General features: G+C 71.8%; 51 protein-coding genes and 1 rRNA gene (1 of these 52 running past the window's edge). 18 read left to right on the top strand and 34 right to left on the bottom strand.

Annotated elements, in window-relative coordinates; genetic code table 11:
- The 5 genes from tal to pgl form a co-directional block, all read left to right on the top strand.
- Positions 1–494, top strand: the final stretch of a protein-coding gene (tal, locus tag ACIBK1_RS12725) for a transaldolase (protein WP_030507309.1). Its footprint begins 610 nt before the window's first position; only the last 494 of its 1,104 coding nucleotides appear in the window; the start codon falls outside the window, past its left edge; its stop codon occupies positions 492–494.
- Positions 495–499: 5 nt separating this feature from the next.
- Complete coding sequence (locus ACIBK1_RS12720) at positions 500–2,125, top strand: glucose-6-phosphate isomerase (protein ID WP_030507310.1); 1,626 nt, start codon at positions 500–502, stop codon at positions 2,123–2,125.
- A gap of 46 nt (positions 2,126–2,171) precedes the next feature.
- The gene (gene zwf, locus ACIBK1_RS12715) at positions 2,172–3,845 is read left to right on the top strand and encodes a glucose-6-phosphate dehydrogenase (RefSeq protein WP_081903430.1); all 1,674 of its coding nucleotides are present in this window, start codon (positions 2,172–2,174) and stop codon (positions 3,843–3,845) included.
- 61 nt (positions 3,846–3,906) lie between these two features.
- Positions 3,907–4,830 (top strand): glucose-6-phosphate dehydrogenase assembly protein OpcA, encoded by a 924-nt coding sequence (locus ACIBK1_RS12710; protein ID WP_036405849.1) that lies wholly within the window; start codon positions 3,907–3,909, stop codon positions 4,828–4,830.
- A complete protein-coding gene (gene pgl / locus ACIBK1_RS12705) occupies positions 4,827–5,606 on the top strand; it encodes a 6-phosphogluconolactonase (protein WP_030507313.1) in 780 nt (259 codons plus the stop codon). Before ACIBK1_RS12710 ends, pgl begins: the two co-directional genes overlap by 4 nt.
- Positions 5,607–5,774: 168 nt before the next feature.
- On the opposite strand, the gene ACIBK1_RS12700 is transcribed toward pgl, so the two are convergent.
- Together ACIBK1_RS12700 and ACIBK1_RS12695 are read right to left on the bottom strand one after the other, a co-directional pair.
- Positions 5,775–6,719 carry a hypothetical protein gene (locus tag ACIBK1_RS12700; protein ID WP_051761546.1) on the bottom strand — a complete coding sequence of 315 codons (945 nt, stop codon included), beginning with the start codon at positions 6,717–6,719 and terminating at the stop codon, positions 5,775–5,777.
- A gap of 54 nt (positions 6,720–6,773) precedes the next feature.
- Complete coding sequence (locus tag ACIBK1_RS12695; protein ID WP_030507315.1) at positions 6,774–7,400, bottom strand: LysE family translocator; 627 nt, start codon at positions 7,398–7,400, stop codon at positions 6,774–6,776.
- 108 nt (positions 7,401–7,508) lie between these two features.
- Between ACIBK1_RS12695 and ACIBK1_RS12690 the strand changes: the two genes are divergently transcribed.
- Complete coding sequence (locus ACIBK1_RS12690) at positions 7,509–7,970, top strand: Lrp/AsnC family transcriptional regulator (RefSeq protein WP_030507316.1); 462 nt, start codon at positions 7,509–7,511, stop codon at positions 7,968–7,970.
- A 78-nt stretch (positions 7,971–8,048) separates the two neighbouring features.
- Here ACIBK1_RS12690 and ACIBK1_RS12685 read toward each other — a convergent pair whose 3' ends face one another.
- A complete protein-coding gene (locus ACIBK1_RS12685) occupies positions 8,049–9,125 on the bottom strand; it encodes a GNAT family N-acetyltransferase (RefSeq protein ID WP_030507317.1) in 1,077 nt (358 codons plus the stop codon).
- A 197-nt stretch (positions 9,126–9,322) separates the two neighbouring features.
- On the opposite strand from ACIBK1_RS12685, the gene ACIBK1_RS12680 reads away from it, so the two are divergent.
- Together ACIBK1_RS12680 and ACIBK1_RS12675 are read left to right on the top strand one after the other, a co-directional pair.
- Positions 9,323–10,720 (top strand): NAD(P)/FAD-dependent oxidoreductase, encoded by a 1,398-nt coding sequence (locus ACIBK1_RS12680; RefSeq protein WP_396734547.1) that lies wholly within the window; start codon positions 9,323–9,325, stop codon positions 10,718–10,720.
- A gap of 11 nt (positions 10,721–10,731) precedes the next feature.
- On the top strand, positions 10,732–12,336 hold the full coding sequence (locus ACIBK1_RS12675; protein WP_396734544.1) for an amidohydrolase: 1,605 nt from the start codon (positions 10,732–10,734) through the stop codon (positions 12,334–12,336).
- Between the two features lie 48 nt (positions 12,337–12,384).
- Here ACIBK1_RS12675 and ACIBK1_RS12670 read toward each other — a convergent pair whose 3' ends face one another.
- Positions 12,385–13,278, bottom strand: coding sequence for an MBL fold metallo-hydrolase (locus ACIBK1_RS12670; protein ID WP_396724370.1), 894 nt, complete (start codon positions 13,276–13,278; stop codon positions 12,385–12,387).
- Between the two features lie 116 nt (positions 13,279–13,394).
- Here ACIBK1_RS12670 and ACIBK1_RS12665 point away from each other — a divergent pair, with 116 nt between their 5' ends.
- Complete coding sequence (locus tag ACIBK1_RS12665; RefSeq protein ID WP_396734541.1) at positions 13,395–13,613, top strand: LysR family transcriptional regulator; 219 nt, start codon at positions 13,395–13,397, stop codon at positions 13,611–13,613.
- Between the two features lie 12 nt (positions 13,614–13,625).
- Positions 13,626–14,282, top strand: coding sequence for a LysR family substrate-binding domain-containing protein (locus ACIBK1_RS12660; RefSeq protein WP_396734538.1), 657 nt, complete (start codon positions 13,626–13,628; stop codon positions 14,280–14,282).
- A 184-nt stretch (positions 14,283–14,466) separates the two neighbouring features.
- Here the strand turns inward: ACIBK1_RS12660 and ACIBK1_RS12655 are convergent, their stop codons facing one another.
- The 10 genes from ACIBK1_RS12655 to ACIBK1_RS12610 form a co-directional block, all read right to left on the bottom strand.
- Positions 14,467–14,814, bottom strand: a complete 348-nt coding sequence (locus ACIBK1_RS12655; protein WP_076441469.1) for an RNA polymerase-binding protein RbpA — start codon at positions 14,812–14,814, stop codon at positions 14,467–14,469.
- A 75-nt stretch (positions 14,815–14,889) separates the two neighbouring features.
- Positions 14,890–15,120 (bottom strand): preprotein translocase subunit SecG, encoded by a 231-nt coding sequence (secG, locus tag ACIBK1_RS12650; protein WP_030507323.1) that lies wholly within the window; start codon positions 15,118–15,120, stop codon positions 14,890–14,892.
- Positions 15,121–15,243: 123 nt separating this feature from the next.
- Positions 15,244–16,023 carry a triose-phosphate isomerase gene (tpiA, locus tag ACIBK1_RS12645; RefSeq protein WP_030507324.1) on the bottom strand — a complete coding sequence of 260 codons (780 nt, stop codon included), beginning with the start codon at positions 16,021–16,023 and terminating at the stop codon, positions 15,244–15,246.
- Entirely contained in the window at positions 16,024–17,211 is a 1,188-nt protein-coding gene (locus ACIBK1_RS12640) for a phosphoglycerate kinase (protein ID WP_396734534.1), read from the bottom strand.
- Positions 17,211–18,215, bottom strand: a complete 1,005-nt coding sequence (gene gap, locus ACIBK1_RS12635) for a type I glyceraldehyde-3-phosphate dehydrogenase (protein WP_030507326.1) — start codon at positions 18,213–18,215, stop codon at positions 17,211–17,213. The genes ACIBK1_RS12640 and gap overlap by 1 nt, the downstream gene beginning before the upstream one ends.
- 346 nt (positions 18,216–18,561) lie before the next feature.
- Positions 18,562–19,542: a DNA-binding protein WhiA gene (gene whiA / locus ACIBK1_RS12630; protein WP_030507327.1), complete on the bottom strand. Its 981-nt coding sequence runs from the start codon at positions 19,540–19,542 to the stop codon at positions 18,562–18,564.
- Between the two features lie 63 nt (positions 19,543–19,605).
- Positions 19,606–20,565 (bottom strand): gluconeogenesis factor YvcK family protein, encoded by a 960-nt coding sequence (locus ACIBK1_RS12625; RefSeq protein WP_051761547.1) that lies wholly within the window; start codon positions 20,563–20,565, stop codon positions 19,606–19,608.
- A 222-nt stretch (positions 20,566–20,787) separates the two neighbouring features.
- On the bottom strand, positions 20,788–21,657 hold the full coding sequence (gene rapZ, locus ACIBK1_RS12620; RefSeq protein WP_030507329.1) for an RNase adapter RapZ: 870 nt from the start codon (positions 21,655–21,657) through the stop codon (positions 20,788–20,790).
- Between the two features lie 287 nt (positions 21,658–21,944).
- Positions 21,945–23,981: an excinuclease ABC subunit UvrC gene (gene uvrC / locus ACIBK1_RS12615; RefSeq protein ID WP_396734531.1), complete on the bottom strand. Its 2,037-nt coding sequence runs from the start codon at positions 23,979–23,981 to the stop codon at positions 21,945–21,947.
- A gap of 203 nt (positions 23,982–24,184) precedes the next feature.
- On the bottom strand, positions 24,185–25,411 hold the full coding sequence (locus ACIBK1_RS12610; RefSeq protein ID WP_396734528.1) for an FAD-dependent oxidoreductase: 1,227 nt from the start codon (positions 25,409–25,411) through the stop codon (positions 24,185–24,187).
- A 53-nt stretch (positions 25,412–25,464) separates the two neighbouring features.
- Here ACIBK1_RS12610 and ACIBK1_RS12605 point away from each other — a divergent pair, with 53 nt between their 5' ends.
- Positions 25,465–26,178 (top strand): TetR/AcrR family transcriptional regulator, encoded by a 714-nt coding sequence (locus ACIBK1_RS12605; RefSeq protein ID WP_396734525.1) that lies wholly within the window; start codon positions 25,465–25,467, stop codon positions 26,176–26,178.
- 203 nt (positions 26,179–26,381) lie between these two features.
- Here the strand turns inward: ACIBK1_RS12605 and ACIBK1_RS12600 are convergent, their stop codons facing one another.
- A complete protein-coding gene (locus tag ACIBK1_RS12600; RefSeq protein ID WP_357325193.1) occupies positions 26,382–26,822 on the bottom strand; it encodes a Rieske (2Fe-2S) protein in 441 nt (146 codons plus the stop codon).
- 165 nt (positions 26,823–26,987) lie between these two features.
- The gene (gene uvrA / locus ACIBK1_RS12595; RefSeq protein ID WP_030507334.1) at positions 26,988–29,828 is read right to left on the bottom strand and encodes an excinuclease ABC subunit UvrA; all 2,841 of its coding nucleotides are present in this window, start codon (positions 29,826–29,828) and stop codon (positions 26,988–26,990) included.
- Between the two features lie 272 nt (positions 29,829–30,100).
- Between uvrA and ACIBK1_RS12590 the strand changes: the two genes are divergently transcribed.
- From ACIBK1_RS12590 to menC, 4 genes are all read left to right on the top strand, one after another.
- Entirely contained in the window at positions 30,101–30,988 is an 888-nt protein-coding gene (locus ACIBK1_RS12590) for a maleylpyruvate isomerase family mycothiol-dependent enzyme (RefSeq protein WP_396734521.1), read from the top strand.
- 12 nt (positions 30,989–31,000) lie between these two features.
- Positions 31,001–31,645, top strand: a complete 645-nt coding sequence (locus ACIBK1_RS12585; protein WP_030507336.1) for an MBL fold metallo-hydrolase — start codon at positions 31,001–31,003, stop codon at positions 31,643–31,645.
- 325 nt (positions 31,646–31,970) lie between these two features.
- Positions 31,971–33,377 (top strand): GntT/GntP/DsdX family permease, encoded by a 1,407-nt coding sequence (locus tag ACIBK1_RS12580; RefSeq protein ID WP_396734518.1) that lies wholly within the window; start codon positions 31,971–31,973, stop codon positions 33,375–33,377.
- Between the two features lie 67 nt (positions 33,378–33,444).
- The gene (menC, locus tag ACIBK1_RS12575) at positions 33,445–34,545 is read left to right on the top strand and encodes an o-succinylbenzoate synthase (protein WP_030507338.1); all 1,101 of its coding nucleotides are present in this window, start codon (positions 33,445–33,447) and stop codon (positions 34,543–34,545) included.
- Positions 34,546–34,620: 75 nt separating this feature from the next.
- Here menC and ACIBK1_RS12570 read toward each other — a convergent pair whose 3' ends face one another.
- From ACIBK1_RS12570 to ACIBK1_RS12510, 13 genes are all read right to left on the bottom strand, one after another.
- The gene (locus tag ACIBK1_RS12570) at positions 34,621–34,917 is read right to left on the bottom strand and encodes a hypothetical protein (RefSeq protein WP_030507339.1); all 297 of its coding nucleotides are present in this window, start codon (positions 34,915–34,917) and stop codon (positions 34,621–34,623) included.
- A gap of 101 nt (positions 34,918–35,018) precedes the next feature.
- Positions 35,019–35,858, bottom strand: coding sequence for a CDP-diacylglycerol--serine O-phosphatidyltransferase (gene pssA / locus ACIBK1_RS12565; protein WP_030507340.1), 840 nt, complete (start codon positions 35,856–35,858; stop codon positions 35,019–35,021).
- Positions 35,845–36,504, bottom strand: coding sequence for a phosphatidylserine decarboxylase (locus tag ACIBK1_RS12560; protein WP_051761569.1), 660 nt, complete (start codon positions 36,502–36,504; stop codon positions 35,845–35,847). Before ACIBK1_RS12560 ends, pssA begins: the two co-directional genes overlap by 14 nt.
- A gap of 138 nt (positions 36,505–36,642) precedes the next feature.
- Positions 36,643–37,656, bottom strand: coding sequence for a TerC family protein (locus ACIBK1_RS12555; protein WP_396734515.1), 1,014 nt, complete (start codon positions 37,654–37,656; stop codon positions 36,643–36,645).
- Positions 37,657–37,978: 322 nt separating this feature from the next.
- Entirely contained in the window at positions 37,979–39,091 is a 1,113-nt protein-coding gene (locus tag ACIBK1_RS12550) for a glycosyltransferase family 4 protein (RefSeq protein ID WP_396734512.1), read from the bottom strand.
- Between the two features lie 46 nt (positions 39,092–39,137).
- Positions 39,138–40,796, bottom strand: a complete 1,659-nt coding sequence (murJ, locus tag ACIBK1_RS12545; RefSeq protein ID WP_030507344.1) for a murein biosynthesis integral membrane protein MurJ — start codon at positions 40,794–40,796, stop codon at positions 39,138–39,140.
- A 107-nt stretch (positions 40,797–40,903) separates the two neighbouring features.
- Complete coding sequence (locus ACIBK1_RS12540) at positions 40,904–41,818, bottom strand: hypothetical protein (RefSeq protein WP_396735985.1); 915 nt, start codon at positions 41,816–41,818, stop codon at positions 40,904–40,906.
- A 91-nt stretch (positions 41,819–41,909) separates the two neighbouring features.
- Positions 41,910–42,887, bottom strand: coding sequence for a copper transporter (locus tag ACIBK1_RS12535; RefSeq protein WP_030507346.1), 978 nt, complete (start codon positions 42,885–42,887; stop codon positions 41,910–41,912).
- The gene (steA, locus tag ACIBK1_RS12530; protein ID WP_030507347.1) at positions 42,884–44,080 is read right to left on the bottom strand and encodes a putative cytokinetic ring protein SteA; all 1,197 of its coding nucleotides are present in this window, start codon (positions 44,078–44,080) and stop codon (positions 42,884–42,886) included. The genes ACIBK1_RS12535 and steA overlap by 4 nt, the downstream gene beginning before the upstream one ends.
- A 502-nt stretch (positions 44,081–44,582) precedes the next feature.
- Positions 44,583–46,352, bottom strand: a complete 1,770-nt coding sequence (recN, locus tag ACIBK1_RS12525) for a DNA repair protein RecN (protein WP_030507348.1) — start codon at positions 46,350–46,352, stop codon at positions 44,583–44,585.
- Between the two features lie 182 nt (positions 46,353–46,534).
- Entirely contained in the window at positions 46,535–47,482 is a 948-nt protein-coding gene (locus ACIBK1_RS12520; RefSeq protein ID WP_081903432.1) for an NAD kinase, read from the bottom strand.
- A gap of 25 nt (positions 47,483–47,507) precedes the next feature.
- Positions 47,508–48,317, bottom strand: coding sequence for a TlyA family RNA methyltransferase (locus tag ACIBK1_RS12515; protein WP_030507350.1), 810 nt, complete (start codon positions 48,315–48,317; stop codon positions 47,508–47,510).
- Between the two features lie 79 nt (positions 48,318–48,396).
- Positions 48,397–48,618 (bottom strand): hypothetical protein, encoded by a 222-nt coding sequence (locus tag ACIBK1_RS12510; RefSeq protein WP_030507351.1) that lies wholly within the window; start codon positions 48,616–48,618, stop codon positions 48,397–48,399.
- Positions 48,619–49,146: 528 nt separating this feature from the next.
- On the opposite strand from ACIBK1_RS12510, the gene ACIBK1_RS12505 reads away from it, so the two are divergent.
- A complete protein-coding gene (locus ACIBK1_RS12505) occupies positions 49,147–49,494 on the top strand; it encodes an SCP2 sterol-binding domain-containing protein (RefSeq protein ID WP_030507352.1) in 348 nt (115 codons plus the stop codon).
- Between the two features lie 278 nt (positions 49,495–49,772).
- Here the strand turns inward: ACIBK1_RS12505 and ACIBK1_RS12500 are convergent, their stop codons facing one another.
- Together ACIBK1_RS12500 and ACIBK1_RS12495 are read right to left on the bottom strand one after the other, a co-directional pair.
- The gene (locus ACIBK1_RS12500; RefSeq protein ID WP_030507353.1) at positions 49,773–50,777 is read right to left on the bottom strand and encodes an HAD-IIA family hydrolase; all 1,005 of its coding nucleotides are present in this window, start codon (positions 50,775–50,777) and stop codon (positions 49,773–49,775) included.
- Between the two features lie 20 nt (positions 50,778–50,797).
- Positions 50,798–51,139, bottom strand: coding sequence for a tetratricopeptide repeat protein (locus ACIBK1_RS12495; protein ID WP_231513829.1), 342 nt, complete (start codon positions 51,137–51,139; stop codon positions 50,798–50,800).
- A 177-nt stretch (positions 51,140–51,316) separates the two neighbouring features.
- Between ACIBK1_RS12495 and ACIBK1_RS12490 the strand changes: the two genes are divergently transcribed.
- Positions 51,317–52,543, top strand: coding sequence for a DUF1015 family protein (locus ACIBK1_RS12490; protein ID WP_396734505.1), 1,227 nt, complete (start codon positions 51,317–51,319; stop codon positions 52,541–52,543).
- Here ACIBK1_RS12490 and ACIBK1_RS12485 read toward each other — a convergent pair.
- Positions 52,518–53,057, bottom strand: coding sequence for a single stranded DNA-binding domain-containing protein (locus ACIBK1_RS12485; RefSeq protein WP_063754592.1), 540 nt, complete (start codon positions 53,055–53,057; stop codon positions 52,518–52,520). The two genes, ACIBK1_RS12490 and ACIBK1_RS12485, sit on opposite strands and share 26 nt — an antisense overlap.
- A 104-nt stretch (positions 53,058–53,161) precedes the next feature.
- Here ACIBK1_RS12485 and ACIBK1_RS12480 point away from each other — a divergent pair, with 104 nt between their 5' ends.
- Complete coding sequence (locus tag ACIBK1_RS12480) at positions 53,162–54,088, top strand: MBL fold metallo-hydrolase (protein ID WP_030507357.1); 927 nt, start codon at positions 53,162–53,164, stop codon at positions 54,086–54,088.
- 115 nt (positions 54,089–54,203) lie between these two features.
- On the opposite strand, the gene ACIBK1_RS12475 is transcribed toward ACIBK1_RS12480, so the two are convergent.
- Both ACIBK1_RS12475 and rrf read right to left on the bottom strand, forming a co-directional pair.
- Entirely contained in the window at positions 54,204–55,274 is a 1,071-nt protein-coding gene (locus ACIBK1_RS12475) for a tetratricopeptide repeat protein (protein ID WP_197042545.1), read from the bottom strand.
- A gap of 1,857 nt (positions 55,275–57,131) precedes the next feature.
- Positions 57,132–57,209: ribosomal RNA gene (gene rrf, locus ACIBK1_RS12470) — 5S ribosomal RNA — on the bottom strand; the annotation flags it as partial.

The raw sequence follows: 57,209 nt of genomic DNA, 5'->3' as shown, positions 1-57,209 counted from the left end.
TCAGCCGCGTCGACACCGAGATCGACAAGCGCCTCGACAAGATCGGCACGCCGGAGGCCGCCGAGCTGAAGGGCAAGGCCGGCGTGGCCAACGCCCGCCTGGCGTTCGCCGCGTACGAGGAGGTCATGAACTCGCCGCGCTGGCAGGCGCTGCGCGCGGCCGGCGCGCACCCGCAGCGCCCGCTGTGGGCCTCCACCGGCGTGAAGAACCCCGACTACCCCGACACCCTGTACGTGGAGCAGCTGGTCACGGCCGGGATCGTCAACACCATGCCGGAGAAGACCCTGGACTCCTCGGCCGACCACGGCCGGATCTCGGGCGACACGATCCGCCCCTTCTACCAGCAGGCGTGGGACGTCATGGCCTCGCTCAAGCAGGCCGGCATCGACTACGACGACGTCGTCCGCGCGCTGGAGGAGGAGGGCGTCGAGAAGTTCGAGACGTCCTGGAACGAGCTTCTCGAAACCGTCGACGGCGAGCTGCGGAAGGCCTGAGCTTCATGACAATCGAGGTGACCCTCGGCGACGAGGCGGACGCCGTCCAGGCGGTCAAGGACAAGCTCGTGGCCGAGGGGGTGCCCGCGGCCCTCGCCGCGGGCGACCCCGCCCTGTGGGGTCCGCAGGCGCAGTCCGAGGCCGCGATCCGGCTGGGCTGGCTCGGCCTGCACCGCGCCAGCCGGGAGCTGCTGCCGGAGATCGCCACGCTGGTGGAGCGGGCTCGCGCCGCGGGCCTCGACCACGTGGTGCTCGCCGGCATGGGCGGCTCCTCCCTGGCCCCCGAGGTGATCTGCGCCACCGAGGACGTGCCGCTGACCGTCCTCGACACGACCGACCCGCACCAGGTGCGGCGCGCGCTCGCCGACCGGCTCGACCGCACGATCGTGGTGGTGGCGAGCAAGAGCGGCGGCACGATCGAGACCGACAGCCACCGGCGCGTCTACGAGCAGGCGTTCCGCGACGCGGGGATCGACCCGGCCGAGCGGATCGTGGTCGTCACCGACCCCGGCTCGCCGCTGGAGCAGACGGCGATCGAGGCCGGATATCCGGTCGTGCTCGCCGACCCGAACGTGGGCGGCCGCTACAGCGCGCTCACCGCGTTCGGCCTGGTGCCGAGCGCCCTGGCGGGCGCCGACGTGGCCAAGCTGCTCGACGACGCCTCCGCCGTGGCGCCGCTGCTCGCGCAGGACGAGGGCAACCCGGGCCTGGAGCTCGGCGCGCTGCTCGGCGCGCGGGCGCTGCACGGGCGCGACAAGCTGATCCTGCGCGACTCGCCGTCCGACATCACCGGCCTGCCCGACTGGATCGAGCAGCTCATCGCCGAGTCGACCGGCAAGGAGGGCAAGGGCATCCTGCCCGTCGTCGGCGCCGAGGCCGCCGAGGCGGACGACCAGTTCCTCGTCACGATCGGGTCCGACAGCGGCACGACCGTCGACGGCCCGCTGGGCGCGCAGTTCCTCGTCTGGGAGTACGCCACGGCGGTCGCCGGCCGGGTGCTCGGGATCAACCCGTTCGACCAGCCGAACGTCGCCGAGTCGAAGGAGAACACCACCCGGATCCTGCAGGAGGCCGGGGACGGCCCGCTGCCGACCGGCACCCCGATGCTCACCGACGGCCCGGTCGAGGTGTACGGCGACCTGCCGGGCGACCTGAAGAACCTGGCCGACGTCCTCACCTGGCTGCTGCGCGCGATCCCCGAGCGCGGCTACCTGGCGATCATGGCGTACCTCGACCGCGAGGCCGCGTTCGACGCGGCGGTCGTCGGCGAGGCGTCCTTCGAGGAGATGACCGACACCTGGGCGAGCGCCGACGTCGCGACGCTGCGCGCGCTGCTCGACTACCGCACCGACCACGCGGTCACGTTCGGCTGGGGCCCGCGCTTCCTGCACTCCACCGGCCAGTACCACAAGGGCGGTCCGGCCTCGGGCGTGTTCCTGCAGATCACCGGGGCGGTGACCGACGACGTCGAGGTTCCCGGCAAGCCCTACACTCTGGGCAGGCTGCAGCTCGCGCAGGCGCTGGGCGACCTGGGAGCCCTGACGTCCCGCGGCAGGCCGGCCGTGCGCCTGCACCTCACCGATCGCGTCGCCGGGGTCAGGCACCTGCTCTCCGTGGCGGAGGAGCTCTGACCATGCGATGCGTTACTGGCGAAGGGCCCGTCCGCAAGGAGGACACATGACGGAGCAACAGGAGCCGCAGGCCCCCGCCGACGACGCCCGGCAGGCGGGAGACGAGCTGCCGCAGCAGGTCGTGGAGGATCTGACGGCCGCCGAGCGAGCGGTCCTGGCCGCCGCTCAGGCCGCCACGACCGCGACCACCGAGCTGACCGTGGCCGCCAACCCTCTGCGCGACCCGCGCGACCGGCGCCTGCCTCGCGTCGCCGGGCCGTGCGTGCTCGTGCTGTTCGGCGTCACCGGCGACCTCGCCAAGCGCAAGCTGCTGCCGGCGATCTACGACCTGGGGAACCGGGGGCTGCTGCCCCCGGGCTTCTCCCTGGTCGGTTTCGCCCGCCGCGACTGGGCGCACGAGGACTTCGCCCAGGTCACGTACGAGGCGGTCAAGGAGCACGCGCGGACGCCGTTCCGCGAGGAGGTCTGGAAGCAGCTCAGCGAGGGCATCCACTTCTGCCCGGGCGAGTTCGGCGACGACGGCGCCTTCGACGTGCTCGCCATGATGCTGAAGGAGATCGACGAGACCCGGGGCACGGGCGGCAACTACGCCTTCTACCTCTCGGTCCCGCCGAAGTTCTTCCCGCTCGTGATCGAGCAGCTCAAGCGGACGAACCTGGCCAAGGCCCCCGATGGCTCCTGGCGCAGGGTCGTCATCGAGAAGCCGTTCGGGCACGACCTGAAGAGCGCCCAGGAGCTCAACGCGATCACCAGCGCGGTGTTCCCCGAGAGCTCGGTCTTCCGGATCGACCACTACCTCGGCAAGGAGACCGTCCAGAACATCCTGGCGCTCCGCTTCGCCAACACGCTGTACGAGCCGATCTGGAACCGCGGCTACGTCGACCACGTGCAGATCACGATGGCCGAGGACATCGGCATCGGCGGCCGGGCCGGCTACTACGACGGCATCGGCGCGGCCCGTGACGTGATCCAGAACCACCTGCTCCAGCTCCTCGCGCTGGTCGCGATGGAGGACCCCACGTCCTTCGACGCCGACGCGCTGCGCCGGGAGAAGGAGAAGGTGCTGCGGGCCGTCAAGCTGCCCGCCGACCTGGCCACCGGCACCGCCCGCGGTCAGTACGTCCGGGGCTGGCAGGGCGGCGAGCCCGTCGTCGGCTACCTGGAGGAGCAGGGCATCTCCTCCGACTCCGCCACGGAGACGTACGCCGCGGTGAAGCTGGAGGTGGCCAACCGCCGGTGGGCCGGGGTGCCGTTCTACCTGCGTACGGGCAAGCGGCTCAGCCGCCGCATGACCGAGGTGGCCGTCGTCTTCCAGCGGGCGCCGCACCTGCCGTTCAGCAAGGACGACACCGAGATCCTCGGGCACAACGCGCTGGTCATCCGTGTCCAGCCGGACGAGGGCATCACGGTGCGCTTCGGCTCCAAGGTGCCGGGCACGGCCATGGAGGTCAGGGACGTCAACATGGACTTCGCCTACGGCGAGTCGTTCATGGAGTCCTCCCCCGAGGCGTACGAGCGGCTGCTGCTCGACGTGCTCATCGGCGATCCGCCGCTGTTCCCGCACCAGCGGGAGGTGGAGCTGTCGTGGAACATCCTCGACCCGATCGAGGAGTTCTGGGCCTCCCAGGGCCAGCCCGAGGGGTACGCGTCCGGCTCCTGGGGTCCCGCCTCGGCCGACGCCATGCTGGCCAGGGACGGACGCGCCTGGAGGCGGCTGTGAGCGTGGCTGAGAGCGCGCCCGTCAGCGCGGCGCGTCTGGGGTGGAGCGAGCGGAGAGCGGTGTGACGACCTTCAACCTGACCGAGACGACCGCGTCGAAGATCTCCTCGACGCTCACCCGCCTGCGGCACCAGATGGGCGCGCCCGCCGTCGGCATGGTGCTGACCCTCGTGGTGGTGGTGGACGAGGCGGGGCAGTACGACGCCCTGCGCGCGGCCACCGACGCGGCGCGCGAGCACCCCTCGCGCATCCTGATGGTGATCAACCGCGACCCGGCCGAGCCCAACCGGCTGGACGCGGAGATCCGCGTGGGCGAGTCGGCCCCGGGCGAGGTCGTGCTGCTGCGCCTGTACGGCGAGCTGACCCAGCACGCCGACTCGGTGATCACGCCGCTGCTGCTCACCGACACGCCGGTGGTGGTGTGGTGGCCGGGCGAGTGCCCGGAGATTCCCGCCAAGCACCCGGTCGGGCATCTGGGCAGCCGCCGGATCTTGGACGCCAGGTCGGCCGCGGACGCGGTCGCCGCGATCTCCTCGCGGGCCGGCACCTACGTCCCCGGCGACACCGACCTGGCCTGGACCCGGCTCACGCCGTGGCGCAGCCTGCTGGCCGCCGCCTTCGACCAGCCCATGGGGAAGATCACCGGGGGTGTGGTGGAGGCCGCGCCGGGCAACCCCAGCGCGCCGCTGCTGGCCGCCTGGCTGTGCGACCGGCTGGAGGCGCCGATCGAGATCGCCGAATCCGGCGGTCCCGGCCTGACGGGCGTGCGGCTGTCGATCGAGGGCGGCGGCGAGCTGACGGTGAGCAGGACCGACGCCAGGCTCGCCACGCTGTCGCGGCCCGGCAACCCCGACCGGCGGGTCGCCCTGGCCCGCAGGCCGACCTCGGAGTTGCTGGCCGAGGAGCTGCGCAGGCTCGACCCCGACGACATCTACGCCGCCTCGATCCGCCGCCTGGCGGAGATGAAGGGGCGGGGACGGTCGTGACCGGCGTTCCCACCGTCATCGTCCACCGCGACGCCGAGCTGCTGGCCCAGGCCGTGGCCGCCCGCCTCATCACACGGCTGGTGGACACGCAGGCGGCCCGCGGTTCCGCGCACCTGGTGCTGACCGGCGGCACCGTGGGCATCGCGACGCTGGCCGCCCTCGCGGGGACGGCGGCGCACGACGCCATCGACTGGCGGGCGCTCGACATCTGGTGGGGCGACGAGCGGTTCCTGCCGGCCGGTCATCCCGAGCGCAACGAGACCGGGGCGCGGCAGGCCCTGCTCGACCACGTCGACGTGGACCCGGCCCGGGTGCACCCGATGCCCGGCCCCGACTCGGGGATGACCGCCGAGGAGGCCGCCGACGCCTACGCGGTGGAGCTGGCCAAGGCGGCCAGGCCGGAGGACCACGGGCCGGTGCCCTCGTTCGACGTGCTGCTGCTCGGCATGGGGCCCGACGGCCACGTGGCCTCGCTGTTCCCCGGCCAGCCGGCCGTCTACGAGGAGGAGCGGCCGGTCGTGTCCGTGCACGGCTCCCCCAAGCCGCCGCCGACCCGGGTGTCGCTGACGTTCCCCGCCCTGCGCGCCGCCAGGGAGGTCTGGGTCGTCGCTGCGGGCGAGGAGAAGGCGCAGGCGGTCAGGATGGCGCTGTCCGACGCCGGACCGTTCCAGGTGCCGGCCGCGGGCGCGCGCGGGCGGCAGGGCACGCTGTTCCTGCTCGACCGCGCCGCCGCGCACAAGATCCCGCCGTCGCTGGGGCGGATCGCCTCCCCCTGACGGAAGATCACGACGGAACGGCCGGGCCGGGGCACACGCCCCGCCCGGCCGTTCCGGTATGAGAGGTCACCACGGTGAGGCAGCGTCGCCCCTTGTGGACGTTCACTGCGCCGGCCGGAAGCTCCGGTCCTCGCGAAGCCCGCTCCGCTCCTCCCCGCCGGGCCTTCACTACTGGGGGCCTGAGCGGGCCTCGTCGAGGGCGGCGCGGGCCTGGTCGGCGCGCAGTCGGGCGGACCGGGCGGCGCGTTCGGCGTTCGTCTCCTCGCGGCGGGCGACCTCAAGCCGGTGTCCGGCCGCGTTCAGCTTGTCCCTGGCCTTGGCCAGCTTGGCCGTCAGCGCCTCGACCTTTGCCGTGCGCCGCTCGTGCTCGCGTTCGGCCTCCGTCCACTCGGCCTCCCAGTCGGCGCGGCCCCGCTGCGCCTCCTGCGCGGCCCGCTCGGCCTCGGCGAGGGCGTTCTGCAGTTCCGCGATGCGCCGTTCGCGCTCCGCCTTACGGGCCTTCTCGCGTTCCTCCTCGGCGGCCCGGCGTTCGGGCTCGCGCCCGGCCTCGGACGGCGCCGCGACGGTCTTCCCGCCGCCCTTCGCCGCACGCGGCTTGGGCTCGGCCTTCGCGGTCCGGGCGGGGGCGGGCCGTACGACGGGGGCGGGGGTGAAGCCGCTGTAACTGAGGGGGCGGGTCAGGCGGCCCCGGCGCACCTGCTCGGCCGCGTCCTCGTCCACCACGGCGGCGTCGAGGGTCTGCTCGATCTCCAGGTCGGCGGACGGGGACAACGGATGCCCTGCCGCCTCGGCGGCCTCCCGTACGGCCCGGATGAGGCGGGAGATGAGCGGGGTGCGTCCGCGGCCCGCCTCGGCCAGCGCGTCGGCGTCCTGGGCCTGCCACGCCTCCCGCAGCCGCCGGCCCAGATCGAGCAGCGGATCCAGTTCCCCTTCACGCCGGGACGACTGGTTGATCGCCCAGGCGACCACGGTGGGCTTGCGCAGCGCCTTGATCCGCTTGGCCAGCGCGCCGTCACCGCCGGCTTTCGCCTCCTTGGCGAGCGCGTCGCGGGCCGCGGTGAACTCCTCGGGTATCACGCCGTAGAGCCGGTCGGCCGCCTCGTCGAAGTCCACAGACCACCTGTACCTGAATTCCCCGCCACGCTCCACCGCCACCGGCGATGTCTTTCAACCGCCGATCCTCTCCACAACCAGGAGAACGCCGACGATGACCATTCCGGCGCCGGACAGCCGTCCCACGGCCCGTGCCGTCGCGGGCCGGGAAATCAGAATCGTCCGTGTCACCGAGCCGAGGGCGAAATAGAACACGGCGCAGGTGACCATGAACACCAGGCCCAGGACACCCATCTGGACGGGCATCGGCCAGTCTCGGTCAGGGCTGGTGAACTGCGGGAGCAGGGCGACGAATATGAGCAGGCCCTTGGGGTTGAGTCCGCTGACTCCGGCGCCCCGCGCGAGCGTCGCCCAGCCCGTCTTCGCCCGTGCCCGCGACTCCACAGGCGTGACGACGGGCCCGGAAGGCGAGGCGGCCGCCCGTGCGCCCTGCCACACCAGGTAGCCGCCGCCGAGGACGGTCAGCGCCGTGAGCGCCGCGGGATTCTCCGCGACCAGGGCGCCGACGCCGGCCGCGACGACGACGGTCATGCCCGCGTAGCCGAGCACGAGGCCGGCCACGGCCGGGGCGACGGATTCGCCGCGCAGTCCCGCGCCGAGAGTGAACGCCCAGTCCGCTCCCGGCACGACGATGAGCAGCAGGGCGACGCCGAAGAAAGCGGCGATGGAGCCGACGGGCATGGGATCTCTCCTCGGAGAACGAATTCTGCGAGGAAACTACCTGCGAACAGCCGGGAAATGGTGCCGACTTCTTGCACGTACCGGCACCGGAATAGAAGGATCCACCTCGTGGACGCCATCGACCGGAAAATCCTTGCCGTGCTGCAGGAAGACGGCCGCCTCACTGTCACCGAACTCGCCGCACGCGTCGGGCTGAGCGTGTCGCCCTGCCACCGCAGACTTCGCGAACTGGAGCGCGCCAAGATCATCCGCGGCTACCGGGCGATCGTCGACCCCGAAGCCGTCGGGCTGCCCTTCCAGGCTCTCGTCTTCGTGACGATGCGGCAGGAAGACCGCGACACCCTCCTGGGCTTCGAGAAGGCCGTCGCCGAGATCCCCGAGGTCGTCCAGGCGCAACGCCTGTTCGGCGACCCCGACTACCTTCTCCGCGTCCTCACCGCCGACCTCGCCGCCTATCAACGCCTGGAAGACGACCACCTCGCCACGCTTCCCGGCATCCAGCGGCTGACATCCACCCTCGTCATGAAACAGGTCGTCGGCAGCCGCCCGGTGCTCGGTCCCGGACGGTGAGCGAGGGCCGGCCACGGCGACCCGTCCTGGTCCGATGCCCTGAGCTACACCGGACCAGGAGGATCACCCGTGATGACGTCAGCTCGGGGATGCCGTCGCCATCACGCCCACGGCGATCCGCCCCTCCATCACACCGGGGTCCTCGGTGTGGGAGAGCGTCGCGCCGAGGGAGCTCAAGAGCCTGCGCATGCGCGTGTTGTCGTACAGGAGGGTCGCCCGCACCTCGGCGAAGCCGAGGTCCCTGGCCTGGGCGAGGAGCATGCGGGCCAGCCGGCCGCCGAGCCCCCGGCCCTGCCAGCGGTCCTCCACGAGGAAGGCGATCTCCGCGATGCCCGGGTCCGCGGTGAACATCAACGACGCGAGCGCGACGACCTGGCCGTCGTGCCCCGCGACGAGCGAGTGGCCGCGGGCCCGGTCGCACAACCGGTCGAACATGCGCGGCGGCAGGGTGGGGTTGGCGGTGAAGTAGCGGAACCTGCGGGTCTCGGGTGAACAGCGCTCGTGCAGGTCGCGCAGCGCCTCGCGATAGAGCGAGGTGAGCGGCTTGACCTGCACCTCAGCGCCGTCGGCGAGCCGCACCGGCCCCTCGGCCGCGGACGGCTCCGCCGGCGGCTGTGCCAGCCTCACCATCGCGGCGGCGCGGGCCGCCTCGGTCAGGGTGAACGGGAGCCCGGAGCGGCGCAGCCGGATCGACCGCCGCGGCGCCACGGGAACCACGAGCAGGGTCGGGTCGGGCAGTTCCAGAGCCTCCCCCTCGGTTCGGTCGCCGTCCTCGCTACGCGACTGTGCTGCGCTCGCGCCGTACACCCAGCGGGCGTCGTCGGCGCGCAGCAGTTCGCCCAGGATCTCCGGCAGGCGCCAGGGGGCCGAGCGCAGCCGGGCGGCGAGCAGCAGCGTACGCGTCGGCTCGTCGGTCAGTTCGTGGGCGGTGGCGGGCACGATCCGCACCCGCCGCCCGCCCGCGGCCTCCAGCGCCTCGCGTACGGCCTCGGGGGAGGCGGGGATGTCCGTGACGAACTCGTCGACCGTGCCGTCTGTGTCGGGCTGCACCGACAGGCCCAGGATGTTGCCGCCCTTGTCGGCCAGGGCGGTCGCCAGCGACGCCAGCCGCCCGGGCCGCTCGTCCACGGTCGTACGGATCCGGAAGAATCCCATCGCTACCCGCTCCCCTCCGTTGCGCTGGTCTTCAGCGTGCCGGAGCGCTGTTACACGCCTGCTACACGGCGGTGAGCCGATCGTTTCCTGTCGATGCGCCACGTTACGACTACGGTTATCCGCATGTGTTCCGCTGAATCTCCACGGCATCCGTCGCCGAATGGCGAGGCAAGCACGGATATAGCAGGATGTGCGCCATGACCGCTCCTCTGTCCCCCGGTTTCGTCAACGGTGAGGTGTCCTTCTGGTATCGGTCGCTGGGGGTGCCCGCGCCCGGAGAGCCCCTGGGCGGCGACCTGCAGGCCGACGTGGCCGTGGTCGGCGCGGGCTACACCGGGCTGTGGACCGCCTACTACCTGAAGAAGGCCGACCCGTCGCTGCGGGTCGTCGTGCTGGAGAAGGAGTTCGCCGGGTTCGGCGCGTCGGGACGCAACGGCGGCTGGCTGACCGGCGCGCTGGCCGGTTCACCCGAGCGGTACGCGAAGACCCACGGACGGGACGGGGCCAGGCGGCTGCAGCGCGCCATGTTCGAGGCCGTCGACGAGGTCATCCGCGTCGCCGGCGACGAGGGCATCGACGCGGACATCGTCAAGGGCGGCCTGTTCACCGTCGCCCGCGGCCCGGCGCAGGACCTGCGACTGCGCGAGGAGCTGACGGGCCAGCGCGCCTGGGGCTGGGACGCCGCCGACGTCCGGCTGCTGACCCGCGACGAGATGGACGACCGGCTGCGGGTCGCGGGAGCCACCGGGGCCACCTGGAGCCCGCACTGCGCCAGGATCCAGCCGGCCAAGCTCGTCCGGGGCCTCGCGCGGGCCGTACGGGACCTGGGCGTCGAGATCTGCGAACAGACCCCCGTCACCGAGATCGCGCCCGGCCGGGCCGTCACGCCGTACGGGACCGTGCGGGCGGACCACGTGCTGCGCTGCACCGAGGGATTCACGGCCACCATCGCCGGTCACCACCGCGACTGGCTGCCCATGAACAGCTCCATGATCGTCACCGAGCCGCTGCCCGAGGGGGTCTGGGCGGAGATCGGCTGGAAGGGCCGCGAGCTGCTCGGCGACATGGCGCACTACTACATGTACGCCCAGCGGACGGCCGACGACCGCATCGCCTTCGGCGGGCGCGGCCGGCCCTACCTGTACGGGTCGAGGGTCGACGAGCGGGGGCACACGCACGACTGGACCGTGGACGCCCTGTGGGACCTGCTGGTCTCCTTCTTCCCCGCCGTCGCGGGGTCGAGGGTGGAGCACGCCTGGTCGGGCGTGCTCGGCGTGCCGCGCGACTGGTGCTCGGCCGTCCACGTGGACCCGGCGACCGGTCTCGGCTGGGCGGGCGGCTACACGGGCCACGGCGTGACCACCACCAACCTCGCCGGGCGCACGCTGTGCGACCTGGTGCTGCGCCGCGACACCGACCTGACCCGGATGCCGTGGGTGGACCGGCGGGTGCGCGCCTGGGAGCCCGAGCCCCTGCGCTGGCTCGGCGTCCACTCGATGTACCGTCTCTACCGCCTGGCCGACGCCCGGGAGCGCAGGGGCATGACCAGGACGTCCGTACTGGCCAGGATCGCCGACAAGATCACTGGGCACTGAAAGGCTGATTTGTGAGCTCCTCCCTCCTGTTCCGCGGCGGCCGCGCCTTCGTCCCCAGCGGGTTCGCCGAGGCGGTCCTCGTCCGCGACGGCGTCATCGCCGCCGTGGGCGCCGAATCCGACCTCGTACGGCTGGCGCCGGACGCCGAGCCGGTGGACCTCGGCGGCGGCCTGCTGACGCCGGGGTTCACCGACGCCCACATCCACCCCGTGCAGGCGGGGCTGGAGCGGGCCAAGTGCGACCTGGCCGAGGTGTACGGGCTCGACGCCTACACCGCGAAGATCGCCGCCTATGCCGCCGGGAATCCGGGCAAGGAGTGGATCGACGGCGGCGGCTGGGACATGTCGGCCTTCCCCGGCGGCCTCCCCCACCGGTCCCAGCTCGACTTCCTCGACCGGCCGGCGTACTTCGTGCAGCGCGACCACCACGCCGCCTGGGTCAACACGCGGGCTCTGGAGCTCGCCGGCATCACGAAGGACACCCCCGACCCCGCGGACGGCCGCATCGAGCGCGACCCGGACGGCACGCCTAGCGGCGTGCTGCACGAGGGCGCCATGGACCTCGTCGGCCTGCTCACCCCCCGCCCGTCCCCGGCCGATGTCGACGCCGCCCTGATGGACGCGCAGGCCCACCTGTTCTCACTGGGCATCACCGGCTGGCAGGACGCCATCGTCGGGTCGTACGCCGGGTCGGACGACCAGCTGCCCACCTACATCTCCGCGGCCTCCTCCGGGCGGCTGAAGGCGCGCGTGGTCGGCGCCCTGTGGTGGGACCGCGCGCAGGGCGCCGAGCAGATCCCGAGCCTGGTCGAACGGCGCGCGTCCGCCGCGGGCCTGGACCGGTTCCGCGCGACCTCGATCAAGATCATGCAGGACGGCATCCCGGAGAACTTCACCGCCGCCGTCATCGAGCCCTACTGCCGCTGCGGCGGCACCGGCCTGTCGTACATCGACCCGGCCCTGCTCGGCGGATACGTCAAGGAGCTCGACGCCCTGGGCTTCCAGGTGCACTTCCACGCCATCGGCGAGCGGGCCGTGCGCGAGGCGCTCGACGCGCTGACCGGCACCGACCCCGCCAACCGGCACCACATCGCACACGTGCAGATCATCACGCCGCAGGACGTGCCCCGCTTCGCCGAGCTGGGCGTGACGGCCAACCTCCAGGCGCTGTGGGCCACGCACCACCTGCAGATGGACGAGCTCTGCATCCCCTACCTCGGGGAGGAACGCGCCTCCTGGCAGTACCCCTTCGCCGACCTCGTACGGCACGGCACCCGCTTCGCCGGGGGCTCGGACTGGCCGGTCTCCTCGGCGAACCCCCTGGAGGCCATGCACGTGGCGGTCAACCGCACCGAGCCGGGCGGTTCCGTCCACGCGACGTACCCCACGGCCCAGACCCCGTTCCTGCCCGAGCAGAGCCTCGACCTGCGGACCATCATGACGGCCTACACCGAGGGCTCGGCCTGGATCAACCGCTCCCCCGCCGGGGTGATCGAGGAGGGCCGCCCGGCCGACCTCGTCGTGCTCGACCGCGACCCCTTCGCCCTCGATCCCAAGGACATCTGGACGACCGAGGTCGTCATGACGTTCCTCGACGGCGAGCAGGTGCACGGGTGACCGGGACGAGCGCCTCCGGGTGAACCTCAGGCGGGCCGGCCGCCCGCGTCATGCGGGGTGCTCGGCGCACAGGCAGCCGACGCCCTTCTCGATCCATTCCCGGCCGGCCCACTCCGGGTGCCGCTCGATCATGACGGCCCTGACCTCTTCGACGATCGTCTGCTCGCCCACGGCCGAGTCCCGGCGCGCCCAGGTCTCGTCGCGCAGCAGTTCGAGGTAGTCGCGGACGTCGGCGAGCAGCTGCGGGCCGCCGACGTCGCCGTGGCCCGGCACCACCACCCGCGGCGACGCGCCGGCCAGCCGCCGCATCACGCTGATCCACCGGGTGCCGGACACGTCGGTGTCGTGCGGGGGGAACCAGGGGAAGATGGCGAACTGCCCGGCCTCCACGAGATCGCCGGTGAACATCACCCCGGCGTCGGGGACGGTGATCACCTGGTCGCCCCTGCTGTGCGCCCGGCCCGTGGCCCGCAGCCGCACCACCCGGCCGCCCAGGTCGAGGTCGTACGCGTCGTCGTAGACGACGTCCGGGGTGGCGATCTCGACGCCCTCCAGCTGTCGCGCGACCGGTTCGCCGAGCCCTCTGAACATGTCGAGGTAGGCGGCCCCCTTCGCCGCCAGGTCCTCGGCCTGCGCCCGGTTGACCAGGAACGTCGCCTGCCCGGCGAACACCTGCGCCCCGAACGCGTGCTCGGGGTGGAAGTGCGTCGTGGTCAGGTACAGCCTGCGGCCCGCCGCGTACTCCGCCGCGAACCCGAGCACGGTCTCGGCGTTGCGCGGGCCCATTCCGGTCTCGACGACCAGCACGGAGTGCGTGCCGCCGATGACACCGATGTTGGGCACCAGCTGCACCCGGCGATTGGGGATCACCACCAGGTCGCGGGCGAGCTCCCGCACCTCCTCGATCCGTACGACGGGCTCGGGCAGCACGTGTTCAGACATGACGTCCACTCTTCGGAAAGACTGACAATCGGGCCGCTCCAGTCCATTACGGGATGTTCCGCAGCGTCCAACACCGGTTGCGCACGCCCGATACCGTGCCGGTATCGTCGCCGGTGATGGATCTACGCTCGCTGCGCTACTTCGTGGCGGTCGCCGAGGAGCGTCACTTCGGGCGGGCCGCCGCACGCCTCCACATGACCCAGCCGCCGCTGAGCCGCGCCGTCCGGCAACTGGAGACCGACCTCGGCGCCCTCCTGCTGCACCGGTCGCCCACCGGCGTCACGCCGACCGCCGCCGGCGCCGCGCTCTACGACGAGGCACGCGCACTGCTGTAGCAGGCCGAACGGGTGCGCGCCCGGGTCGCCGCCGCGGCCGGCGCCGCCACCCTGACCATCGGCACTCTCGCGGACAGCGCCGAACAAGCCGGAGCCCAGATCGCCGCGGCCTTCCGCCGGCGTCATCCCGCAGTCCGGGTCCGCGTCCGTGAGGCCGACTTCACCGATCCGACCACGGGCCTTCGGGCCGGCCTCGTCGACGTCGCGCTCACCAGGGAGCCGTTCGACGACACCGGGATCACCACCCGCCTGCTGCGCTCCGACCCCATGGGGGTGGTCCTGCGGGCCGACGATCCGCTCGCCCGCCGCGAGATGCTGCGGCTGAGCGATCTCGCCGATCGCCCCTGGTTCTGCCTGCCCGACGGCACCGATCCCGTCTGGCGCGCCTACTGGAACGCCGTCACGCCCGGCGGCGAGCTCAGGGACGGCCCGGTGGTGCGCACCGTCCACGAGTGCCTGCAGGCCGTCTTGTGGAACGGCACGGTCGGGCTGGCGCCGGCGGCCCACGCGCTGCCCGAGGGGCTCACGTCGGTGCCGCTGGCCGACATGCCGCCCAGCCGCCTCGTCCTCGCCTGGAACAGCGCCGACGCCAACCCGCTGATCCGCTCGTTCACCCACATCGCCACGGCTGTGTACCGCTCCGCGAACCGTGAGCCGGCGCATCCGTGACGGCCCTGCGGGCCCTGAGCGGCGGGTGCGCAGCCGAGGCACGTCCAGGCGCACATGGCGTGAAGACGGACGCAGTGCATCGCGCCCCGCTCACACTCACCGATGTCCACGGCACGACCGACGCGGGAAAAACGTCAGGGCCCTTCCCCGCCGGCAGCGGGGAAGGGCCCTGACCGAGAAGCCCTCAGTAGATCGGGCGGGAGGAGGAGCGCAGCCGCTCCAGCGCCTCGGCGAGGATCTGCGCGCCGTCCTTGTCGCTGCGACGCTCCTTCACGTACGCGAGGTGCGTCTTGTACGGCTCGTTCTTCGGCGGAGCAGGCGGGCTCGACTGGTCCTGCCCGGCCGGCAGCCCGCACCGCGGGCAGTCCCAGAACTCGGGGACGGCCGCGTCGCTGGCGAAGCTCGGGCGCGTCTCGTGCATGTTCGCGCACCAGAACGAGACCCGCACACGGGGGGCGGCCTCGCCGCGTTCGGCCTCTCCCATGGGGCCGGCGCCGACTCGGCTGCCACGGATCGCGTTGCCACTACCCACCGATGAACTCCTTGCTCGATCGCCCCGCGGACGGGGGGAGGTGAATCTCTGTCACGCGTGGCCGGAGGCCGTCCGCTACGGCTTGAGCAGAAAGCCCAGCGCGATGATGCAGACGAACCAGACGATGCCGGTGATGATGGTGAGGCGGTCCAGGTTGCGCTCCACCACCGACGAACCGCCGAAGGAGGACGAGAACCCGCCTCCGAACAGGTCGGACAGGCCGCCGCCCTTGCCCTTGTGGAGCAGGACGAGCAGCACCATCAGAGCGCTCGACAGGATGAGGGCGATGGAGATTCCGATTGTCACCGTAGACCTGTTCCTATGTCCGGGCGTGCACGACGCGTGTGCACGATGCCATCGGCGTGACGATTCAATTGTGTTCTTCGAGGGTACGTCCTGGTGTCAAGTCGCACCCCCCAAACGGCTCAGCTAGCCGGCGGTCTCGCCAAATCGGCAGATCTTGGCGAATTCTCCCGCGTCGAGGCTGGCCCCTCCCACGAGAGCGCCGTCGATGTCGGCCTCCGCCATGATGCCGGCGACGTTGCCCGACTTCACCGAGCCACCGTAAAGGATACGGACAACAGAGGCCACATCGTCACCGTAAAGCTCGGCGAGTCGCGTCCTGATTGCGCCGCACACCTCCTGGGCGTCCTTCGGCGTGGCGACCTCGCCGGTGCCGATCGCCCAGACCGGCTCATAAGCGATCACGATGGTCTTCACCTGCTCGGCGGGCACGCCCTCCAGCGCACCGTCGAGCTGCGCCAGCGTGTGCTCGACGTGGCGGCCCTCCTGGCGCACCGGCAGCCCCTCGCCGATGCACAGGATGGGCGTCAGCGAGTGCCGGAAGGCGGCCTTGACCTTGGCGTTGCACAGCGCCTCGGCCTCGCCGTGGTACTCCCGCCGCTCCGAGTGCCCCACCAGCACGTACGTGCAGCCGAGCTTGCTCAGCATGCTCCCGCAGATCTCCCCGGTGTACGCCCCGGAGTCCTGCGCCGACAGGTCCTGCGCGCCGTAGACGATGCGCAGCTTGTCGGCGTCCACGAGCGTCTGCACGCTGCGCAGGTCGGTGAACGGCGGGATGACCGCGACATCCGCCTTGTCGTAGTCGCGGTCGGTCAGCGTGAACGCCAGCTTCTGCACCAGGTTGATGGCCTCGAGGTGGTTGAGGTTCATCTTCCAGTTGCCGGCGAACAGCGGCTTGCGAGCCATCTACTCCTCCAGCGCCGCGAGTCCGGGCAGCGTCTTGCCTTCGAGGTACTCGAGGCTCGCGCCGCCACCGGTGGAAATGTGCGAGAAGCCGTCCTCGGGCAGGCCGAGCCTGCGCACGGCCGCCGCCGAGTCGCCGCCGCCGACCACGGTGAACGCCTTGGAGTTCACCAGCGCCTCGGCCACCGCACGGGTGCCGCCGGAGAACGCGTCGAACTCGAACACGCCCATCGGGCCGTTCCAGAACACGGTCTGAGCGTCGGCCAGCTTCGAGGCGAACAGCACCCGGGTGCGGGGGCCGATGTCCAGGCCCTCGCGGTCGGCCGGGATCGCGGTGGTGTCCACGACCTCGTACGGCGCGTCGGCGCCGAACTCGGTGGCGGCCAGCACGTCCACCGGCAGCACCAGCTCGACCCCGCGCGAGGCCGCCTCTTCGAGGAAGCCCTTGACCTGGTCGATCTGGTCCTCCTGCAGCAGCGACTTGCCGACCTCGTGCCCCTGGGACTTCAGGAACGTGTAGGCCATGCCGCCGCCGATGAGCAGGCGGTCCACCTTGGACAGCAGGTTCGCGATCACGCCGAGCTTGTCGGAGACCTTCGCGCCGCCCAGCACGACGACGTACGGCCTGGCCGGGTCCTCGGTGAGCTTGCGCAGCACCTCGACCTCGGCGAGGACCAGGTCGCCCGCCGCGTGCGGCAGCCGCTTGGGCAGGTCGTAGACGCTGGCGTGCTTGCGGTGCACCGCGCCGAAGCCGTCGCCGACGTAGAGCTCGGCGAGGGCGGCCAGCTTGCCGGCGAACTCGCTCCTGACCGCGTCGTCCTTGGACTCCTCGCCCGGCTCGAAGCGCAGGTTCTCCAGGAGGGCGACCTGCCCGTCCTGCAGGCCCGCCACCACGCTCTGCGCGGACTCGCCGACCACGTCGGTGGCGAACGCCACGTCCTCGCCGAGCAGCTCGGCCAGCCGCCGGGAGACCGGGGCGAGCGAGTACTTCGGCGTGACGGAGCCCTTGGGACGGCCGAGGTGGGCGGCGACGACGACCTTCGCGCCGCGCTCGACCAGCTTCTTGATCGTCGGCACCGACGCCCGGATGCGACCGTCGTCGGTGATCGTCTCCCCGTCGAGGGGGACGTTGAGGTCGGCGCGCACGAACACGCGCCGGCCCTTCACGTCGAGCTCGTCGATCCCGATCATCAGAGGGAGGCGCCCACGTACTCGATGAGGTCGACGAGGCGGTTGGAGTAGCCCCACTCGTTGTCGTACCAGCCGACGACCTTGACCTGGTTGCCGATGACCTTGGTGAGGCCGGCGTCGAAGATGCAGGACGACGGGTCGGTGACGATGTCGCTGGAGACGATCTCGTCCTCGGTGTAGCTGAGGTAGCCCTTGAGGTAGCCCTCGGCGGCGGCCTTGAGCGCGGCGTTGACCTCCTCGACGGTGGTCTCGCGGCCGACCTCGACCGTGAGGTCGGTGGCCGAGCCCGTCGGGATCGGCACGCGCAGCGCGTAGCCGTCGAGCTTGCCCTTCAGCTCCGGCAGGACCAGGCCGATGGCCTTGGCGGCGCCGGTGGAGGTCGGGACGATGTTCAGCGCGGCGGCGCGGGCGCGGCGCAGGTCCTTGTGCGGGCCATCCTGCAGGTTCTGGTCCTGCGTGTAGGCGTGGATGGTCGTCATCAGACCCTTCTCGATACCGAAGGTGTCGTTGATGACCTTGGCCATCGGGGCCAGGCAGTTGGTGGTGCAGGAGGCGTTGGAGATGATCGTGTGAGCGGCCGCGTCGTACTTCTCGTGGTTCACGCCCATGACGATCGTGACGTCTTCGTTCTTCGCCGGAGCGGAGATGATGACCTTCTTCGCGCCGTTGTCGGCGTGCACCTTGGCCTTGGTGGCGTCGGTGAACAGACCGGTCGACTCGACGACGACGTCCACGCCGAGGTCGCCCCAGGGCAGCTTGGCGGGGTCGCGCTCGGCGAACGCCTTGATCGCCTTGCCGTCAACGGTGATCTCGTCCGCCGAGGCCTTCACCTCGTACGGCAGGCGGCCCAGGATGCTGTCGTACTTCAGCAGGTGGGCCAGCGTGGCGTTGTCGGTGAGGTCGTTGACGGCGACGACCTCGATGTCCTTGCCGCTGGCCGCCACAGCGCGCCAGAAGTTGCGGCCGATACGGCCGAAGCCGTTGACGCCTACGCGGATGCTCACGGATCCGATCTCCTCGTACGTCGTGCGCCGGGTACCGGCGCCAGGGCTGTGTTAAACCTCAATGACAGACCTTATCGGACCCAAATTGGTGTAGACCACCGGGCCACGCTTTGACGGCGTGTCAGGCCGGACGAGCCGGTGAGCGGGTCCTTCCCGTGCCGCGGCGGCCCCGCCACACCCCTTCCGCGGCCCTCCCCTGACCGTGGCGGCGCGGCCGCCGCACTCCTTCCGCGGGCCCTCCCCCGGCCGCACGATCAGGCGGTGGGCCGGGCGGCGGTAGGAGCGGCGCGGCAGGAAGGGCGGCCACGGCGCGCGGTCCCGGCGGCCGGGACAGGCGAGCGGGTCGCTACTGCGCCAGCATGTCCGCGGTGAGGTTCGCCTCGGTGTTGGCGATGCCCAGGTCCTGGGCGCGCTTGTCGGCCATCGCGAGCAGCCGCCGGATGCGCCCGGCGATGGCGTCCTTGGTCAGCGGCGGGTCGGCGATCTGGCCGAGCTCCTCCAGCGACGCCTGCTTGTGCTCGACCCGCAGCCGGCCGGCGATCACCAGGTGCTCAGGGGCCTCGTCGCCGAGGATCTCCAGCGCCCGCTGCACCCTCGCGCCGGCGGCGACGGCGGCCCTGGCCGACCTGCGCAGGTTGGCGTCGTCGAAGTTCGCCAGGCGGTTGGCGGTGGCCCGCACCTCGCGGCGCATCCGCCGCTCCTCCCAGGCCAGCACGCTGTCGTGGGCGCCGAGCCGGGTCAGCAGAGCGCTGATCGCGTCGCCGTCGCGCACGACCACGCGGTCGACGCCGCGCACCTCGCGGGCCTTGGCGTGGATCTTGAGCCGCCGGGCCGAGCCGACCAGGGCCAGCGCCGCCTCCGGCCCGGGACAGGTCACCTCCAGCGACATCGACCGGCCGGGCTCGGTCAGCGAGCCGTGCGCGAGGAACGCGCCCCGCCACGCCGCCTCGGCGTCGCAGGTGGCCCCGGAGACGACCTGCCGGGGCAGACCGCGTACGGGCCGGCCGTGGTTGTCGATGAGGCCGGTCTGCCGGGCCAGCGCCTCGCCGTCCTTGTAGACGCGCACGACGTAGCGCGAGCCCTTGCGGAGACCGGCGGGGGCCAGGACCAGCACCTCGGCCTTGTGCCCGAAGACCTCGCCGATGTCCTTGATCAGCCTGCGGGCGGTGGCGTTGGTGTCGAGCTCGGCCTCGATCACGATGCGCCCGCCCACCAGGTGCAGCCCGCTGGCGAACCGCAGCAGCGTCGAGACCTCCGCCTTGCGGCAGCAGGGCTTGAGCACCGGAAGGCGGCTCAGCTCGTCTTTCACCACACCCGTCATGGCCATCAGCTCGTGTCCTCCCCCAGACAGACTCTGCCCGTCAGTCTCTCGCACCGAGTGAGTACGCAATCACCGCTTCTCACGGAAAATCTCATCCAGGACAGCGGCAAGACGTGGTCCGTCGTGCCGCGCAGATCCGTCATGGGCGGCCACATCGGCCAAAACGACCCGCCCGCCCATCGACCCGGCCGCCTTCTCCAGCGCCCCCGGGTCGGCGACCACACCGCCGTCGGCGATCACCGCGTCGACGACCAGTGCGGGGGCGTGCTCGCCAAGCACCTCCAGGTGCCGCTCGGGCGAGAAGCCGTCGGTCTCCCCCGCCTGCGGCGCGAGGTTGAGGATCACCAGCCGCCTCGCGCTCGTCTCGTGCAGCGCCCGGGCGAGCTCGGGCACCTTCAGGTGCGGCAGCACGCTGGTGAACCAGGAGCCCGGCCCGAACACCACCCAGTCGGCCGTCTCGATCGCCTCGACCGCCTGGGGGCAGGCGGGCGGGTCGGACGGCAGCAGCGAGATCGAGCGCACCCGCCCGGGCGTCAGCGCGCAGGCGACCTGCCCGCGCACCGTCGTGACCGTCCCGTCCAGCTCGACCTCCGCCTGGATGTCGAGCGGCACGGAGGCCATGGGCAGCACGCGGCCGTGCGCGCCGAGCAGCCGGCCCACCCAATCCAGGCCCACCACGGGGTCTTCGAGAAGCTCCCAGAGCGCGACGATGAGGAGGTTGCCGACGGCGTGGCCGTGCAGTTCGCCCTCGCTCCTGAAACGGTGCTGGACGACCTCGCTCCAGGTCTGACCCCACTCGTCGTCGCCGCACAGGGCCGCGAGCGCCATCCGCAGGTCACCGGGCGGCAGAACCCCCAGCTCGCGCCTGAGACGCCCGCTGGAGCCGCCGTCGTCGGCGACCGTGACCACCGCCGTCAGGTCGTCGGTGACGGTCCTGAGGGCCGACAGGGAGGCGTACAGGCCGTGGCCGCCGCCGAGCGCGACGACTTTGGGGCCCCTCGCGGCGGTCTCGGGGTTGGGAGGAGGCATCGATTGGCCGGGGGTAGGGGACTTTCGCGGGGGATCGGGGACGGAGGGGTCTGCGGGTTCTTCCGGGGCGGGGTCCTTCATCGTCCTCCTCGCCTCGCCGCGAGCACCGCTCTGCGGAGCCGTGGCGCTCATGTCGTGCCGATCGGCCCGGCCCCGGCGCCTGCCGGCACTCGCCGGACGCGGTCGCGTCCGCGCGCCCGTCGGCGGCCCGGGCGGGGGCCCTCACTCGCGGCCCGTGTCCCGGTGGCTGACCTGGACGTCCATGCCGCGCTCGCGCAGGCGCGCGCCGAGCTGCTCGGCCATCGCGACGCTGCGGTGCTTGCCTCCGGTGCAGCCCACCGCGAGAGTGACGTACCCCTTGCCCTCGCGCGCGTATCCGGCGGCCACGACGCCGAAGACCTCCTCGTATCCGTCGAGGAACTCCTTGGCCCCGGGCTGACTGAGCACGTAGTCGCGCACGGGGGCGTCGAGCCCGTTCAAGGGCCGCAGTTCCGGCACCCAATGGGGATTGGGCAGGAACCGGCAGTCCACGACGAGGTCGGCGTCGACCGGCAGGCCGTACTTGTAGCCGAAGGACACCACGTTCACCTTCAGCCCCGGGCGGTCCTCGCCGCCGAAGAACGAGACGATCTTCTTGCGGAGCTCGTGGACGTTCAGCAGGGACGTGTCGAGGACGAGGTCGGCGTTGGCGCGGACCTCGCGCAGGATGCCGCGCTCGCGGTCGATGCCGTCGACGAGGCGCCCGTCGCCCTGGAGGGGGTGGGGACGCCGGACGTTCTCGAACCTGCGGACCAGTTCCTCGTCGCTGGCCTCAAGGAACACCACCCGGACGCCGACACCGCGCCCGTCGAGCTCCTCGATCGCCGCGTTCAGGTCGGTGGTGAAGGCGAGGCTGCGCACGTCGACCACGGCGGCGACGCGGTCGGTCGCCATGTTCACCCGGCCCGCCTCCTCGGCGAGCGAGGACAGCAGCCCCGGCGGCAGATTGTCGATCACGAACCAGCCGAGGTCCTCCAGAGCCTTCGCAGCGGTGCTGCGCCCCGCCCCCGACATTCCGGTGATCACCACGAATGCCGGCTCAGTCGTGCTCATCGCCCGCTCACCGCCTTGCCGCCCATGTCCGCTCACCCAATGTCAGCCCCGTCCGCCATCCCGCGCAGGGATGGCCGGCCCGCCCGCCGGGGGTCGGGCCGCTTCCCCGCGGGAGGGACCTCTGGTGCCGGAGCATGACACCTCTTCATCTGATCGCGCCACCGCCACGCCGGGCGACTCCCACGGCGCCCTGCCCACCGCACCCTGCCCACCGCGCCCTGTCCACTGCGCCCTGCCTCATGGCCGGGGCCGGGGGCGGGACCTGCCGAGGTGCTCGCGTGAGCACCTCACGACCCCTGCCCCGCGGGGGACGGGCTCTCACCGCGCAGTGCCGCGACGATCGCCTCGGCGGTCGCGCGGCCGATGCCGGGGACCTCGCGGATCTCCTCCGCGCTCGCCTCCCGCAGCCGCTTCACCGAGCCGAAGTGCCGCAGCAGGGCCTGACGGCGTGCCGGGCCCAAACCCGGCACGTGGTCGAGCGCGCTCTCCTTGAGCGATTTCGACCTCTTCGTCCGATGGTAGGTGATGGCGAACCTATGTGCTTCGTCACGGACGCGCTGTAACAGGTAAAGCCCCTCGCTGCTGCGCGGCAGGATCACCGGCTGGTCGTCGCCGGGCAGCCAGACCTCCTCCAGCCGCTTGGCCAGCCCGCACACCGCGATGTCGTCGATCCCGAGCTCGTCCAGGGCGCGCTGGGCCGCCGCCGCCTGCGCCGGGCCGCCGTCCACCACCACGAGGTTGGGCGGGTAGGCGAACTTGCGGGGTCTGCCGGTCTCCGGGTCGATCGGCGTCGCCGCGCCGCCGCGCCCGGCCGCGCCGTAACCGTTCGCGTCGTACCCGTTCGTGTCGTATCCGTCCCCGCCGTGCCCGTCTCCGCCGTGCCCTGTCCCGTCGCGCCCTGCCTCGTCGTCCGTCCCCGCGTCCAGCTCGCCCGTCGCGGCCCGCTCCTCCAGGTAGCGCTTGAAGCGCCGGCAGATGACCTCGTATATCGAAGCGACGTCGCCTTCCCCGGTCCTGATGGAGAAGCGGCGATACTCGCTCTTGCGGGCCAGGCCGTCCTCGAAGACCACCATCGAGGCGACGACGTTCTCGCCCTGGATGTGCGACACGTCGTAGCACTCGATCCGCAGCGGCGCCTGGTCGAGATCGAGGGCGTCGGCGATCTCCTGCAGAGCCCGGCTGCGCGTGGTCAGGTCGCTCGCGCGGCGCAGCTTGTGCTGGGCGAGCGACTCCTTGGCGTTGCGCTCCACCGTCTCCATGAGGCTCTTCTTGTCACCGCGCTGGGGAACGCGCAGGTCGACGCGGGAACCCCGCTGCTCGCTCAGCAGCTCGATCAGCGCGGCCTCGTCCGGGGGGCGCGCCGGGACGAGGATCTCGCGGGGGATCGTCGCCTCGCCGTACATCTGGAGCAGGAACTGCTCCACCAGCTCGCCGGGGGTGGCCTCCTCGACCTTGTCGACCACCCAGCCGCGCTGCCCGCGGATCCGGCCGCCACGCACGTAGAAGACCTGGATCGCCGCCTCGAGCGGGTCTTCGGCGAGGGCGATCACGTCGCAGTCGGTGCCGTCGCCGAGCACGACCGTCTGCTTCTCCAGGGCCCGCTGCAGCGCCTGGACGTCGTCGCGGAGCCGCGCGGCCCGCTCGTACTCCTCCACAGCCGCCGCCTCGCGCATCTCGCGCTCCAGCCGCTTGATGAAGCGGCCGGTGTTGCCGGCCATGAAGTCGCAGAAGTCCTCGGCGAGGGCGCGGTGCTCCTCGGGGGTGACCCGGCCCACGCAGGGCGCGGAGCACTTGTCGATGTATCCCAGCAGGCAGGGCCGCCCGATCTGCCCCGCCCGCTTGAAGACCCCCGCCGAGCACGTCCGCACGGGGAAGACCCGCAGCAGCAGGTCGACGGTCTCCCGGATGGCCCAGGCATGCGAGTAGGGGCCGAAGTAGCGGGTGCCCTTCCGCTTGGCCCCGCGCAGCACCTGCACCCGGGGGAAGTCCTCCCCCATCGTCACGGCCAGGTACGGGTACGACTTGTCGTCGCGGTACTTGACGTTGAACCGGGGGTCGAACTCCTTGATCCAGGAGTATTCGAGCTGGAGCGCCTCGACCTCGGTGCCGACCACCGTCCAGTCCACGGACGCCGCGGTCGTCAGCATGGTCTGCGTCCGCGGGTGCAGGCCGGCGAAGTCCGCGAAGTATGAGTTGAGCCGCTGCCGCAGGCTCTTCGCCTTGCCCACGTAGATCACCCGGCCGCCCGGGTCGCGGAAGCGATAGACGCCTGGCGACTCAGGGATCGATCCGGGCGCCGGTCGATAAGTTGCCGGATCCGCCACACCCAAAGACTACTGGCCTACACCGACAATCCCGCCGTCGCCGACGGAGCCGGGTCACGGTGACGCGACCCGCGGCCTTTACGTTGTAGATCAAGGACGAGACGACAGCCGACTCCGGCGACGACCTCGTCGAGGGTCTGCCCGGTGAGCCGGTGAAGCCGTGACGAGCAACCGGTGCGGGTCCTCTCGCGGCCGGCCGGCGGTCAGGATGCGTGGACTTCGTCGAATAGGGCGACGGCTTCGGCGGGGTCCGGGCTCACGAGGCGTTCCAGACCGGCGGTCGTCATCTTCGCCCACCTGCCGGCCCGCGCCCACATCTGTTCCTCGAAGGCGCGGACGACCTCGTCCAGATCGCCGGAGCCGGAGGCGGCGGCGACGGACTCGGCGAGTTCGGCGCCCTCCAGCATCGCGAGGTTCGCGCCCAGCCCCAACGGGGGCATCAGATGGGCGGCGTCGCCCAAGAGCGTCACCCCGCGGACGTGGGCCCAGGTGTGGGACACGGGCAGGACATAGAGCGGGCGTTGGACGAATGCGGCGCCGCGGCGAAGGAGGTCGAGGACGGGAGCGGCCCAGCCCTCGAACAGAGCCAGCAAACGCGCTCGCATGGCCTCGGAACCCGCCGGATCCGGTCCCGCGTCCAGGTCCGCCTCCAGGCCCGCGCGCGTGTCCGGGCCCGTGTCCGCGCCAAAGTCCGTGTCCGCGCGCCGGTCCGGGCTCGGATGCCGGTCCGGGTTCTCGTGCCAGTCCAGCGGCGCGCGGAACTGGGCGTACACCTTGACGTGGCCGCCGCTGTTGCGCTGGGCGACCAGGCCGCGGTTCACGCCGTACACGGCCATGGAACCGTCGCCGATCAGCCGGGCGAGGTCGGGGTGACGGGTGTCGACGTCGTCCAGGGAGGTCTCGACAAACGTGACGCCGGTGTAGTGCGGCGTCACGGACGAGACCGCCGGGCGGACCCGGGACCAGGCGCCGTCCGCGCCGACCACGAGGTCGAAGGTCTCCTGTCGCCCGTCCGCGAAACGGACCAGCACGCCGTCCAGGGTACCCGGCACCACCTCCGTCACGCCCCGCCCCCACTGGACGTCCAGGGGGCCGAGCAGCAGGTCACGGAGTTGCCCGCGGTCGATCTCGGGATTGGCGTGGTCATCAGGACGGGGTTGCCAGTCACGGAGGACGGACCCGTCCGTGTCCAGGATGCGCATGGCCTGCCCCTCGGGACGGGACAGCGCCTGGAACTCCGCCAGCAGCCCCGCCTTGCTCAGCGCGAGCTGGCCGAGCCGCTCGTGCAGGTCCAGCGTGCCGCCCGGAGGACGGGAGTCGGGGGCGGGATCGCGTTCGAAGACCGTGACGGGGTGACCGTGGCGGTGCAGGACGCGGGCGAAGGTGAGGCCGGCGGGGCCGGCTCCGATCACGGCGATACGATGTCTCATGCCGATACACTGTATTTTGTCGAGACGCTGTATCGCAACAGTACGATGTACGCATGACTGTGTGGGACCGGCCGGAGCCGCCGACTCGCCCCGCGCCGCTCGACCGGGAGCGCATTGTCGCCGCCGCCGTCGCGCTGGCCGACGAGGGCGGGCTGGAAGCGGTGTCGTTGCGCAAGGTCGCCGCCCGGCTGGACGTCGGTCCGATGCGGCTGTACGGATACATCTCCACCAAGGAGGAGCTGTTCGACCTCATGGTGGACGAGGTCTACGCCGAGATCCTCCCCGAGGAACAGCCCGGCGACTGGCGAGAGGTGCTGCGCGTCCTCGCCGACCGCACCAGGCAGGCCTGCCTCCGTCACGAATGGCTGGCCGACCTGCTCGGCGGGCGTCCGGCCCTGGGCCCGAACGCGCTCGCGGTGACCGAGGCCACGCTGGCCGCCTTCGACGGCCTCACCGACCTCGATACCGTCATGCGCGCCGTGGAGACCGTCAACGCCTACTTCACCGGCGCGATCAGGCGCGAGATCGCGAACCTGCGGGCCGAGCGCGCCTCGGGCCTGTCGGAACGCGAGTGGCAGCACGCCTCCGGCCCGCATGTGAGGAGGTTGCTGGCCACGGGTCGCTTCCCGGCGCTGGCCAGGTTCGTGCACGACGGCAATGAGGTGGATGCCGAGGTGTCCTTCGCCACCGGGCTGGACTGGGTCCTCGACGCCGTGGCCGCCAGACTCGCCCGGCCGGCCGGCGTGACGTTCCGGATTTCCGGCTGACATTCGAGGTGCGGCCGTCCGCCATCGCGCACGCTTCCGCGCGATGACGGACGGCGGTGTCCCTCGGCGCCCTCAGGCGAGAGGTGCTCTCCCCGTCACCCGCCGGGCGGGCACCGGACCTGCCCAGACGGCGGACCCGTCAAGCCGCCAAGCCGCCAAGCCGTCAAGCCGTCAAGCCGTCAAGCCGTCAAGCCGTCAAGCCGTCAAGCGAGGGTGATACTGTCGCCGCTCACCGTGATCTTCTTCTCGGCGAGCGGCCTGGCCGCCGGGCCGTTCGTCACGGAACCGTCCTTGGCGCTGAACCTGCTGCCGTGGCACGGGCAGACGATCTCGTTGTTCGAGACGCTGCCGACCGGACAGCCCTGGTGGGTGCAGGTCGCGCTGAACGCCTTGAACTCGCCGGCCGCCGGCTGGGTGACGACGACGTCCTGGTCCTTGAAGACCTTGCCGCCGCCCTCGGGGATGTCGGAGGTCTTCGCGAGCTCGCCCCCGCCCTGCGCCGCCTGAGACTGGCCGCCCTGGGACCCGTCCTGGTCCGCCGACGCCGTCGTGTCCCCGTCGGAGGCGCCGCACGCGCTCAGCGCCACGGCCAGCCCGGCGCCTCCGGCACCGAAGATCACGGCTCGGCGTGTCGTATCCGTCATGCTCATCCTTCCCTGATGCGGCGGCCCGGGACGTCCACGGCCCCGGGTCCTTCCCCTGCGCGACGCGTCACCCCGTGTGTCCTCAGGTACGGCCATCACCCCGTGGCCGGTTCAGAGTGTCGCGGTCGGAAGGAGAAGAGTAGGGAGAAATAATGAGACGAATACTCATACGCCCAAGATCTTGCGCAGGAACGTGCCGGTGTGGCTCTCCTCGACCCGGGCGATCGCCTCGGGCGTGCCGGCGGCGATCACCTTGCCGCCGCCGGACCCGCCCTCGGGTCCCATGTCGACGATCCAGTCCGCGGTCTTGATGACGTCGAGGTTGTGCTCGATCACGATCACCGTGTTGCCGGCGTCCACGAGCCGGTTGAGCACACCGAGAAGCCGCCTGATGTCCTCGAAGTGCAGGCCGGTGGTGGGCTCGTCCAGCACGTACACGGTGCGGCCGGTCGAACGCCGCTGCAGCTCGGAGGCGAGCTTCACCCGCTGCGCCTCGCCGCCGGACAGCGTGGTCGCGGGCTGACCCAGCCGCACGTAACCGAGACCGACGTCGTTCAGCGTCTGCAGGTGACGGCGGATCGCGGGGATCGCCTCGAAGAACTCCAGCGCCTCCTCGATCGGCATGTCGAGGACCTCGGAGATCGTCTTGCCCTTGTAGTGGACCTCAAGCGTCTCCCGGTTGTACCGGGCGCCGTGGCAGACCTCACAGGGGACGTAAACGTCCGGCAGGAAGTTCATCTCGATCTTGATGGTGCCGTCGCCGGAGCACGCCTCGCAGCGCCCGCCCTTGACGTTGAAGCTGAACCGGCCCTGCAGATAACCGCGGACCTTCGCCTCGGTCGTGGCCGCGAACAGCTTGCGCACGTGGTCGAACACGCCCGTGTACGTCGCCGGGTTGGACCTCGGCGTACGGCCGATCGGCGACTGGTCGACGTGGACGACCTTGTCCACCAGATCGGTGCCGACGACCCGGGAGTGCCGTCCGGGCACGGTCTTCGCGCCGTTCAACTCCTTGGCCAGCGCGGCGTACAGGATGTCGTTGACCAGCGTGGACTTGCCGGACCCCGAAACGCCGGTGACCGCGGTGAAGACGCCGAGCGGGAACTCGACGTCCACCCCCTTCAGGTTGTGCTCACGGGCGCCCTTCACGACGAGCTGCCGCTTCTTGTCCCGCGGGCGCCGGATCTCCGGCGCGGTGATCGCCTTGCGGCCCGACAGGTACGCACCGGTCAGCGACTCCTCGCTGGCGAGCAGGTCCTGCACGGTGCCGGACACGACGACCTGGCCGCCGTGCTCGCCCGCGCCGGGGCCGATGTCGACCACCCAGTCGGCGGCGGCGATCGTGTCCTCGTCGTGCTCGACCACGATCAGCGTGTTGCCCATGTCGCGCAGCCGGATCAGCGTCTCGAGCAGGCGCTGGTTGTCCCGCTGGTGCAGGCCGATGGACGGCTCGTCCAGCACGTACAGCACGCCGACCAGGCCGGAGCCGATCTGGGTGGCCAGGCGGATCCGCTGCGCCTCGCCGCCCGCCAGCGTGCCGGCCGCCCGGTCGAGCGTGAGGTAGTCGAGGCCGACGTCGAGCAGGAAGCCCAGCCGGGCGTTGATCTCCTTGACCACCCGCTCGGCGATGTGCATGTCCCGCTCGGACAGCCGCAGGCCGGACAGGAACTTGGCGCAGTCGGCGATCGACATCCCCGAGACCTCGGCGATCGAGGCGTCCCCCACGGTCACGGCCAGCGAGACCGGCTTGAGGCGGCGGCCCTTGCACGCCGGGCAGGGCACCTCGCGCATGAAGCCCTCGAACCGCTCCCGGCTGGCGTCGCTCTCCGACTCGGCGTGCCGGCGCTGGACCCAGGGGATCACGCCCTCGAACTCGGTGTAGTAGGACCGCTGCCTGCCGTACCGGTTGCTGTAGCGGATGTGGACCTGCTCGTCGTGGCCGTGCAGGATCGCCTTCTGCGCCTTCTTCGGCAGCCGCTCCCAGGGGGTGTCGAGGTCGAAGCCGAGCGCGTTGCCCAGCGCCTCCAGGAGCCGTACGAAGTAGTCGCTGGTGTGGCCGTTCGCCCACGGGCTGATCGCGCCGTCGCCGAGCGTGCGCTCGGGGTCGGGCACGAGGAGGTCGGGGTCGACCTCCATGCGGGTGCCGAGGCCGGTGCACTCCGGGCAGGCCCCGAAGGGCGAGTTGAACGAGAACGACCGGGGCTCCAGCTCCTCGAACGACAGGTCGTCGTAGGGGCAGTAGAGGTGCTCGGAGTAGAAACGCTCACGGTTGGGGTCGTCGTCGGGGAGGTCGACGAAGTCGAGCGTGATCGTGCCGCCGGACAGCTGCAGCGCGGTCTCCACCGAGTCGGTGAGCCTGCGCCGCGCGCTCTCCTTGACCGACAGCCGGTCGACGATCACTTCGATGTCGTGCTTCTCGTACTTCTTGAGGGTGGGCGGCTCCTCCAGGCGCACGATCGTGCCGTCCACGCGGGCGCGGGCGTAGCCCTTGGTCTGCAGCTCGCGGAACAGCTCGGCGTACTCGCCCTTGCGGCCGCGGATGATCGGGGCGAGGACCTGGAAGCGGGTGCCCTCCTCCAGTTCGAGCACACGGTCCACGATCTGCTGCGGCGTCTGGCGGGCGATCGGGCGTCCGCACTGCGGGCAGTGCGGCTTGCCGATGCGCGCCCAGAGCAGACGCAGGTAGTCGTAGACCTCGGTGATCGTGCCGACGGTCGAACGGGGGTTGCGGCTGGTGGACTTCTGGTCGATGGAGACGGCCGGGGAAAGGCCCTCGATGAAGTCCACGTCGGGCTTGTCCATCTGACCCAGGAACTGCCGGGCGTACGCGGACAGGGACTCCACGTACCGGCGCTGCCCCTCGGCGAAGATCGTGTCGAAGGCCAGGCTGGACTTGCCGGAGCCCGAGAGCCCCGTGAAGACGATCAGAGCGTCTCGCGGGAGGTCGAGCGAGACGTCTTTGAGGTTGTGTTCGCGTGCGCCACGCACGATCAGGCGGTCAGCCACGGTGGTCCCGATAGGTCGATGAAGTGAATGGAGGTGCACGGGCAGGCTATCCAGAGCCACCGACAATTTCGGGGGGCATCGTCCGGCGGCCGGAGAGGGCGGCCCCGCGTGCTTCCGTGGGACACGCTCCGTGAACCAGGGTATGAGCTTCGTCAAACCCGCGCCCGGCATCCGCGCGAAACCCCTGCTCATACAACCGCCGGTCACGCCGTCCTCTTCCCGCGCGGTTATGAGGACGGCGGCACGGGACTCCAGGGTCCATCATTCTTCCCATGTCCGTTATCGACGAGACCGAGCGGGAGCTGGCCGAGGCGACCGAACGCCTGCTGGCGACCGCCGCCCGCCTCACCGACGAGGATCTCCGCGCGCCGTCCCTGCTGCCCGGGTGGACGAGGGGTCACGTGCTCACGCATGTCGCCCGCAACGCCGACAGCTGCGTCAACCTGCTGACCTGGGCGCGGACGGGGGTGCGGACGCCGCAGTACGCATCGGCGCGGGCCCGCGAGGCCGGCATCGAGGCGGGCGCCGGCCGACCGGCCGACGAACAGCTCGCCGACCTCCGCGACAGCGCGGAGCGGTTCGCCGCGGCCCTCAGGCAGACGCCCGCGCGGGCGTGGACCACGCCGGTCTCGGGGATGCACCCGCCCGACCACCCCGCCTGGTACGTCCCGATCCGCCGGCTCAGGGAGGTCGAGGTGCACCACGCCGACCTCGGGGCAGGCTACGGATGGGCCGACTGGCCCGAGACGTACGTGAGACGAGAGCTGTACGACACGATGCTCTGGCTCGGCGACGAGAGCCCGGTGGGCGAAGTCGTCGCCCTCGATCCGGGCACCGGCGAGGTCCTGAGAACGTGGACCGGCCTCGGCGAAGGACCGGCCGTGGAGGGCACACCGCGTGAGCTGCTGGCCTGGTTCGCGGGCAGGACCGACGGCACGGGCCTGCGACTCGCCGCGCCGCGCGGACACATCCGGCACGACGCCCCCGATGCCCGCCTCCGGCACGACGCTCCCGATGCCCGCCTCCGGCACGACGCCCCCGATGCCGGCGTCCGGCGCGACGCCGCCGGGAAGCTGCCCTCCCCGCCGCCCTGGCCGAGAACGTCCCCGGCGGGACTGCCCGCCGAACCGCCGTCGTCCTGGCCGCCCGCCGGGAACTAGAGAGGAACGATCATGACCTATACCGGAAACGTCACCAAGGGCGGACCCGCCGACGTACGCGAGGTCCCCGGGCTGACGATCTCGAAGATCGAGGTCGGCGGCTTCGGCAACAACGCCTACCTGCTCCGGTGCACCGAGACCGGCGACGGGCTGCTGATCGACGCGGCGGCCGAGCCCGACCGGCTGATCGAGCTGATCGGCGACATGCCGATCAGCTCGATCGTGACCACCCACCGGCACCCCGACCACTGGGGCGCCCTGGAGGAGGTCGCCCGCGCCACCGGCGCGCAGACGGTCGCCCACCCTCTCGACGCCCCCGAACTGCCGGTCGAGGTCACCAGGGAGGTCGAGCACGGCGACCGGGTGACCGTCGGCGTGGTGACGCTGGACGTCATCCACCTGCGCGGCCACACCCCCGGCTCGATCGCGCTGCTCTACCAGGACCGCCACCTGTTCACCGGCGACTCCCTGTTCCCCGGCGGCGTCGGCAACACGCAGAAGGACCCGGCGCGGTTCGAGCAGTTGTTCACGGACGTGGTGGAACGGATCTTCGACCGGCTTCCCGACGAGACGTGGGTCTACCCCGGCCACGGCAAGGACACCACGCTCGGCGCCGAGCGGCCGCATCTGCCCGAGTGGAAGGCCCGCGGCTGGTGACGTACGCCTGACGCACACCCGGACGACCGGCGGCCCAGCGCGGGCGCCGGCTCGTCCCCGCGCCCCGCGGTCGCCTCGCTCCGGGACCGCGCGAGCCGGGACCCCCGCGAGCCGCGACCGCGCGGACCACGCCGCCTGACCGTCCCGCGCTCCAGAACCACGTGAGCCCAGACCCCCGCGATCCGGGGCCGCGCGGTCCGGGGGCCGTGGGGTCCGGGGCGTGGGTCTGGCATCACGTGCTCCGGGGCGGCGTGATTTCGTTCGGGTGATTCGGGGGGCTCCTGTGGGGCAGCGGCTACCGCACGGACCGTCGGAGGAGCCCCGGATGACCCCCCTCGTGACCCCCCTCGCGAGCGCGGCCGCGTGGAGCGGTCACGACACCCGCCTCATCGTGGCCGCCCTGGCCGGCGTCGCGGTCATCGTGCTGCTGATCACGAAGCTGCGGACCCACCCGTTCCTCGCCCTCGCGCTCGGCTCGGGCGTGCTCGGCCTCGTGGCCGGGATGGCCCCCGAGAAGCTGATCGACAGCTTCTCCGCCGGGCTCGGCTCGACCGTGGCCGGCGTCGGCGTGCTCATCGCCCTCGGGGCGATGCTGGGCAAGCTGCTGGCCGACTCGGGCGGGGCCGAGGAGATCGTGAACGGCATCCTGCGGCGCAGCGGCGACCGCGCCCTGCCGTGGGCGATGACGCTCATCGCGGTGCTCATCGGGCTGCCGATGTTCTTCGAGATCGGGCTGGTCCTGCTGATCCCCGTCATCCTGTTGGTGGCCCGGCGCAGTGGCCGTCCGCTGCTGTTGATCGCGATGCCCGCCCTGGCGGGCCTGTCCGTCCTGCACGGCCTGGTGCCTCCGCACCCCGGGCCGCTGGTCGCGATCGACACGCTCAAGGCCGACCTCGGGCTCACGCTCGGGCTGGGCCTGCTGGTGGCGATCCCGACGGTGATCGTGTCCGGCCCGCTGTTCGCCAGGTTCGCCGCCCGATGGGTGCGGCCTGCACCGCCAGAACGCCTCGAACGCGAGCAGGTTCAGGATTCCGAGGGCACGGAACCGGAAGAGCGAGACCGGCCCCGGCCGGGGTTCGGCGTCACGGTGGCCACGATCCTGCTGCCGGTCCTGCTGATGCTGGGCCGGGCCGTCGTGGAGATCGTCCTGCCGGAGGGCCACGTCGTACGGACCGTGTTCGAGGTCCTCGGCACTCCCCTGATCGCCCTGCTGATCGGCGTGATCGTGGCGATGTTCACGCTGGGCCGCGCCGCGGGCTTCGGCCGGGCCCGGATCTCCTCGGCGATCGCCGACTCGCTGCCGCCGATCGCCGGGATCCTGCTCATCGTGGGCGCGGGCGGAGGATTCAAGCAGACCCTGGTCGACTCGGGCGTCGGGAAGGTCATCGGCGAGGCCGCGCAGGGCGCGAACGTGCCCGTTCTCGTGCTCGGCTGGCTGATCGCCGTCGGGATCCGGCTGGCCACCGGTTCGGCCACGGTCGCCACGATCTCCGCCGCCGGGATCGCCGCTCCGCTGGCGGCCGGGCTCTCCCCCTCCCACGTCGCTCTGCTCGTGCTCGCCATCGGCGCCGGGTCGCTGTTCTTCTCCCATGTGAACGACGCCGGGTTCTGGCTGGTGAAGGAGTACCTCGGGATGTCCGTGGGCGAGACGATCAAGAGCTGGTCGGTCATGGAGGCGATCATCTCGGTGGTGTCGTTCTGCTGCGTGCTCCTGCTCGGGCTGGTGATCTGAGGACCGCGAAGGGGCGTCCGTATAGTGGTCGGCGCACACCGTCCTACCCCTGGAGCCCGGGCACCTCATGGAGATCACTGGAATCGAACTGCGCCGGATCGCGATGCCGCTCGTCGCGCCGTTCCGGACGTCGTTCGGCACCGAGACCAGCCGCGACGTCCTGCTGGTGCGGGTGGTGACGCCGGAGGCCGAGGGCTGGGGCGAGTGCGTGGCGATGTCCGAGCCGCTGTACTCCTCGGAGTACGTGGACGCGGCGGCCGACGTGCTGCGGCGTTTCCTGATCCCCGCGCTCCCCCGCGACCTGGACCCCCAGGCCGTCGGTCCCGCCCTCGCGCCGTTCAAGGGCCACCGGATGGCCAAGGCGGCGCTGGAGGCCGCGGTGCTCGACGCGTCGCTCCGGATCACCGGTGAGTCCTTCGCGCGCTACCTGGGCGCCACCCGCGACCGCGTCCCCTGCGGCGTCTCTGTCGGGATCATGGGCTCGGTGGCCGAACTGCTCGACACCGTCGGGGCGTACGTCGAGGAGGGGTACGTACGGGTCAAGCTGAAGATCGGGCCGGGGTGGGACGTGACACCGGTCCGCGCCGTCCGGGAGCGGTTCGGGGAGGAGCTGCTGCTCCAGGTGGACGCCAACGCGGCCTACACGCTCGCGGACGCCCGTCATCTGGCCAGGCTGGACGACTTCGACCTCCTGCTCATCGAGCAGCCGCTGGCCGACGACGACCTGGTGCAGCACGCCCGGCTCGCCCGGTCGATTCGCACGCCGATCTGCCTGGACGAGTCCATCGAGTCGGCCGCCCACGCGGCGGCGGCCGTCAGCCTCGGCGCGTGCTCGGTGGTCAACATCAAGCCGGGGCGGGTGGGCGGTTATCTGGAGGCCCGGCGCATCCACGACCTGTGCCGCGCCCACGGCGTCGCGGTCTGGTGCGGCGGCATGCTGGAGACCGGAATCGGACGGGCGGCCAACGTCGCGCTGGCCGCGCTGCCCGGCTTCACGCTCCCGGGCGACACCTCCGCCTCGCGGCGCTACTTCCACACCGACGTGACGCCGCCGTTCGAGCTGGACGGCGGGCACCTCGACGTTCCCGACGGCCCGGGGCTGGGCGTGGACCCCGTACCGGACATTCTGGACGAGGTCACCACGGCGACGGAGTGGATCCGGCTGTGACGCCCAGAACCGGCTAGGCGTCGCCCAGAGCAGACTGCGACCCGTCAGGCGTCGCCGAGAGCAGGGTGCGACCCGTCAGGCGTCGCCGAGAGCAGGGTGCGGCCGGGGCTCGCCGGTGGTGAAGACCTTCACGATGCGGTCGGCCGCGAGCGCGGGCTCCTCCGCGCTCTCCACCACGTCGCCCCAGGACCAGCGGTAGAACCAGCCGTCCGACATCGCGACGCAGTCCACGGTCTCGGTGAACAGCGCCGCGTCCGGGTCGCGGACCTTGAGCGACGGCGGGTCGGGGCGCAGGGACGCCTCCAGGCCGCGCAGCTCAAGCTCCCGGGCTAGTTTGCCGAGGAAGTACGTCCGGGTGTGCTCACGAGGCATGGCGACCAGGGCTCCATTGGACTAGGCGTTTTCTCCACGTGATTGGCCCGGGCCCAAGGTGGCGGGCCCCAGCCGACCGGGGCCCTGTCCGTGCGACGACGTCAGCCCGCGTTCTCCGAGCGTCGTTCCCTGCGCTGCTGCTGTTTGAACATGAGAACGCGAAGCGGAATGGCGGACACGATCGCGATCTGCATCGTGGCGCCCACCTTGATGAGCTGGTCGCCGCCCGCGAGACCGGCCGCCCAGATCGTCAGGCAGGCCACGTTGATCAGCATCCAGGCCAGCACGACGGCGGCCAGATTGCCCTTGGGCTTGGGGTACTCGATGCGGCTCACCATGAGCCAGGCCACGCCGAAGATGGCGGCGAGCGTGACGTAGTTCGGCTGGAAGAGCAGCACGATCGACACCACGGTCATCGCGCCCATGGGGATCGGCAGGCCCATGAAGTCGCCGCTCTTGGTCTTCACGCAGGCGAAGCGGGCCAGCCGTACGACGCCGGCGAGCAGCACGGACCCGGCCGCGCACAGCACCAGCCACAGCGGGAGCTTGCCGGAGAAGCCGGCCCAGATCACCACCATGAAGGCGGGCGCGAAGCCGAAGCTGATCACATCGGCGAGGTTGTCCAGCTCGGCGCCCATCGCGGACGCGCGGAACTTCCTGGCCACCAGGCCGTCGAACAGGTCGCAGGTCGCGCCGATGAGCAGCAGCACCACGGCCGTGCCGAAGAAGCGCGGATCGGGGGCGAACTTGCCGCTGGCCTGCAGGTCGCTGATCGCCGACCAGGCGAGCACACAGACGGCGAGGAACCCACTGAGTGCGTTGCCGAGCGAGAGGGAGTCGGCGGCCGACAGGCGGAAGGCCTTGCCTACGGGCCCGCGCGGCTCCTCATCCACCCCCTCCACCGGCCAGGAGGCCTCGGCTCCGAGGTCAGACGTGGTCAAGGCGCGTCACCCCCGCGACGGTCCGGGTGCCGACGGTGACCGCCGGCCTGATGCCCTCGGGCAGGTAGAGGTCCACCCGGGAGCCGAAACGGATCAGTCCGACCCGCTCGCCCTGGGCGACCTTGGCGCCCGCGAACAGGTACGGCACGATGCGGCGCGCGACGGCGCCGGCGATCTGCACCATCTCGATGTCCCCGAGCGCGGTGTCGAAATGCCAGACGACGCGCTCGTTCTTGTCGCTGTCCTTGTTGAACGCGGGCACGAAGCCGCCGGGCACGTGCTCGACCGACGTGACCATGCCGTCGGCGGGCGCCCGGTTGACGTGCACGTTGAGCGGGCTCATGAAGATCGCTACCCGGGTGCGGCCGTCCGGCCACGGGTCGATGCTCTGCACGACGCCGTCGGCGGGCGAGATGAGCCTGCCCTCGCCCAGCGCGCGCTCGGGGTCGCGGAAGAACCACAGCATCCCGCCGGTGAGTGCGGCGAGCGGCGCCGCGGCCAGCGCCCACCGGGGCGACCTGCGGGTGAGAACGGCGGTGACGGCTGCCGCCGCGGCGGTCGGAGCCAGCCACGGGGACACCCCGCGCGCGAGCCTGACCCGGCCCCGGGCACTTCCCGCGATCCCGGATTCAGGACCGCGGGGCAACGATTCGTTGGACACAGATGACCTTTGTACTCTTCTGGCGACTATGGACCGGCATGCGAGCTAGCGATCGATATTACCGATCCGGCAGTCAATGCGTGGCACAACGAGAACAAGCAAACAGGGTGAGTGCCCGTTTCGCTAGCCCTGCGGGGCTTCCGCCTGAGACGCCTCCGTCTGAGAGGCTTCTGCCGGAGTAATGGTCCTGTCGTCGCGGCGAGCCTTGATGAGACTGGCGACGGTGGTCACGGCCATGGTCACCCCGATGACCGCCAGCGATACCCAGATGGGGACCTGCGGGGCCCAGGAGACCTCGTTCTCGTGAAGTGCTTCAAGAATCAGCTTAACCCCGATGAAACCGAGGATGAACGCCAATCCGTAGCTGATGTAGACCAGCCGCTGCAGAAGTCCGCCGAGCAGGAAGTAGAGCTGACGCAGTCCCATCAGGGCGAACGCGTTCGCGGAGAACACGATGAAGGCCGCCTTCGTGAGCCCGAAGATGGCGGGAATCGAGTCGAGGGCGAACAGCAGGTCCGTGGTGCCGATGGCGATCATCACGATCAGCATGGGCGTCACCATGCGCCTGCCGTCCACCCGAACGGTCACCCGGGAGCCGACGTAGTCGGGGGTGGTCGGGAAGACCCGCCTGGCCCAGCGCAGGAGGATGTTCTCGTTGAACTCCTCGTCCTGCTTGTTGTGGTCCCTGACCAGCGTGTACGCCGTGTAGATGAGGAAGGCCCCGAACGCGTACAGCAGCCAGCCGAAGCGGCTCAGCGCGGCGGCGCCGATGGCGATGAAGATCCCGCGCATGACGAGCGCCAGGACGATGCCGACCAGCAGGACCTTGTGCTGGTAGATCCGGGGCACCCCGAAGCGGGTCATGATGATGTAGAAGATGAACAGGTTGTCGACGCTGAGGCTGTATTCCGTCAGATAGCCCGCGAAGAACTCCCCGCCTGTCCCGGCTCCGGCCCAAATCGTTAACCCGATGCCGAACAACACGGCCAGGCAGACGTAGAAGCCCACCCAGATGCCCGCCTGCCGCATCGAGAACTCACGTGGTTCACCACGATCGACGATCAACAGATCAACGGCTACCACGATGACGAGACCCACGATGACCAGGGCCCACAACCACAGGGGCGCATGTACCACGACTACCTCCGGCGCGCGCTGAACACACTGCCGGAGGTCTCTCCCGCCCGTACGCGCACGGCGGACCGACGGCCCCGGGTGCTGACACCGTGATGACGGAACCGCCGCGAAGGGATACTCCCCCCCAACCCGTCCAGTATATGGATCAGGCTTAGCCTCACCTAATCCTCGCCGGAACATCGGCGGTCATCGGCGAGAACAGGAGGCGACTCACCAGCCCGACGGTCTTGTGTCACCGGCGCGAGAGGGTGGTCGCACCCTCCCGCCACCGCGGTCGCCACTACGAGGCCGCCACTGCGAAGTCGCCACCAGGAGGCCGCGGCTACGACGCCAGCCCGTACGCCGCGAGCACCGCACGCAGCGCCGCGTCCTCGTCGGGCAGTTCCCGGCCGCGCCGTACGGACGCCTCCGCGAGGCGGGCGGCCAGAGCGGGATCACCGAGCAGGCGGCCGATCTCGCGGCTCAGCGCGCCGGGGTCCTGCGGGGGCACCAGCAGGGCCGCCTCGCCCACCATCCGGGGCACGCCGCCCACCCGCGTCGCGATGATCGGCCTGCCCGCCCGCAGCGCCTCCTGGACGCTCAGCGGCTGCCCCTCCCATCTGCTGGGCACGATCACCGCCGTCGCGACCTGGAGCAGGTCGGCCGGCTCGGCCCAGCCGTACAGGACCACGGGCAGTTCCTCGGCCTCAACGCGGGCCTGCAGCTCCTCGCGCAGCGGCCCGTCGCCCGCGATCACGAAGACCGGGTCCCCCTTGTAGGGCCCGGCCGCCGCGTCGAGCAGCGTCTCCAGGCCCTTCTGCTGGGCCAGGCGGGCGACCGTGAGCACGATCGGCCGCTCCTGCAGCGTCTGCGGCGCGTCCGCGGCGCCGGGCAGCCGGGCCGCGATCTCGGCCCGCACGTCCTCGGCCGGGCGGGCGGGTTCGGCGAGCGGCGGCGCGGGCACCACCGCGAGGTCCACTCCCCTGGCGCCTCTGGCCCGCATGCGCTCCGCGACGTCCGGCGAGATCGCCAGAACGCGGTCCGCCCGTCGGGCGACGATCCGTTCCAGCAGCCGGTAGACCGCGCCGATCGCGCCGCCCGCCGTGACAGCGTTGTGCAGGGTGACCACGAGTCGCGGCCATCCCCGCGCCCCGACGAGGGCGAGTGCGGCCAGCGCGCCCGCCCGCAGGCCATGGGCGTGGACGACGTCCGCGCCGCGGGCGAGCCTGCGCAGGCGCAGGGCGGTCCGCAGGTCGTGCGCGGGGTGCGGCCTGTCGGCGATGTCCACCTCGGCGAAGCCCGCGCCGGTGGCGGTGAAGGAGAACGTCTCCTCGGTGTCGCCGGGACCCGCGACCAGCACCCGGTGCCCCCGTGTGACGAGCCCGCCGGCGAGCATCCGCACGTGCCGGGCCACGCCGCCCACGCTCGATCCCAGCACGAGCACGATGCGACTCATGGCCTCTCCTCACCTCCGGCTCGCAGCGGTCTACGGGTCCGCTCGCTCATACCGACTCCTCGGCGGGCGGGGCCGCCGGGCTCGCGCCTCTGCCGCGCCTCACTCCGGACAGGGCGGCGGTCAGGTCCCGGCGGTCCACGAGCGCGGTGACGAGGACCCCCGCGACCACGGCCGCCAGACCGGCCACGGCGGCCGTCAGGAGTCCGCCCCACGGGCCCTCGCCCGACAGGGGAAGCCGGGCGGCCGCCGCACCCGCGAGGAAACCCGCACCTCCGCCCAGCAGGGCGGCCAGAACGGCCCGCGGGACGCCCTGGGCGGCCCGCGCCCCTCGCGCCCGCACGACCGAGGCCAGCAGCAGCCCGGCCCCCACCGTCATGCCGGTCGCCTGGCCGAGCGCGAGCCCGCCCAGGCCCCAGCCGTCCGGCAGCACGAGGACGAACGCCACCTGGGCCACGGCCACGACCAGCCACCCGGCGACCTGTCCCCTGGCCGCCGCCCTGCCCTGTCCCGCGGCGTACAGCACCCGGCTCAGGTGGGCCACCAGGCCATACCCGATGAGCCCCGGCGCGAACAGCGCGATCCCCCGGGCGAACTCCGCCGCGGCGACCTCTGTGTCGGCTTGGGCGAGGAAGACGTGCGCGACCGGCACCGCGACCGCGGCGAGCGCGCCGGCCGCCAGGCCGCAGACCAGCACGACCGCGCGGGTCGTCCGCGCCGCCAGCGCCGCGAAGCCCTCGCCCTCGTCGCCGGCCTGCGCCCGCGCGGCGAGCGCGGGGAAGGCGCTGGTCGCGATGGGCACCGCGAGCACGGCGTACGGCACCTGGTAGATCGCCCACGCGTAGTTGTAGGCGGGCAACGCGCCCCCGCCGACGCGGTTGGCGACGGGAATCAGGATCGCCGCCGCGGCCTGCTGGGCGACCAGCGCGCTCAGCCCGGCCAGGGCGAGCCGCCGCACCTGTACGGCGACGCCCTCGGGAAAGCGGAGCGTGGGGCGCCACCGCAGGCCGAGCCGCCACGCCGGCCCCACCACGGTGACGACCAGGGCCAACACGCCGAGCGTCGTTCCCGCCGACAACGCGATCTCGGCCGGTGCTGGCACGGTGGCGGGGTCCCTGTGGCCGCCGCTGAGCGGCCCGAAGGCCAGGTAGGCGACGATGACCACCACGCTCGACACAAGCGGCGCCAGCGCCGGCCCCGAGAACCGTCGATGGGCCTGCAGCACGCCGTAGAGCACCACGGCCATGCCGTACAACGGGACCTGCGGCGCGAAGACGACCAGCATGCGCGCGGCCACGGCGGCGACCTGGCCGATGTCGCATCCCCTCATCTCGGAGCCGACCAGCATCCGCGCCACCGGCGCCGCGACCACGGCGGTCAGCGCCGCGAGCGGCACCAGCAGCACGACCACCCAGGTCAGCAGCGCGGAGGCGATCCGGCCGACCTCCGCACGCGCCTCGCCGTCCGCTCTGGCGGCGGCGCCGGCGAGCACCGGGACGACCATCCCGGCGAGCGCGCCGCCCACCACGACCTCGAAGACGATGTTCGGCACGTTGTTGGCCGTGTAGTAGGCGGTGGCCAGGCAGTTCGTGCCGACCGTGCGCGCGAACGCCAGCTGCTTGGCGAAGCCGGTCACCCGCGCCAGGACCGTGATGACCCCGATGAGGACCGCCGCCCCCGCGATCCCCGCCCCGAGCCGTCTAACCATGCCGCTTACCCATGCCGCTTACCGATGCCACTCATCCACGCCGCTCACCCATGCCGGTCATCCGTGCCGGTGCCGTACGGCTCCGCGGGCGGCCCTGGTCGTGCAGGTCACCCACACGACCCCGGCGTTCCTGGGGTGGTCTGCGGAGCGCGGCGGCCGAGCATGTCCAGGCGGTTGAGCACCCGGTTGCCGGCGATGACCTTGGTGAAGCTGACCTTCTCCGAGGCGGCGGTGAGAGCGGCGACGACACCGAGGGCGGCGATCCGGCCAGGCCTGCCCAGCCGGGCCGTGGCCGCCAGACCGAGCAGCGCGCCGAGCGCGTTCGCCCCGGCGTCGCCGAGCATCGCCCGCTCGCCCAAGTCCTCGGGCAGCAGCGCCGCCGCCGCGCCCAGCGGGACGGCGGTCAGCGCGGCGGCCTGACGGGAGCGCGGGCCGTACGGCGCGGCGATCGAGGCGGCCAGCAGGGGAGCCCCGGCGAGCAGCCCCACCTTGATCGCGCGACCGGGTCGCAGGTCGAACAGGTTGGCCAGGTTGGCGCTGCCGGCGATCAGCGCCCCGTCGACGAGCGTGTCGAGGGACCGCGCCAGAACGTTCCCGCTCCGGACGTCACGAGGGGAGAGCGCCGCCGCGGCGAGCCCGGTCGCGCCGATGCCGAGGATCTTGACCGCTCCGCTGGTCACCTCGCCGCGCGCCAGTGCCGCCAGGTGGCCCTTGAAGCCCTTCGAGGAGGTCGTGCCGAACAGGTCGTCATACGCGCCGAGGACGCCGCTGCCCGCTCCGGCGAGCACGGCGGCCGCGCGGGCCCGCGCGGGGAGGCCGGGGGCGAGAGCGGAGGCGGCGACGGCGCCCGCGGCGAACGCGGGACCCTCCAGCAGCGTGACCGGCTCGCCCCGGTGGTTGACCCGGGTCCAGTACTCGTCTGCGGTCTTCTCGTCGCCGATCGGCGGACGGCGCCGGAAAGCGGCGAAAGCGGCGCGCGCGGCGACCGCGCCGAGCGCGGCGCCGACGGCGGCTCCGAGCATCGCGGCGGCGCGGGTGCCTGCCTGGGGACCTCTGGCCACGGCTGTTGCCCTTCTCTACGTGTTCGTCAGGCGTGATGCGCCGACCGGCGGCTCAGCCCCGGCCCGCCGCGGGGGTGGGGGTCTGGCTGGGCGCGGTCACCGCGGGCTCGAACGCCGTCGCACCGCTGCCGACGCCGTAGGAGCCCGAACGGCCGGCCAGTTGCTCCCGCAGAGCGTAGACCACCACGACACGGCCTGCGGCGAAATCGACCGTGTCAACGGTGGAGACCGCCGAGGCCACGCCGCCGGTGTCGTGCAGCGCCGCGATGACGCCGCCGTTGGCGGAGGCGGTGACGGTGCCCGCCAGGACCGTGCCGAGAGCGCCGCCGTCGAGGCCGGCGGCGACCGAGACCAGCGCGTTCGTCTGCCGGTCGGCGTCATCCCCCTCGTACGGCTGGGTGGGCGCGAGCACGATGGCCAGCGTCGCCCGCCGCCCGGGGTCGCCGTTGAGGGTGAGGAAGTCGCCCGCCTGGAACGCCTCCAGCACGCCGGTGGCGGCGGGATTGGCCCGGCCCGCCTGCGTGCGGTCGTTGGTCACGATCGCGCCCGCGAGCATCGCGGCGGCCTTGTCGTACGGTGTGGCCCCGTCGGGGAACGTGGTGCCGGCCTGGGCGAGGTTGGTCGCCAGCCCGTCGAGCACGCTCGCCTGCTCGGCGTCGACGAACTTGTCGGTCAGGCTGATCCTGCCGCTGTAGACGGCGCCCGCGCTCGTGACGAGCTTCTCGATCGGGTCGCGCAGGGCGGCCGACGCGCCCGGAGCCTCGACGAGCACGACGCGCTCCCCCGCGAGCTGGCCGCGCACGAGGTCCGGCAGGTGGGTCGTGACCAGCGAGTCGCCGCCCTCCTCACGCGTCTGCAGCTGCGAGATCTGCGTCAGGTACTTCTCGTTGGCCTGCCGCAGCGACGCGGTCATCTCCTCGGCCGACTTGAAGAACGTGGGCTCGAGCACGGTGCTGCCCAGCACGATGCCGACCGTGAGCGCGAGGAAGATCGCCACGATCGAGACGAGGTGATAACGGAAATCGATCACGAGAAGAGTCCGACCAGCCAGAAGATGAAGCCGTTCCAGGCCACGCGCAGGCCGTTCAGCCACACCTGGCCGATCGGCGATACCGAGAGCACCACACCGATCGTGACCAGCGTGGTGGCCACGAGCAGCAACAGGGAGGACGTGGAGATCCGGCTCCGGTAGAGCCTGCTCACGCCCTTGGCGTCCACGAGCTTGCTGCCCACCCGCAGCCGGGTGAGGAAGGTGCTCGCCGCGCCCGACCTGCCCTTGTCCAGGAACTCGTCGAGCGTCCAGTGGGTGCCGACCGCGACGATCAGCGTGGCGCCCTTGTCGTCGGACAGGAGCATCGCGATGTCCTCGCTCGTCCCGGTCGCGGGGAACACGACCGCCTCCTGGCCCAGCTTGCGCACCCGCTCGAGCCCCGGCGCCCGCCCGTCGCGGTAGGCGTGGACGACGAGTTCGGCGCCGCAGCACAGCGCCTTCTCCGAGACGGAGTCGAAGTCGCCCACGATGATGTCGGGCACGTACCCGGCGTCGAGGAGCGCGTCCGCCCCGCCGTCCACACCGATCAGCACCGGACGGTACTCGCGGATGTACGGCCGGAGCGTGGCGATGTCCTCCTTGTAGTGGTAACCCCGCACCACGATGAGGGCGTGGCGGTTCTCCAGGGAGGTGCGGATGTCGGGCACGCCGACCCCGTCGATCAGGAGGTCGCGCTCGCGCCGGACGTACTCCATCGTGTTGGCGGCGAAGGCCTCGATCTGGACGGCGAGGCCCGCGCGAGCCTCGGTCATGGCCGCCTCGACGCTCTCGGCGGTCTGCGGCTGCCCCTTTCCGACCAGTTCCTCGCCGAGGTAGACCATGCCGTCGTGGACGCGGATCACGTCGCCGTCGGCGATGCGCTCGAACAGTTCCGGCGACGCGTTGTCGATGAGGGGGATGCCCGCGTCGATCAGGATCTGCGGCCCGAGGTTGGGGTAACGCCCGCTGATGCTCGCGGCGGCGTTGACCACGGCCGCCACACCGCACGCGACGAGAGCCTCCCCGCTGACCCGGTCGATGTCGACGTGATCGATAATCGCGATTTCTCCGGGCTTGAGGCGCTTGGTCAGCCTCTTCGTCCGTCTGTCGATTCTCGCCACTGCCGTCACCCCGGGAAGGCCGTCAGCCTTCCTGCGGCGGAGGCCCGGAACGTTCAAGCTCGGGACCTTCATCATGACCATCCTGCCAGAGGCGGCGACCGCCACGCTTCCACACCCCACGGCTCGTCTGAATTGTCACTGCAAGTCAGGGATGTTGCCGAGGTGCGCCGACCGAGGGCAGCCGAGTCAACGCACACCTTCCGCGACGCCGTCGCCCCCTGTTCCTCCGCCCCCTCGTTCCGGGGCTTGACTGCTTCCCGCCGCGCCCTGCTCCAAACGTCACCCCCGCGCGCGCCCCGCCGAGTGTACGCGCTGGGCGGGCCGGCGGTGGGAGAGACGGCAGGTCCGCCCACAGGCGGGGCCCCAGCCCGGCACGGGACGGCCCGCGGCCCTCGGTCCGGCAGATCCGCGGCCCCAGCCCGGCGGATTCAAAGCCTCAGCCCGGCACAGAGCACGGCGGCTCTCGGCCCGCGGCCGGCGGACCTGGAGCCTCAGCCCGGCGGATTCAAAGCCTCAGCCCGGAGCCTCAGCACGACGCAGAGCACCGCGGCCCGCGGCCGGCGGACCTGGAGCCTCAGCCTGCGGCGCGGCGGCCCGAGCGCCTGGCCGTCCCCGAGGACGCCTTCTCCCAAGCGGCCTTGTCGGCGACGGCGATGGACAGCAGCTCGGCGGCGTGCGCCCGGCCGAGCTCGGAGTCCTCCAGCCCGGCGAGCATCCGCGACAGCTCCCGCTCGCGGCCCTCCTGGTCGAGGGTCACGACGCCGCTGCGGACGACCCTGCCGTCGCTCGCCTTCTCGACCACGAGGTGCTGGTCGGCGAAGGCCGCCACCTGCGGCAGATGGGTCACCACGATGACCTGCGCCGTCCTGGCGAGCTTGGCCAGCCGCCTGCCGATCTCCACGGCCGCCTTGCCGCCCACGCCCGCGTCGACCTCGTCGAACACGAACGTCGGAACGGGGTCGGCACCGGCGAAGACCACCTCGATGGCGAGCATCACCCGGCTCAGCTCGCCGCCGGAGGCGCCCTTGGTCAGCGGCAGTGGTGGCGCACCGGGATGGGATGCCAGCCGGAGCTCGACCTCGTCCACGCCGTGCGGGCCGAAGCCGTCGGTGGCGGTGATCGCCACGCTCACCCGGGCGTGCGGCATGGCGAGCGCGGTCAGCTCCTCGGTCACCGCCTGGCCGAACCGGTCGGCGGCGGCGGTGCGGATGGCGGTCAGCTCACCGGCCAGCTCGCCCAGCCGCTCGGTTAGCTCACCGTGCTCCCGCGTCAGCTCCCCGATGCGCTCGTCGTCGCCTTCGAGCTCCGTCAGCCGCTCGGCGGCCCGCTGCGCCCACGCGATCACGGCCGTGACGTCCTCGCCGTACTTGCGCATGAGCCCGTTCAGCGCCGCCCTGCGCTCCTGCACCGCGGCCAGCCGCGCCGGATCGGCCTCGACCGACTCGGCGTACGCGGCCAGCTCGGTCGCCACGTCGGAGACCAGATAACCGGCCTCGGCCAGGCGATCGGCGAGCCCGGCGAGCGCGGGATCGAAGTCGCGTACGGACTCCACGGCCGTCTTCGCGTGACCGAGCAGCGACACGGCGTCCTGCACGTCCTGCGCGCTCGACATCGGATCCCCGAGCAGCGCCGCGTGCGCGGTCGTGGCGGCGGTGCGCAACGCGTCGGCGTGGGAGAGCCGCTCGGCCTCCTCCTTCAGCTCGGCGTCCTCGCCCGGCCTGGGCTCGACCTTCTCGATCTCCTCGAGGCCGAACCGCAGCACGTCGGCCTCCTGCGCCCGCTCCCTGGCCTTGACGGTCAGCTCGTGGAGCAGCTCCCCCACCTGCTTGTGCCGCTTGTATGCCTGCTCATAGGCCCGAAGGGGCTTGACCAGCTCGTCGCCGGCGTATCGGTCGAGCGCCGCGCGCTGCCTGCCGGGCTGCAGCAGCCGCTGCTGGTCCATCTGCCCGTGCACGGCCACGAGGTCGTCGGCGATGTACGTCAACGTGCCCACCGGCACGGCACGGCCCCCCAGCCAGGCGCGAGAACGGCCCTCCGCGGAGACCGACCGGGAGATGATGAGCTGCCCGTCTTCGATCTCGCCGCCGACGTCGGCGACCTGCTGGGCCACGCGACCGCCGGGCTCGATCACGAGCGTGCCCTCGATCAGCGCCTTGTCGGCGCCCGGCCTGACCCTGGCCGGGTCGGCCCGCCCTCCGAACAGCAGGCCGAGACCGGTGACGACCATCGTCTTGCCGGCCCCGGTCTCACCCGTGACGACGGTGAATCCCGGTGACAGCTCCAGTACGGCCTCGTCGATCACGCCGAGCCCCTGGATGCGGACCTCCTCGACCCGTGGCCGCACTGGTCCCTCCCGTTTTCGCCGACCGAACTCGCCAGAGATCCTACGCGTAACTCGTCAAGATTTTCGAGGACAGCGTGTCCGGGCCGCGACCCGAACGAGAATCTGTGGACACGAAAGCCCAGCTCATCCGGCATATCACCACCAACCGCCACAACCCGCTGTGGATCGCGGCGTCTCCAGGGTCAGCCGGAGCGGACGCGGCCCCGCCAGCCCTGCACCGGCAGGCCGAACTTCGCGACCAGGCGGTCGGTGAAGGGCGCCCCGGTGGTCTCCACACCGAGCAGGCGGGCCAGTCCTACGGGCGCCTCGCCCCTGCGGACCTCCACGCGGGCGCCGGGCGGGATGTCGAAGCGGCGGCGGCCGTCGCACCACAGCACACCGGCACTGGTGTCAGGAAGGATCTCCAGCGCGAGCGTGGACTTCGGCGACACCACCATCGGCCGGGCGAACAGGGCGTGAGCGCTGTTGGGCACCAGGAGCAGCGCCTCCACCTCGGGCCAGACGACGGGCCCTCCGGCCGAGAAGGCGTACGCGGTCGATCCGGTGGGGGTCGCGCAGATCACGCCGTCGCACCCCCAGCGCGACAGCGGGCGGCCGTCGATCTCCGCGACGACCTCCAGCATGCGGTCCTTCTTCTCGACCGACGCCTCATTGAGCGCCCAGGTCCGCGCGAGAACCGACCCGTTCAGGCGCACGACGACCTCGATCGTCATGCGCTCCTCGACCTCGTAGCGGCCCTCGGCCACCAGGTCCACCACGGATGCCAGGTCCTCCACCTCAGCCTCGGCGAGGAAGCCCACGTGCCCCAGGTTCACGCCGAGCAGCGGCACCGCTGCCGGGCGGGCCAGTTCGGCGGCGCGCAGCAGCGTGCCGTCACCCCCGAGGACGATGATCAGCTCGGCTCCCTCCAGCGCCGCAGCGTTCTCCGGGACCACCTCGACATGGGCGCAACCCAGCTCCTCGGCCTCCTCATCGAGCACCCGGACGTTGATGCCCGCCTCGATCAGCCGTTCCATGACCAGGCGGGCGCTGCGCACGGCCGCCTCCCGGCCCGTGTGCGCCGTCACCAGGACGGTTCTCTTGGCGTCCGCCTGGTCGCCCACCGTGCCGCCCGTGCTCATCGTGCTCATCGTCTCCACGCCTCGCCGCCCGCGCTTACCGGGGCCCCTCCGCCACCGCCGTTTCGACGGCCGCGTCCACATCGGCAACGGGATCGTGTCCCGGTCCCTTCCCGAGCCACAGAACGTATTCCACGTTCCCCGACGGCCCCGGCAGCGGGCTCGCCGTCACGCCCTTCACCGTCAGGCCGAGCGAGCTCGCCGCCGCCGCGACGTCCCGCACCGCCTGTGCCCGCAGAGCCGGGTCGCGTACGACGCCTCCCGAGCCCACGCGCTCCTTGCCGACCTCGAACTGCGGTTTGACCAGCATGGCGAACTCCGCCACCTCGGCCGCACAGCGCACCAGGGCCGGGAGGACGAGCCGGAGTGAGATGAAGGACAGGTCCCCGACGATCAGCGTCGGCGGCTCGCCCACCATCTCCGGCGTCAGGTCGCGGACGTTCACCCGCTCCATCACCGTGACCCGCTCGTCCGTACGCAGCGACCAGGCGAGCTGGCCGTATCCCACGTCGACGGCGAGCACGTGGGCGGCGCCGTGCCTGAGCAGCACGTCGGTGAAGCCACCGGTCGAGGCGCCCGCGTCGAGGCACCGGCGCCCCTCGACGCGGAGCCCTTCGAACGCGTCCAGTGCGCCGAGCAGCTTGTGGGCGCCTCTGGACACGTAATCGGGGCCCTCGGCCGTCTCGGCGACCACGATGGGGGCGGCGGTGTCCACCTGGGTGGCCGCCTTGCCCGCCACCCGGCCTCCGACGCTGACCCGGCCCGCCTCGATGAGCTGGGCCGCCTGCTCCCTGGACCGGGCGAGCCCGCGGCGCACGAGCTCGCTGTCCAGCCGGACGCGCTTCACCGGGCCCGCCCCGCCGCGGCGTCCCCAGCCGTTCGAACCCGCGCCCGGCTCGCGACGCCCGCGGGCGCTGCCGTGGCGCTCACTGATCGCCGTCCCGGCCGCCGTGTGCCTCAGGCTGCCGATCGCCGGCATCCTCCACGGACGCAAGCACCGCCTCGAGGCCGGCGAGGACCTGTTCGAAGACGCCCACGTGCTCGGACACCGGCGCGTGAGCCAGCCGTCCGAGTGGCGACAACGCGGCCTGCACGCCGTCGGCGCCCGAGGCGTGATGTTCCCCGGCCGCGATCCCGCTGTCCGTCATGGTCCCTTCCTGCTCCGATCAGCTGCCCCGTCACGCTTCACAGTCATGCTTCACAGTCGCGCTTCCCCGTGCGCGGCCCCACGCTCGCGCCCGGGCTTCGGCCCGGCTTCCGCCGGCCCGGGCCCCGGACGTCGCACGGACGGCGCACGCGGCCATGCCGCTCGGCCCACCCGTACGAGCCCCTGCGGCGCTGGTCGCCTCGACGCTATCGGACCCCACCGACGGTCGTGCGCCGTCCGCCCGTTCCACAGGGCCGCGAACGTTCCGCCGCATGATCTCGCCGCACGTGCCCGGAGGAGGGCCCTGCTCAGCTCGCCGTCCCTTTGGTCGCGAAATCTACGGCTCGCGGACCGCCGAACTCGTGCCGTTGCCGTCCCATGACCCGAAGCGGATTTCGCGCAGGCCGTCCGTGGAAAGCTACTGTCGGTAGGTACAGGGGAATCACATCGTCGACCGATGATCCGTGCGCGGTTCACAAGGAGACCCGGTCCGCGAGAAGACACGGTCCGCGAGGAGAAAGGCAGGCGCATGGCGACCGTCGAGGAATGCCGGGCGGCGCTGGACAAACTCGTCGAGCAGTTCGACGAGGTGAGCGAGGAGGACCGTGCCAAGCACGTGGTCGAACGCCGGCTGGCCTGCCGGATCTCCGACCTCGGCGTGACCTTCTACGGCCGCATCCACCGCGGTGGGCTCGACCAATTCGACGAGGTGCCCCCGGATGACGGTCGGCCCGCCGAGGTCAAGCTGACGCTCAAGAGCGAGGACCTGGTCTCGATGGTCAACGGCGAACTCGACATGGGCCGCGCGCTGCTGGGCGGCCGGGTCAAGATCGACGCGAGCCTCGGCGACCTGCTGCGCCTTCGCAAACTCCTCTGACCGCTCTCGTCTGACCACTCCCACCAGAACCCGGCGACGCGCCACCGCACCGGGCCCTCACCTCAGGCCACGCCAGCCTCGCCGAGCCCTCGCCGCACGCCCTGCCGGGTCCGGGGTCGCATGCGACGCCGGGCCTTCGGCGACATGCCACGCCGGGCCGCCGCCGCACGCGATGCGGGGGTACGGACCTCGAAACGCGTTACCGGATCGTGGCGGCCACCCCGGCGTCACGCCGTGGTCCGGCGCGTGGGCCCCAGGGCTGCCACCCGTGCCGATCATCAGCGGCCGAGCGCCGCCAGAGCGGCCTTCACCGCGCCCTCGTCCGCTTGGCCGTCCCCCACCGCCTCCCAGGTTGCGGCGCTCGCCGCACGCAGCCCCTCGACGGGGTCGCCCTCCCCGGTGAGCGCGAGCTCGCCGTCCTGCCACACGGCCGTCCATCCGCCGCAGGTCCATCCGCCTGAGCCACGCCGTACGGGGACCACGGGGGCGTGCAGGCCGGACAGGTCGGCGGCGATGTGGGTGGGACGGTGATGGGGCGCGGCGGTGAGCACGTCGAGAGGAGTGGCGACACCGGTCAGCACGAGCAGGCTGTCGACACCGGCCCGGGTCGCGCCCTCGATGTCGGTGTCGAGCCGGTCGCCGACGATCAGCGGCCTCTCGGCGCGGGTGCGGATCATCGACTCACGGTGCAGCGGCGGCTCGGGCTTGCCCGCGACCACGGGTTCGACGCCGGCCGCGGTGGCGATCACGCGGCTCATCGAGCCGTTCCCGGGCTGCTCGCCCCGGCCCGTCGGCATGGTCGTGTCACCGTTGGCCGCGACGAACCACGCCCCCTGACGTACGGCGAGCGCCCCTTCGCAGAGCAGCCCGTAGGACAGGTTGTCGGCGATGCCCTGCACCACGGCGGCGGGTGCGTCCAGGGCCGTGGTCACAGGGCGCAGGCCGTGCTCGCGCAGGGCCATCCGCAGTCCCATGCCGCCCACCACAAGGACGGCGGAGCCCGCCGGCACGTGCTCGGCGACCAGCCGGGCCGCCGCCTGCGCGGAGGTCACCACGTCCTGCGGGGCCGCCGGAATGCCCAGATGGCTGAGGTGCTGGGCGATCGCCCCCGGCGTGCGGGACGCGTTGTTCGTCACGAACGCGAGCCGCACGCCCAGGTCCCGGGCCTTCACCAGCGCCTCCGGCGCTTGGGGGACCGCGTGTTTGCCGAGGTAGACGACGCCGTCGAGGTCGAGCAGCAGCGTGTCGTAGGCGTCCACGAGCACGCCGGTGGTTTCTGACATGGCGGAAGTATGTCCTACGGTCACGCCTGCCTCGCCCGCAGCGTGGCCCTGACCTGCTTCAGTGCGGACACGTAGTGCCGCAGGTCGGGGCGCATCGCCACCGCCACCGCGAGGGGCTCCTGCGCCCCCTCGATGTCTCCGCTGCGCCACAGTGACAAGCCGAGACCGAAGTAGGCGTAGTCCTCGGCGGGGTTGGCGTCGACGATCCAGCGGAAGCTGCCGGCGGCCTCGTCGTAGCGCTTCGAGTTGAACTGGGCCCGGGCGAGTGCCTCGCGGAGGCTGCGCGAGTCGGGTTCGGCCCGCACGGCGTGCTCCAGGATCGCCGCCGCGGCGGCCGGACTGCCCTCCTCGAGCAGTTTCATGCCACGCTTGAACCACTCATAGACACCGCCGGAAGGCGTACCGCCCGGATCATTGGAAGAAGCAGAGGCCTCGTTTCGTCCTTCGATCATGGGGTAAGCCCTCCTGCACTCCGATTTCACAAGCAACCGGGCACCGCAGCGTCGGGGAGTCCGGGCACTTATGGCAACATGCCCGGTATGGAGAGTTCTGAACGGGCGGGACTGGTGCTACGTCCGTTCCACGGCGTCCGTTACGCGGTGGACGACCTGGGCGCTGTCACCTCCCCGCCGTACGATCTCATCTCCCCTGAAGAACTGCGGGAACTGCTCAGTTGTCATCCGAACAACGCAGTGCGCCTGATCCTTCCCGGGATCAGCCACTACGGTGAGGCGAGCGCCGCGTTGAGCGAGTGGCTTGCCGATGGAGTGCTGACGGTCGACTCCCTGCCCGGGCTGTACGTGTACGAGCAGAGCGGGGTCGGTTTTCTGCAGCGGGGCCTGATTGGATGCGTCGGGGTCGGGTCGACCGCGATCCTCCCGCATGAGAACGTCCTGCCGGAGCCCGTCGCCGACCGACTCGCCCTGATGCGGGCGACGCAGGCCAACCTCGAACCGATCTTCCTGCTGTACGAAGGCGGCGGCACCGCCTCCCGGCTCGTCGACGACGTGGCCACACAGCGTTTCCCCCTCATGGACGTCCGGACCCGTGAGGGCGTGCACCACCGACTCTGGGCGGTGACCGACCCCCACGAGATCGAAGCCGTCGCGGAGGACCTGCGCGATCGTCAGGCGCTGATCGCCGATGGCCACCATCGTTACGCCACTTATCAGGCGCTGCAGAAGGACCACATCGGACCCGGTCCCTGGGACTACGGCCTGGCGTACCTGGTCGACTCCACGGCATACCCGCCCGACCTCAGGGCCATCCACCGGGTCATCCCGGGGCTGCCCCTGCAGGAGGCCGCCGCCCGGGCCAAGGGCGCCTGGCAGGTCCAGGAGTTCCCCCTGGTCGAGGACGCCCTGGCAGGGCTCGCCACAGCGACCGGCCCCGCCTTCGTGCTCGCCGGCGACGGACCCGCCCATCTGCTGACGGATCCCGACCCGATGCAGGTCGAGCACGCCATGCCGCCCGAGCAGTCCCCACGGTGGCGGATGCTCGACACCTCGGTCCTCACGACGTTCCTCCTGCCAAGGGTGTGGGGGATCACCGACAGCGAGCAGTCGGTGATGGTCGTGCACCACGACCCGCTCGCCGCCGTGGAGAGGGCGCGCCGGCTCGGCGGGACGGCGGTGCTGCTGAACCCCCTGTCCACGGAAGACGTCCTCACGGTCGCGTCGCAGGGCGAGCGGGTGCCCCGCAAGTCGACCTCGTTCGGCCCCAAGCCCCGCACCGGCCTGGTCATGCGGACCTTCGCCACTGACTGACCGCCTCGTCGGCGGGCTCCGCCGAAACGGCGTCGCCCTGGTGGTCGCAGGACGACGCCGCCGGGGAGTCGACGGCGCCGTCGCCGGAGGACACCGCTTCAGGCTTGGCGGCATCGACCGCCTCAATGGCATCAACGGCCTCCCGAACCCGGGCGGCGGCGCCGTCGTCGGCGTGCGGCGTTGTCCTGCGTGGTGGCCTGCCGCGGGGCGCGGCCGGCTCGACGCGGCGTACCGTACGGACCTCGATCTCGTAGCGACTGCCGCCGCGCCACCAGCGGCGGCGCAGCGCGCCCTCCACCTCGACCAGATCATCGAGTTGCCATCCGGCCAGCATGCCGCGCACGCCGTCGTCGATCGTCGCGCATTCGATCGCGTCCGACCGCTGACGGCCCGAGCGGCCTGCCGGCCTGCGGACCGCGAGCCGCCACTGCGTCAGCAGGGCTCCGCTCGGCAGTTCCCGATGTGCCGGCTCCATGGACAGCCGCCCGGCCAGCACCACCTCGTTGCGGTGCATGTGAACTCCTCTCTGCCGTGGAGATCACTATGCGTGACCAGGTTGGGCCGGTGCGGTCCTGAATGCCATTCTGTGAATACCGGTTCTAGTTTCAGGAGTGGCCTGTGGACAACGTGACTCCGCTCGGCGGCGACGTCTACGAGATCGACACGCGGATGGCGGGCTACTCCGGCATCACCGCGGGCTATCTGATCCTCGGCGACCGCCCCTGCCTCGTCGAGACGGGCACCTCGACCTCGGCCCCCGTGGTCAGGGACGCCCTGTCCTCCCTCGGGGTGAGACCGGACGACCTCGCGACCGTCGTGGTCACCCACATCCACCTGGATCACGCCGGCGGCGTGGGCGACATCGCGAACTACTACCCGTCCGCGGAGATCGTCGTCCACGAGAAGGGCGCCCGCCATCTCGCCGACCCCTCCCGGCTCATGGCGAGCGCCAAGATGGTCTGGGGCGACAAGCTCGACGTGCTGTTCGGCACCCTGGCGCCGACCGACGCGGCCCGCATCAGGGCCCTGGGCGACACCGGGACGATCGATCTGGGCAACGGCCGCACCCTGGCGAGCCACTACTCCCCCGGCCACGCCAAACACCACGTGGGCCTGCTCGACTCGCTCACCGGTGACCTGTACGTGGGCGACGCCGCCGGGGTGTATCTGCCCGAGACCGGGGACCTGCGGCCCGCAACACCGCCGCCGGACTTCGATCTCGACGTCGCCCTCGGCTCGATCGCGCTGTTCACAGCCCTGAAACCGCAGCGGCTGCTGTTCAGCCACTACGGACCGGTGGAGGACGTGCCCTCGGCCCTCGAACGGTCGGCCGAGGAGCTCCGGATCTGGGTGGACCTCACCAAGCGGGCCAGGGCGGAGGGACTCGACCTCGATCACGCTGTCGCCATGGTGCGCGACCGGACGCGGGAGCGGTACGCCGCGCTGCGCGCCGACGAGGCCACCGCCGAGCAGTTCGAGCTGCTGAGCGGCGCGCCGTCGAACGTCGCGGGGATCATGCACTGGCTGGACCGCGCCCCGCGCTGACTCCCGACCCCCTCGGAACGCGATTCCGGAGAGGCCGACTCTGCGGCGTGGTCTTCCCCGGGGGGCCCCGGGAAAAAGTGAACGGGCGCCGCCGACGCGGCGCCCATTCGGAACATCAGGGCTGGCGCTTCGTCCGATCCTCGGCGTCCTCGGTATCCTCGGCGTCCTCGGAGCCGTCGAGCGCGTCGCCGAAGTCCGGCTCTATGAACGCGGGGCCGTAGGACGGTGCGCTCGTGGCGGAGGGCCGCTCGGCCGCGTCATCGGCGTCGCGCGTCTCCTCACCACCCGGTACCGGAGCCGCCACAGGTGCCGGCGGTGCGGGCGCCTCGCCGACGGCGGGCGTCGCGGCCACGTCGTCGCCCGTGGGGCCGCCGTCCGCCTGATCGTCGGTCAGATCGTCCTCGTCCGAGAGGTCGTCGTCCCGGGGATCGCCGGCGGGGTCCGTCTCGTCTTCGTCCTCGTCCTCGTCCTTGACCGCCTCTCGGATGGCCTCGTCTCCGATTTCCTCTTCATCGTCGTCGAGGTCGTCCAGGAGGTCACCGGGCTCGTCACCGGACTCGTCGAAATCCTCCTCCAGGTCCTCGATCAGTCCGCCGGTCAGCTCGGCGTAGCGCTCGGCCGCGTCGGTCTCGCCGTCCTCGTCGAATCCCATGGCACGGGCGAACCAGTCGGTCGCCGCTTCTTCGTGCCCCGCGTCGGCCAGGGCGTCCGCGTACGCGAAGGCGAGCCGCGCCGACCACGGCTTCGGCTGAGGGTCGCGCAGCTCAGGAACCCGCTGCAGCGTGATCACGGCGGCGTCGTGCTGCCCGAGGTCACGACGGGCCCCGGACTCCACGATGGCCAGTTCGATCCTGCCCGCGCGGTCCAGCCGTTCGGCCTCACGCGACCGGACGAGGTCGAGCGCCCGCTCGGGACGCCCGAGCCCACGCTCGCAGTCCGCCATGATCGGCAGGTACTCGTCCGAACCGGTGATCCGCCGGGCGGCCCGCAGGTCGCCCAGCGCCTCCGCGTACTGACCCGCGTGGTAAGCGGCGATCCCGGTGGCCTCGCGGACCACACCGATCCTGCCCGCGAAGCGGCGCGCCACCTTGGCGTGCTCGTAGGCCTTCTCCGGGTCCTCCGCGCTCAGCGCACGGGCGGCCGCCACGAGGTGGCTCGCCACGAGGTCCGCCAGGTCGTTCGGCAACGAGCGAAGCTCCGCACGCGCCTCCCGGTCCAGCTCGTCCGGGGTGATGTCGGGGTCGAGGGGCGGAATCTCCTCCCGCGTCCTCGGCCTGCTCGGCTCGTCCGGCCTGCCGTAGCGGCTACGGCTGCCGCCCCGATCGTCGCGGCTGAAGGGACGCGCCGCGCCGCGGTCGCCGCTGAACGGCCTGGACTCGTCACGATCCCTACCGAACGGGCGGTCGCCGCGGTCGCCGCCGAACTGGCGCCGTGGCCGGTCGCCGGAGCCCGACTCACGCCCGCGGAACGTCCGAGGCCCTTCCTCACGGTCGCGGCCCGAACGCCTGTCGTCGCGGTCCCGGAAGGATCCTCCGGGCCTGTCCCCCGGCGTACGGCGCGGCCCGTCCCGGAACGAGTCCCGATCGCGGTAGCGGTCGCCACCGGTGTCCTGCCGGTCTCCGTAGGGACGCCTCGGCCTGTCCTCGCCGCCTCTGCCGTCACGGTCGCCTCTGGCGTCGCGGTCGCCGAACGAACGCCGCGGCCGCTCCTGACCCCCGAAGCCCCGATCGGCACCCCGATCGCCGCCTCGATCTCCATACGGACGCCGGGGACGATCCTGCCCGAAGCCGCTTCCGCCTCTGTCGTCACGGCCGTAACCGCGCTCCTGGTCCGTACGCCGCGGCGGACGGCTGCCGAAGCCGCCCCGGTCGTCGCGGTCGTTCCGAGGCGTGAACGAGCGGCCCTCCCGGCCCTCCCGATTCTCTCGGCCCTCGCGGCCGTCGCGTTCGCGGGAGCCGTAGCGCCCGCCGAAACCGCCGCCTTGGCGCTGCGGGCGGTCTCCGTACCCCCCGCCGCCTTCCCGCCGATCGGTGCGGCGCTCACCGTAGGGCCGGCTGCCGCGGTCGTCGGAGCGGAACGGACGTCCGCCCCGATCCTCGCGATCCCTGGAGCCCTGTCCGCCTCGGAAGCCGTCGCGCTCCCCGTAGGAGCGGCGCGGCCGATCGGTGCGGAAGGAGTCGCGGTCCTGATAAACGCGTTCCCTGCGTCCTTCGCCGCCCCCGGTTTCCCTGCGCCCCTCGGAGCCGCCGGCCCCACGCGGCCGCTCACCACCGCGCTCGAAGCTCCGGCCCCCGTCGCGATCGCGGTATCCGCCGCGATCCTCGGTACGGCCACCGGCGCGATCCCCGCTGCCGAAAGGACGGCGACCGCGGTCATCCCGGTCACGATAGCCGCCGCGCCTGTCGCGATCCCCATACGAGCCGGTCGGCCTGTCGTCACGATCACGCGAGCCGGAGCGGCCCCCGGACGGTCCACCCTGATCGCGGTAGCCGCGCCTGTCGGACTGGAACGGGCGCTCGCCGCTCTCGCCGCGATCGCTTCGGAAGCCTTCTCGCCGCTGTCCATAGCGACCGCCGAAGCCGCCGCTTCCTCCATTACCGCGGAATCCCCCGGCGCGCTCAGCCCGGTTTCTGTTCTCTTCGCGGTTGTCTTCGCCACGGCCCGCGCCGTCGCGCCCGTCTTCTCTGTTCACTTCTGTCCTCTGTTGCTTGCTCACCGCGTCCGGTTCGCCGGCCGCAGGGCTCCGTCTTCCCGCTGTCCTGACTATTGGGGATCCGCCCCATGCCCGATGAGTTCCAGGGAAGACACGTTGTTGACGCCGCAGGTCCGCTGGGATCGCGTCCGCCGCAGCCTTCGCTTCTCGTCCGAAGCGACGAAGGCCACCCGTGGGGTGGCCCGGCATTGCCAGCCTAGCGCGCCGTCACCACCGCCCGGGCCCCGACCGGAGCGTTCGTCTCTCGTGGAAACCGGTTCGGCGTGGTGAAGACATCGCCTTATAAATGCAGAAGGGCCGCCCTAATCAGGGCGGCCCTTCCAAAAGATTGTCCGGCGGCGTCCTACTCTCCCACACCGTCCCCGGTGCAGTACCATCGGCGCTGGCAGGCTTAACTTCCGGGTTCGG

Origin of the sequence: Microbispora rosea (assembly GCF_044460045.1) — a bacterium.
GTDB classification, from domain to species: domain Bacteria; phylum Actinomycetota; class Actinomycetes; order Streptosporangiales; family Streptosporangiaceae; genus Microbispora; species Microbispora rosea.
The sequence above is the reverse complement of the archived record's forward strand: the minus strand, read 5'-3'. Positions and strand labels throughout refer to the sequence as shown.

What these genes read in the sequence shown, in the direction of transcription:
- ACIBK1_RS12720 (WP_030507310.1), top strand. Translation starts at nt 500, where the DNA reads ATGACAATCGAGGTGACCCTCGGCGACGAGGCGGACGCCGTCCAGGCG.
- zwf (WP_081903430.1), top strand. Translation starts at nt 2,172, where the DNA reads ATGACGGAGCAACAGGAGCCGCAGGCCCCCGCCGACGACGCCCGGCAG.
- ACIBK1_RS12695 (WP_030507315.1), bottom strand. Translation starts at nt 7,400, where the DNA reads ATGCCCGTCGGCTCCATCGCCGCTTTCTTCGGCGTCGCCCTGCTGCTC.
- ACIBK1_RS12685 (WP_030507317.1), bottom strand. Translation starts at nt 9,125, where the DNA reads ATGGGATTCTTCCGGATCCGTACGACCGTGGACGAGCGGCCCGGGCGG.
- ACIBK1_RS12680 (WP_396734547.1), top strand. Translation starts at nt 9,323, where the DNA reads ATGACCGCTCCTCTGTCCCCCGGTTTCGTCAACGGTGAGGTGTCCTTC.
- ACIBK1_RS12670 (WP_396724370.1), bottom strand. Translation starts at nt 13,278, where the DNA reads ATGTCTGAACACGTGCTGCCCGAGCCCGTCGTACGGATCGAGGAGGTG.
- ACIBK1_RS12665 (WP_396734541.1), top strand. Translation starts at nt 13,395, where the DNA reads ATGGATCTACGCTCGCTGCGCTACTTCGTGGCGGTCGCCGAGGAGCGT.
- tpiA (WP_030507324.1), bottom strand. Translation starts at nt 16,023, where the DNA reads ATGGCTCGCAAGCCGCTGTTCGCCGGCAACTGGAAGATGAACCTCAAC.
- ACIBK1_RS12640 (WP_396734534.1), bottom strand. Translation starts at nt 17,211, where the DNA reads ATGATCGGGATCGACGAGCTCGACGTGAAGGGCCGGCGCGTGTTCGTG.
- whiA (WP_030507327.1), bottom strand. Translation starts at nt 19,542, where the DNA reads ATGGCCATGACGGGTGTGGTGAAAGACGAGCTGAGCCGCCTTCCGGTG.
- ACIBK1_RS12625 (WP_051761547.1), bottom strand. Translation starts at nt 20,565, where the DNA reads ATGCCTCCTCCCAACCCCGAGACCGCCGCGAGGGGCCCCAAAGTCGTC.
- rapZ (WP_030507329.1), bottom strand. Translation starts at nt 21,657, where the DNA reads ATGAGCACGACTGAGCCGGCATTCGTGGTGATCACCGGAATGTCGGGG.
- ACIBK1_RS12610 (WP_396734528.1), bottom strand. Translation starts at nt 25,411, where the DNA reads ATGAGACATCGTATCGCCGTGATCGGAGCCGGCCCCGCCGGCCTCACC.
- ACIBK1_RS12605 (WP_396734525.1), top strand. Translation starts at nt 25,465, where the DNA reads ATGACTGTGTGGGACCGGCCGGAGCCGCCGACTCGCCCCGCGCCGCTC.
- ACIBK1_RS12600 (WP_357325193.1), bottom strand. Translation starts at nt 26,822, where the DNA reads ATGACGGATACGACACGCCGAGCCGTGATCTTCGGTGCCGGAGGCGCC.
- ACIBK1_RS12590 (WP_396734521.1), top strand. Translation starts at nt 30,101, where the DNA reads ATGTCCGTTATCGACGAGACCGAGCGGGAGCTGGCCGAGGCGACCGAA.
- ACIBK1_RS12585 (WP_030507336.1), top strand. Translation starts at nt 31,001, where the DNA reads ATGACCTATACCGGAAACGTCACCAAGGGCGGACCCGCCGACGTACGC.
- ACIBK1_RS12580 (WP_396734518.1), top strand. Translation starts at nt 31,971, where the DNA reads ATGACCCCCCTCGTGACCCCCCTCGCGAGCGCGGCCGCGTGGAGCGGT.
- menC (WP_030507338.1), top strand. Translation starts at nt 33,445, where the DNA reads ATGGAGATCACTGGAATCGAACTGCGCCGGATCGCGATGCCGCTCGTC.
- ACIBK1_RS12570 (WP_030507339.1), bottom strand. Translation starts at nt 34,917, where the DNA reads ATGCCTCGTGAGCACACCCGGACGTACTTCCTCGGCAAACTAGCCCGG.
- ACIBK1_RS12550 (WP_396734512.1), bottom strand. Translation starts at nt 39,091, where the DNA reads ATGAGTCGCATCGTGCTCGTGCTGGGATCGAGCGTGGGCGGCGTGGCC.
- murJ (WP_030507344.1), bottom strand. Translation starts at nt 40,796, where the DNA reads ATGGTTAGACGGCTCGGGGCGGGGATCGCGGGGGCGGCGGTCCTCATC.
- ACIBK1_RS12540 (WP_396735985.1), bottom strand. Translation starts at nt 41,818, where the DNA reads ATGCTCGGAGCCGCCGTCGGCGCCGCGCTCGGCGCGGTCGCCGCGCGC.
- steA (WP_030507347.1), bottom strand. Translation starts at nt 44,080, where the DNA reads ATGAAGGTCCCGAGCTTGAACGTTCCGGGCCTCCGCCGCAGGAAGGCT.
- ACIBK1_RS12520 (WP_081903432.1), bottom strand. Translation starts at nt 47,482, where the DNA reads ATGAGCACGATGAGCACGGGCGGCACGGTGGGCGACCAGGCGGACGCC.
- ACIBK1_RS12510 (WP_030507351.1), bottom strand. Translation starts at nt 48,618, where the DNA reads ATGACGGACAGCGGGATCGCGGCCGGGGAACATCACGCCTCGGGCGCC.
- ACIBK1_RS12505 (WP_030507352.1), top strand. Translation starts at nt 49,147, where the DNA reads ATGGCGACCGTCGAGGAATGCCGGGCGGCGCTGGACAAACTCGTCGAG.
- ACIBK1_RS12500 (WP_030507353.1), bottom strand. Translation starts at nt 50,777, where the DNA reads ATGTCAGAAACCACCGGCGTGCTCGTGGACGCCTACGACACGCTGCTG.
- ACIBK1_RS12495 (WP_231513829.1), bottom strand. Translation starts at nt 51,139, where the DNA reads ATGAAACTGCTCGAGGAGGGCAGTCCGGCCGCCGCGGCGGCGATCCTG.
- ACIBK1_RS12490 (WP_396734505.1), top strand. Translation starts at nt 51,317, where the DNA reads ATGGAGAGTTCTGAACGGGCGGGACTGGTGCTACGTCCGTTCCACGGC.
- ACIBK1_RS12485 (WP_063754592.1), bottom strand. Translation starts at nt 53,057, where the DNA reads ATGCACCGCAACGAGGTGGTGCTGGCCGGGCGGCTGTCCATGGAGCCG.